Genomic DNA, 57,671 nt, shown 5'->3' with positions numbered 1-57,671 from the left:
AATTGATGCAGGTAGCTTTTAGGCTGCTGCAGAAACATCTTCCGGGCCTTGTAGGATTCCACAAAATTCCTCCGGTAACCGAATTGGCGGTCAAACACTTTTTCTGCCTGTTTAAAAAAATGATCCCGGTCAAATCCTCTTTGCACCATTTTTCCGTTCATCATTACCTCGGAAGCTTTGTACTTACTGCCCGGGGAGAGGCTATAGCGGTTGGAGGCATCTTTACGACTGATGATAATATGAATATGCGCCTGGTTGCCTTCCTTGGACATGCCCTGGATAATCCGCTGCCCGTTTAGCTGGTGCGGTGCTTCCCATTCCAGCTTATCGATTTGCTGTTGCAGGGATTTAAGATCCCCGGTACTTTCGCCCTGCTGGATACGCCGCATCTCGTTTTTAAGCTTCAGGATGCGGGTGGCATACGGCTGGTTTTCTTTGATCTTCCAGTCTGTTCCCTTGTAGGTTCGCTGTGTTTCAAGCTTGGCAAAATATTTCAGGTCATTTACATTCACCGGTCTTCCGTCGATTTCCCGGTTAAAAGATGCTGCGTAGGCTTTCATGACTTCCCGGGTATATTCCTTAAGCTGATTTTTGGATTGTAATTGTTTCAGCTCGTAGGCACTGGGATTTAAGGTAATGGAATAGAACTTCGGCTCCGAATTTTTAAGTTTCGCAGTATTGGCGTCGATTTCCTGAATGACGGTTTCTGGTGTTACCTGGTCTTCTTCCTGGTTAAAAAAGAATTCCTGCGCTTCCGGGGATTTGCCTTCATTTTCCTTTTCCAGATAGCTGACAAACCCGCTGCTGCTTTTGGGAAAGGAACCCCCGGTTTTCTGTGGAGAGATAGTGATGTACATGAGCTAAATATTTAATTATTTGATTTCTTTTCACGAAACTGCACCGGTTCCTCTTTTGCCTGGAACTTCTTTTCTTTGAACTTGGGCTGAGAAGGCGTGTGTTCCTCTTCAAATAAAGATTGCAACATCAGGGCGGTAGGTTTAGTCTGGTTTTTTTCGATACTACGCACGATGGCGATCAGGGCGTCGATACGTTTTTTAACCAGGCGTTCCAGGGTCTGCATATGCGGTCCCATATGCTCTTTAGGAGAAAGCTTATTGGTCTCAAAAAATTCCAGCATCAGCAGAAGGGTCATCGATTGGGAGCACCCCAAATGCCTGGCATATTTTCTGAATTTCCGACCTACCGAAGCTTTAAGCTTAAAGGTTTCAAAAGGCTCTTTTTTGTGTGAGGTATCCATTTTTTAGTAAAAATTCGAACGGAAACTGTGGGCTGCCGGCCTTTTTTAGTAAAAAACCAGTTTCTTATCTCTGTACCGGGCACTTATAGTTAAACTCAAATAGCTGATAATCATTTGCTTATGATTTAAAAAAGGACCCGTAACATCGCGCAGCGTGTTACCCTCTTGCTTGTCCTTTTTTCCCGGCGGGCCGGATCAAAAATGCCACGATTTCCCTTATCGGCAAACCGCTACCTGGTTTAGGAATTTCATTCCCGTTCTATGTTGAACTTATGCTACCGGCACCTTTTGAAAGTCAGAAAAAACGGCGCCTTCTTTGTGAAGATCGGATTGTAAAAAAGTCAATTCAAGATAATTAAATTTTCAACTAATCTTAAAAATAAAATATAAAAAACCGCTACTTTGGAAGCAGCGGTTTAGGTGTTACAAAATTCCTTCATCGGCAAAGCTAAAATAACTGCCATCGGGAGTAATAATAAGATGGTCCAGCAGTTTGATATCCAAAAACTCCCCGGCACTTTTAATTTTCCGGGTCAGGCGTTTATCATTTTCACTGGGCTTTAAAGTTCCCGAGGGATGGTTATGGGCAATAATTATAGCCGTAGTTAATGACTTTAAGGCCACCGCAAAAACAATCCGCACATCCACCAGGGTTCCGGTAATCCCTCCCGTGGAGACTTCAAAAATCCCTTTTACCCTATTGGCATTGTTTAAGAGCATAACCTTAAAACATTCGTGCAGGGCGATATGATCTTTATTCCACTGGCTAAAAAGCAGTTCTTTAGCGCAAAGGGAGGAGCTGATCTTGGGAGCTTCTTTTACTTTCAAATTGCCCCTGTACTTTATCGAAATTTCGTTAACTTTAGATTTCATTTTTAATTCAATTTAAAAGGTTAATAATGAAAAAGAGGGCGGCACTTTGGATAGGTTCCCGCCCTCTTAATTTTGGTGCCTATTCATTGGCAGCATTACTACCAAGCAGGAGGATTTCCCCGGCAATAATTTCAGTCACATACCTTTTGGTGCCGTCCCCTGACTCATAAGAGCGGGAAGTCAGTTTTCCTTCAATGGCGATTTCTTTGCCTTTGGACACGTACTTCTCCACAATTTCGGCGGTTTTACCCCATGCCACGATATTATGCCACTGGGTATCCTGTACTTTCTCACCACCTGAGGTGCGGTAAAAATCATTGGTAGCGATAGAAAAACCGGCTACTTTTTTGCCGCTTTCAAGGTTTTTGATTTCAGGAGTGTTTCCAACATTCCCGATCAGCTGTACTTTGTTACGTAGATTACTCATAATTGAAAAATTTAAATTAAACATTGATTTACTTTTTGTATCCTGAGCGTTTTCCTTTTTTGTTTTTTTGGCTGCGCTTCCTTTTGGATGTTTTTGTACGATTTCATAAGAGTCATTTTAGATTTACTTCCCGTAGAGCCGTCGCTGTTACCTTTTTTGTTGCTGATACATTTTACAGGATTTAGAATTAGGGAGCACTTATAAAAAGGAGGCACGACTGGCTTATGCAGTGCGTCTAACTTCTAAATCCTGGTATCTTTGCCAACAAAAAAAGGGAAGTACAGCGAAAGGCCCGGAAGTAAGGCTAAAGGCTCCTGGAGAAGTACAAACCCACAGGAAGCGCAGCCAAATCCAACTATGGAATTTCAACCTGGATTCATCTCCTTCCGGTTTTGAATTGAAGTGAAGTGCTCCAATTCTAAAAATGGCAACCTGGAGCACGAAACGCAAAGACAAAACGGGAAGCGTCCATATCTTTTTAAGCGAAACGCTTTCCCCGCAGCGTAGCTTTTTCTGCGCAGTGGAGGGAATGTGCTGAGCGGGTTTTTTTACCAATCTCATCTTTACCGCATTCATAGTACCCGGATCAATAATCACTTCCCTGCACTACCGCCATTGATATGCCTTTTAAGAAGTTTCAGCTCGATATTCCTTGCCCCATGCTTTTCAAAAAGCCTGGTCGTTATTTCCTTGTTATCCGGCAAAGTGAATTTTGGCAGTACTACCACAAACCTATCGGTTGTTCCCGCTAAAACTTTTTCCGGAAAACTATGGGCATATAGTATTTCCAAAGGAAGCGTTTGCATGGATTTTCTTTTTCCCTGCTTTTTGGTGCTGATATAAAAATCAAGCTGATCAGGCTCGTAGCTGATCCCGGAGGAATTTTCCAGCTCCATGACCAGGAAAAAATTTTCATTAAAAAATACAATATCTTTTACCCGCAGTACAACCCCGGAGGTTTTCTGCCGCCGAAGGCTTCCCTTTGCCCTGCGCAGAAAATGCTCCGAGAGCCGTTCCAGGTATGGAGAAGACTTAGCCTTAGCAGTTGCTACAGCATCCTTCTTTAGAGGAGCTTCACGACCCACCGCATCTTTACCGGTAAAGAAATAATAGAAATGCGGCAGCTCTTCCCGGAACTTTAGTACAAAGGAAAAAATATTTCCCTGCTGATCAATTACAAACAGGTTGCTCACCACTCCCGCTTTGGCCTGCAGCAGCCCAAAATACTGCGGCCGGTCTTTGTTATAAGTAAAAACCATGTGAGGAGCCCCGGTAACCGCCTGGCGAATTGGAGCCGGGAAGAAGAGGGCAACCTGCTGGTGATCATTAGCATAGATGGTATCAGGAGCCCGGTGCGCCTGCGCATAAATTGAATCACTGCAAAGCAGTATAAAGATGACTAAAAGAAGGTGTACTAATGTTTTCATAGGAATAAATTTTAAAGTTCCGGTTTGAGCAGTAACTGGTAGCGATTGCTAACGCTTACCTTTATATTGCGGTTATGTTTTTGAAAGAGCCGGCTAATACCACTGACCTGTGGCAGGCTGGGAATATTGATTTCCCCCAACGCGTCATCCAGGATTTCCCGTGAAGCCTCTGCCCGAAAGTTATTTTCCACGTAGATCCCTTCGCTGCCATCCTGGACATCGTATGCCTTCAGGGAAACAGGCCGGTGCATGACCTGCTCGATATTTACCTTCACCCGGTTGGCTGCAAAACTGACAAACCCATAGACAGGGCTGAGCCGTGGCAGTTCTTTTCCTCCAATCCTGGCAGGTTCCATTAAGCGCAGGCGGAGGCGGGAATTTGCCCTGACCACCTGTTGCCCGTCTACAAAAACCCGAATCACCGAATCCGTCTTACCACCCGCTGAATTGTCATTCGCATTAGTACTGCTAAAAAACAGCTCCTGGGCCAGGGCCAGTTCTGCCGGGGAAATTTCTTCTGTGTTAGGAATATCTGCTTCCGCTATACCAACCTCATGTGTTCCCGGAAAAGCAGCTGTTGTACTATCTTCAGCATTTTCACGGTTAAAGCTCCAGGACTCCATGGTCCAGGCTTGTTGTGGAGGTAAGGAATCCATAGAACTCCCGTCTTGATCCTCCGACCACTCCTGCTGTTCTTCTTCCATCTCATCATAAAGGCTGGGCGCCAGGGAGGGCTTTTTCTCCCGGAGATCGTTGATGGCATTAAGCCTGGAATCGTAGGTTTTGGTTTCCTCCTTCAACTGCGGCACTTCGGGGTCCGAAATTGTTTCCTGCTCCTGTTCTTGGTCTCCTCCAAAAACCACCAGGCAATAGGAGATAATAAACCCAAGGACACAGACCAGTACGGAGCCGAATACCACTTTCTTCTTATCGATTTTCATGTTTTTTGTTTTATGGTTTTATTTAAGCTCCTATTGCACAGGAAGCTTCCGCAGGTGTTTCTCAAAGAAGTCCGTGATCAGAAGCCCATGGGTATTCTGGGGAAACTGTCGTTCTACCGGCAGCAGTTTTCCGGTGGTAATCAGTTCATAGGCATCTTCAATACTGCCCCGGTTAATGCGAAAAACCGTACGGGTGCTAAAAGGATATGGTGCCTGGTCCAGCTCCACTTCCGACTCCACGGTATCGATCTGCTGGACAAGGGCATATTGCAGGATGCGGTTATATACCCCATCAGCTCTTTTCTGGCGATACACGTTATCCACGGAACTATTCCCAAGCCACAGCGCCTTCTCAAGCCGCTGCTCGTAGGTAGCCGGGGATAAGCCGTAGAAATAACGATGAAACAATTCCAGGTGCGCCATGGCTTCCACTTTAAGGTTATCCCGGCGCAGCTGCCAGCTCAGGGGGATAACTTCCCCCCTGGTGTTAATGGCAAAAGCATGCTCCACGGCATCCCGGTGCATTTTGTACACCAGGTAGCCTGAAAACATACAGGCACAAAAAGCGCCGATACTGACGCTGATACTCACCAGTCGGTTGAGCTTTAGCACCTGGAAGATATTACGGTAAGGAGAAAATTTCTTTGACATAAGACAAGGATTTATGGTTAGGAAGTAAACAGTCGCAGGGTAAACGAGGTAGCCCGTTTATAGAGTTTAAACTTTAGAAGCACTATAAAAGCTATAGATCCCGCTTCTATAAGGTTGATGATGACCTGGTTTTGGGAAGGACTGCCAAGGAGGCTTTCCCAGAACCCGCTATTGATCTCCCGGTAGAGTTCGTTAATAAACACATTGACCAGGAAAAAGGCCGGCACCAGCATGTAAACCGCTATATATAAGCGAAAAAAAGAATAAGCCATGGAACGGAATCTTTCAAAAACCGAGAGGCTGATGATCAGCGGGAAAAACACCTGCATGATGCCCAGGATAAAGAAACGTTCCGCAAGAAAAAGCGGGTAGATAAACAAATCCAGGATCCACAGGAATACCCCTACGATAAACGACAGCACTTTTACCGAATACAGTGGCGTAAAAAGCGCTTCATAAAGTGCGGTCATGGCTTTGGTCATCACATCAAAAGCACCGGGATCCTCGGCAATCTCAAGCTCCTGCAGCCGCAGGGGCACCAGTGCCGGGGCTGTTTCCATAAACCCGGATTCAATACTGACCAGTAATCCATCCAGCATGCCAAGGATTTCAGGGGCGCAGAGTACCAGCAGTACCACGCTTAAATTGCGTACCAGGTCCACCGGGCGCAATCCCCATGTAATCCCGTCCTGGTCGACCATACCTTCCTGGTATTTTTTAAGGATGTTGACCAGGAACAGCACCACGGCAAGACTTTTCATTCCAATCATGGTATATTCCATAAAGACATTGGTCTTTACCGTCTCAAATACCGTATTTACATATTCCAGCCCGAGTTCCATTGCAAATTTTTTAAAAGTTAGATACCGCCCCGGCGGGAGTTTAATTGCTCCTGCAGCTGGCGAAAATCGATGATATCACGGTAGCGTCTAAGTTGGCTATCCACCTGCAGCAGCAGCTCCCGGGATTTCTTTTCTTTTTCATTAAGGATTTGTGTGCGGTCCGCATCGGTCATTTTCAAAAAATCACTGGAGAGCACCTGGTCGATAAACTCCAGGTCGCGAAGGGATAATTCGATTATGGCATCAAAGGATTCGGAGATCCGGCTGATTTCCTCCGGGTGGACATAAGGAGAATTCAGGATATCCCTTGCATCATTTTGCACCCTTTCATAAAGCCGCTGGTGGGCACGGGTAAGCTCCCGCACTGCTTTTAGCTGGCGTACCACCGCGTTTACTTTTTCTATATTTTCCTTTTGCTTCTTCAGGAATTCCACGGTCTTTAGCAGCTGCGCGGTCTGTTTTGCCGATTCGATCAGTTGCTTGGCCAGGCTGATAAAATTGGTATTATCATATACCGGCATTCCCTGGCAGGCGGCGCCTGCAGGAAGTAGTAAAACCATTGCCAAAGCAAGGCAAAGCATTTTAGTTTTGTTTTTCATCATATTAAGTTTTAGCGGATAAATACTCATTTATGGCACGTTCCATATTTCCGGTCTTGGCGTACAAAGCCATTATAGCCCCGTTTTCAGCGCCGTCAGTCAGGTATGCGGCATAGGCCTCCGGCGGCACTTCCAACCGGAAAATATTGCTCTCCTTGCCTATCTTTATAAAGACTTCCGTATACTTCCGGGAACCGGTAAGGTTATTTGTAATCGACTTTAACTGGTTCAGGTCATGGGAAGAAAGTTTCAGCCGGGCTACCAGGTCTTCATAGCCTTTCTCATTGCGCAGGCTGTAGATCACCTGGGTATTCTCAAGAATACTGGAAGCGGTACTTCCCACCGGCAACTGGTTGATCGACTGCAGGATGATCCCTATAGCCCCGTTTTGTTTCCGGATAGCCTGGTAATAAAATTCCACACTCTCCAGCACATTAGCGAACTTTAACTGCTTGGCAAACTCATCAAAGAGGATGATGCCTCTTTCGCTGCGGTTGCTCCAGATAGATCTTTGAATTGCTGTTTTGATGAGTTTCAGCATAATTGAAAGAATCTCTTTATTATCCCGTATTTCATCAAGTTCAAAAATGATCAGGCGCTTTTCCTCCAGGCGGTATGACTGTCCCTGCTGCTCCCGGAACAAATAGCTGTACAGGCCGTTGCCCACGTATTCCGAGATGATATGCAGAAAACGGGAAAGCTCAAAATAGCCGGTATGGATTCCAAGGCGTTGCAGAAGATCTTCCTGTTCGCGCTCTATAAAGCGGTAAAAACCTTCCAGGTGATGCGGGGCAGCTATCGAATCGTAATAAGCCTGCAGGAGCTTTTTCAGGGCCACGGTCTCTTCCCTGGCAGCCCCACCGGAGGATAACAACTCCAGTATAAATACCGCCAGCTCTTCCAGGTGTTCCGGGGTAGGACAACATGGCTCCGGCAGGTAAAAAAAGTTAATTCCCAGGGATTTCCCCGGCTGGTAGCGCAATACCAGGTGTTCTTCCGGGTAGAGTTTGGCGAATTTCGCGTAAGAGCCTCCCAGGTCAATAATCACCAGGCGAACCCCCTGTTCAAAATACTGGCGCAGGATGTTATTGGCCAGGAATGATTTGCCCTCCCCGGTAGGCGCGAAGATGGCAAAATTCCGTGCCTTGATCCTTCTCTTTTTCTCGTCCCACACATCCTTTATTACCGGGATATTGTACTGACGGTCATTAAAGATCACCCCCTCCTTATCCGATCTGTAATTCCCGCTATTTAGCCAAAGACATAAAGCGTGTTTCAGATCGGTTACATACAGGTCATCATTGGAAAAATTAGAGGTAAAGGCGAAGAAGCTATTTAAAAAATATTGCTTTCGTGATTCCGCTACCGGCGCATATGGCCGGATGTCGAGTTGTTTAAAAACTGCTTTTATGGTTGCGGCAATATCCTTTAACCGACCGCTGTCCCGGTGCCAGTAAAGAATACTGAATTGCCCGCGGATGATCCGGGCCTGCTCATCATGACTGATGCTATGCAAGACAGAATTAATCTTCTCCAGCACCACCAGGTTCTGAGTCCCGAAGCTGGCGCTTTTCTTCAGGGCTTCCATTCTTTTCTCCAACTGCCTGCGCCAAAGATTCGTATCGTCCAGGATAAGCAGCTGGTTGACGATATGGTTTTCATAAAGTTCCAGCCCGAACCCATCGATAAACCCCTGGTGAAAATTAAACTCATCTGAAGTAAACCTGCCTGCCGGGCGGCTGGTTTGCAACTGGTCTCCAAAGGCTGTCTCATGCTGCACGGCCATGAGATCCAGGTAGTAATCTCCTATTTGGATATGCTGATCCCCCAGCAGGATATCGGTATCCACACCCTCATTAAACCCGTTAAAATAATCATGGGCGAAGGATATCACCTCCTCCTCTTTAAAAGGAATAAGCCTGAGCTTCTGACCCTGATTAAGAAAATGCACCACATCTTCTACGGCCGTCCGGAAACGCTCCAGCGCTTCATCCCCGCTCGTAACCAGGTTTTTACTTACTGCCTTAAAAGGGTTTACGAATTTTGCATGGTTAAAACTTTTGTTCCCGGGCCAGCAAAAGAAAAGGTAGCACCGGTGCTCCAGGAATTCCCGGTCTTCAAAATGCTTGCGGGTGGCTTTTTCCAGGAAAGAATTTCCCGGCAATTGGCCTGCCTTGTAACCCTGCTTCCGGTAAACATCCTGTTTATGTACTATACAACGGGAAGGAAGGCTTTTAAGGGCCTGGAACCAGGTGCCGTGTAGCGATTCAAAATCTTTTTCCGAGAGTGAATACACTTCAGGCAATTCCACGGCGTAGGCCAGGATTATATTTCCATTGGAGGCAAAAACCAGGTTATCTGAAACAGCGGCCAGCGGCGGCTTCTTATACAGGTTCATCATTATCATCGGAATATGGATTAACAGGTTTATTACTGATCAGCCGGGGATAAACCCTTATAAAAATCACTTTGCAGGTTAAACGGGTATAATGAAGCAGGCTAAAGTAAAGCCCGGCGTTCATTGAAATCAGGCCAAGGATCACCAGGAAATCGAAAGCAAAAATGGCGATCAAAAGGGAAAGCACCACAACGGCAATCTGCACGGCAAAGAGCAATAAGGGCAGTCCCATGATGAGCGCTTCTTTCCTGATATCCCTGTAGGCGGTATAACGTTTCATCAGACTGCCATGGTTACGAGATAGGAAAAAATACCCACCACGGCACCGGTAATCAGGACAAACACCAGGACCCGGCTAATTCCTTTTTTGAGGTCGGTATTCTCCCCAAAAAAATGCCCGGCATTAAACAGGAAGCCTACCAGGAAAATTACTCCCAGGAGAACAGGGAAGATGGCACGGATGGTATCGGAGATCTCCTCGACGGAAGTTTCAATACCACCGATTTGGGCAAATGCAGGTGCAGTCATTAGGAAGGCACCTGCCAAACTAAAATAGTTGATTCTTTTCATCACTTTAGATTTAAGTTAAACTGCTGATTATCTGATCCAAAATTAGAAAAGAAGACAGTTACTTATCTGTAAATCAAAAAGTTGTGAATAATATTTTACCTGGTATCATTTGCATTTAAGACACTACAAAGTCATATAAATACTATGCAACCAAATTCAATGGCTGTTGATAACTTAAAAAACCAATCCCGTTTAAGAAGAGCTAAACGACCAAGTTTAATAAGAAGGAGAATAGACACACATCAAGAAGGCTGTAAAACCTTACGAAAAGTACGGTTTTACAGCCTTTACTATTGCTCTCCAATTTTTACATTTAAAATCCCTACTCATCAGAATAATGATGACCCATGTTCATCATTATTTTATTCAAACCTAAATCAAATCTACTATGGACAAGTCCGGTAAAAAACCTACTGCCAACAATGTAAAATGTTGGGAAAGCAATGAAGAAATTTCCGCCATAACACAAAGACTTAAAGAAATGTTTGTGGATATGGGACAAAAATCCCGAATTGAAAGGGGCCAGAAACCCGCTCAACGCTCCGTGTTTCGCAAACAACACGGGATAGCATATGGACATTTTATTATCGACAAGGATTTGAATCCTGAATTTGCCGAAGGCATATTTGCCGGAGAAGAATATGAATGCGTAGCAAGATTCTCCAGTGACACGGATCCTCAGGCACCTGATTTACATTCTACACTAGGCCTTGGTCTTAAACTTTTCGGAGTTCACGGCCCGAAGCTGATTGGAGAAGGTGAAACTGCTGATTTTATTTTCCAGAATATCGACAGGTTTTTCGCCAAAGATGCAAGGCAAATGTGCAGTTTTACTACGGCAGGTGTAATTGACAGGGATTACGACACCTACATTAATGAACACCCGGAACTCGCAGGTATTTTAAAAGCAATGATGAAAGAAGAAGCCAGTTGTCTCACTGCAGGCTACTGGGCTATTTTACCATTTAAACTGGGAGATAAGAACATTGTTAAGTACAGGCTGGTTCCCGAAGTCACAGATATGGGAGCTCCGGCAAATGACAAAAACTACCTTGCCCGGGATTTACAGAGGCGGTTAAGAACACAACCTGCATCCTTTCGTTTTGAAATACAGCTGCGCAGTGTCCCTTCAGAAATGCCGTTAGATGATGCGCAGAAAGTATGGGATACGGATCAAAGCCCGTATATACCGATAGCCCGGCTGGTATTTCCCAAACAGGACATACTTGCCATCGGGCAGGAAGAATTCGGATCTAACCTGGCTTTCAATATCTGGAGAACTTTACCTGCGCATGAACCCTTGGGAAGTATTGCAAAAACGCGAAAAACAGTTTATGCAGCCAGCGCTAAAGCCCGGCACCAGGCTAACGGACAACAGCAGCAGGAGCCTAGAGAAATAGAACCCGTGTTTTCCGATGATGAAGATGATAGTAGCGAATGTATAGTTAAAGCCGCTATCTATCCTCCGATAGGGGTCATGCGGGTTGGGAACAGTAGAGAGGAATATTTCATCGGGCCTTTGACAGACCAGCCTGTGGTTAAAGAAGATCCTTACGCCTATCGTGACGCTTCCGGGGCATTAAAAAGACAGGCGGCCCAGTTCCGGGTTTACGGCTTAAACGCTGCAGGAAAAGCGGTTAAAGAGCTCAGCCCGGAAAATGCCAATATCACCTGGCACGCCCACCTGGCCAACCAGAAATCTTCCTGGTACCAGTTCCAACTGGCCCTTGATATTCCTGAAGCCAAAAATGCTCCCGCATCCCTGCTAAGAAACATCGACGAAAAAGACAGGAAACCCCTATTAATAGATGGAAAACACCAAAGTATTTCGGGCACAGGGATAGAAAACGGACCAAAGTTCACAGGGCACTTCAAAAATAAAGAAGTTTACCTGGGGGAAATGAGAACCGATCAGAAAGGAAGACTGCTGATGCTTGGCGGTCATGGGAAATCGGAAAATATATCCGGGGATATGGCAGTTACTTTTGCAAATAATGAAGGCTGGTATGATGATATATCGGACGGCCCTGTAACTGCCGAAGTAGAATACGAAGGGGTGACTTTAAAAACAGATCCGGCCTGGGTAATTTGTGCTCCACCCGATTATGCCCCGATGCAAAAATCCGTCCGTACGATGTGGGATTTAATGCGGGATGTCGCCGTTAAAAGCAATATGCTGGTAAGGCCGGCAAGGCCATCCTTTACCGAAGATATTCTCCCAATATTCGAACGAATGACGGACCTGCAGTGGGTGAACGCAGGCTTTGCGGCTGCTTTCGGCTTTGGTGGTCAATTCAATTACACCTCCAGGGAATGGATTAATAAGCTCAATGATCCTTCGCCCGCTTTTCTCGAATTAAGAAGAAGTATTTCCAATAATTTCAGGCGCTATGATGTTCCCGGCGCGCAGGCCCCACAATTATGGCCATGGCTGTACGGAGATGCAATCAGCATTCCTCCTACTGGCTCGGTTCGCCAGCATTGCACCCTTTCGGACTTGCAATTGTCCTTCCTGGAACAATGGGCGGAGGGTGATTTTGATGCTGATTTCGGAAAAAAAGGCAAATGTCCCTTTTCCAGTAACTCAAAAACCATAGATGAGCTTCCCTTAAAAGATCAACCGGATATGCTTACCAAGGCGGCGATGGATTTTTGCCTGGCCGATGCCTTTCATCCCGGTTGTGAAATGACCTGGCCGATGCGTACTGCCGGTATGTACATGGCACCTTTCCGGCTGAAACATGCTACAAAAACAGAACCGATGAATTCATGGTATTACGGGGCTGAAATGAATACCGACGTGATCACACTGGCTAAAGGGCCCCTTCTCGGAGGACAGGTAGCCAGAGGCATTACCAGATGGATGGCCATTCCCTGGCAAACCGATACTGCCAGTTGCAGGGACGGCTATACGGCCTCCTATGATCCGTATGTTCCTACCTTCTGGCCGGCCAGGGTTCCTAATAATATCCTCTCAGAAGATCGTTACAATGAAGTTTTGAACGATGAGCTTTCCGAAGAAACCCGTAAACAGGCTTTCGCTTACCGGAGGGATTGGCTTGATGATCTACCACTGAACGGCAACCCTCCAACTTACACCAATCAGATTAACAGCATGATAAAACATTTCGATAATCTGGCTGTTATCCAGGCCCGAAAAGGGGTAGATCATAGTGAAGATTTTCCTTATAGAATGCAGGTAGGAATAAGCTTAGCTAAGGAACAGGAAGAAACTATTATTCGCAACGCAGGGAAACAAATTGAACTACTACACCAAAAAACCTTAAACCCGGAGCATAAGAAATCCCTTGAACATGTTCAAAATAAATTGAGTAGCGAAAGTATGTTTACCGCAGCCCATGACCAGGAAATCACCCATCAGCACCTGGCAACATTAATAGGTGATGAAAACATCGAAAGCCACCATAAGGAAGATCTGATAAGGTTGCTGGGATTACTCTCAAAAAAGGTGAAATCCGGGGATCAGAAACCTTTACATCCCGATCATGAAAAGAATGAGAACATAAATACAGGCATACCTTCAAAACTAGGCCGATTCCACCGGTTTTTACCAGAATAAACCGATTTAAATGAAGACGCAGATTGCTATTATCGGAGCAGGTGTGGCCGGTTGCACTGCAGCCATTGCACTTGCTCCTTATTACGAGGTTATTCTTATTGACAAACTGGAAAAACCCGGTGAAAAAATCGGAGAATGCTTACCCGCCGCCACTAAAAGGATTCTATCGGAACTGGAAATTTTACACCTGGTACAGAACGAGAAGGGGCATAGCATCTCTTCTCATATCAATCATACAGGTACGCAGTCCACCTGGGGATCGGAAAAAATATATTTCAGCGATTCTTTAATTAATCCGGACGGCTCAGGATGGTTTCTAGACAGGGTAAAATTTGAATCCTCGTTGAGATCCGAAGTTAATAGCAGAGGTGTAAAATGTTTATGGCCTAAAAAATTATTGCATGTAGAGAAAGTAAAAGAAGGCTGGAAGCTAACAATTGGCGACAACCTAAAAGATAGCAAGGAAAAAACAGAAACTCTGGAAGCCGGATTTGTAATCGATGCCACAGGCAGGGCCTCTGTTTTCGCGGGAAAGTTAGGTATCCCGAGAATATCTGTCGATAAACTGATATCGTGTTGGTCTATATTTCCGGGAAACAGGTTAAATAATATAAATACCGTTAGTCCCTGTGAATACGGGTGGTGGTACAGCTCTCCCCTCTCCAACAACAGAAGGCTGGCAGCTTTTCATACGGATCGCGACCTTTTAAAAAAAAGAGCTACTAGAGACCCGCAGTTGTTTTTAGATTTAATGAAGAATTGCCCCGAGATTTCATCTTCCGTAGATTATTCTGAATATAAAGGCTTTGTTTATAAAGGAACAGTTGCAGCAAATTCAGGTTATCTTCAGCAATTTACAGGTGAGCGTTGGGTAGCCATCGGGGATTCCGCGATAAGTTTTGACCCGCTTTCCTCACAGGGTATGTTTAATGCTATGGCCAATGCAATGCAATTGAGGAACCTTTTCCTGGGAACAAAGCTTATAGAATTTTCTTCTGACCAGAATTTAGATAATAAATTCCGGGAAATGTACATCAACAGTATAAACCAGGTATGGAATCGCTATTTATATCATAAAGAACACTACTACAGGCAGGAAAAAAGATGGATTCATGCGCCTTTTTGGAAAAGAAGAATTTCCCGGTCACTACAAGAATAGAAGCTATTTAAAGTAAACCATAAAAGAATTACGGTTCAGCCTTACTCTTAAAATTTTCTTAAAAGTGATATTTGAAACTTCTAAGCAGTCCCGCTGCTTTAAAAAAATGATCAGGATTCAAAGTTCTCATGAAAGTAATTGATAAAAGTTCGGACCGTAGTACTGAGATAGCAACCACTATTATCATTATCAGCTTTCTTGAAGAAATAGGATTGCAAACAGTTAAAACCAGCATAAGCAATAAAACGTTTCTACCAGGAATACATGTGGAAAAAGGAGTTTTATATTATGACCCTGAGAAATTGGAACACCCGGGAGATCTATTACATGAAGCGGGACATATGGCCTGTTTGGCACCATGCGTCAGAAATAAGATATACGGGAAAATTGATCATAAAACTGCTGCAGACTTTGAAATTGGTGCCATTCTATGGAGTTTTCTCGCCTGTTCACATCTAAAATTACCTCCAGAGGTGGTTTTTCATGAAAAAGGGTACAAGGGAGATGCAAACTGGCTCATTGAAAACTTTCAAAACGGGAATTATATTGGATCGCCTGTTTTAAAATGGCTGGGGCTCATAGAATACGATGAAAATAAAAAAAATAAAACGTCTCCGACGGTAATAAGTTGGTTACGCAAAAATTAAAAACCCAAATTTTAAACCTTAAACTATCAAATTATGGAAGGCACTATCGGTGAAATCAGGCTATTCGGTCCGGAATGGGCTCCCAGGAACTGGGCATTATGTTATGGACAATTACTACCAATAAACGATTACACGGCTCTTTTTTCCTTACTCGGGACAAAATATGGGGGAGATGGACGAACAACTTTCGGGCTTCCGGATTTAAGAGGAAGAGTGGCGATAGGAAGCGGGTACGGACCAGGACTTACTGACAGGCGCAACGGTCAAAGATCCGGCGAAGAATACCACACATTAATTGCCTCAGAAATGCCACAGCATAACCACCAGCTTAGCATTTCAAATCCCACGGTTAATTCCGTTCAGGCATCCGTAAAAGTAGGAAGCGGCAATGATGCTCAAGCTCCGCAAGGAAAATATCCCGGCGGTAGTATATCCGGACCAATTTATTCAGCTAGTACTGACGGAACTTTTGCAGACGATGCGGTAGAATTCAGTGATCTGCAATTCAATCCTATAACAAGCCAGATGGGAATGGCCGGAGGCAGTACATCCCACAACAACATGCAACCCTGGACCTGTGTTTCATATATTATATGTTTGCAAGGCATATTTCCACAAAGAAGCTAAAGATAGCTCTGCAAAATAAATACATGTCTTCGGTCCTTACATATCCTAACCCTGGTAGAAATCATATACCAGTAAAAAGGATAAGAAGGCAGCAAAATTCTTAACCCGGCCCGGATTGAAAGGAGCCTAATAATAGGTGCTTTTATTCGGGCCGGTTTATTTATGCCAGGTTATCAATTTTTGAAGAATGAAAACAACTTTGTTTTGTAATAGCTTAATTGTCATTCCATTATTGAAAAAATTAGTTGATAAAGGAGATGAAATCCAACTTATCACACCACAAGATTACCATCAGGAATTGGATGGTCTAATGCAAACTGCTGAAGAACACAATATACCTTTACTTGAGATAAGAAAAGATGAGTTGAATCAAGAAAAAAATCTACTATATCAATGGGTAGAGAAAAGTGATTTGATGCTCGGCTACACTTTCCCCTGGATACTTCCGGAAAAACTATTTTCATTGTGTGAGAATGCTGTCAATGTACATTTCAGCAGCCTACCCTACTTCAGAGGGAGCGACCCAGTATACTGGCATTTAAAATCCGGCGAGAAGAAAATAGGAATCACTTTTCACCGGCTCACCGACATACCGGATGAGGGAAGTATTATTTATAATGAAGAAATTGATATTTTACCGGGTGAAAATTACGGGCTTCTTCAATCAAGGCTGTCATATAAAACGGCAGAGATATTTACCACTTTTTTATCCCGCTTAGAAAGTAACAGGGAGATTACGGCAAAGAACATTTCCGGAAGCTATTTTTCCCGTCCTAGCAGGAAGCAGAGAACGATAAACTGGGAAATACAGTGTGCGGATGAAATAGAAAATTTAGTCAACGCCTGCAATCCGAAATACTGCGGAGCCATGGCTATGTTCAGAAATATGCCGGTTCAGATAATTGAAGTAAGTCCTGCCGATTTAGGAACTCCTCCAGTTTCCCGCCCCGGAACTATAATTTTTTCAGATCCCACCCATGGAATTTTTGTTTTATGCAGAGATTTCAAGGTTATAAAAATAAACGTCTTAAAAACGAAGGAGGGCATATTCAGCAGTGCCAAACTTGCTATTATGGGTTGTAAGAAAGGAGAAATATTTAGTTAAGTGATAAAACCTTCTTTTTTATTTTAACTTTTTATTTACAATTTTTCTTACAATATTTGCCCTGATTTTCACCTCCCTACAGTTGAAACACATTTAAAGACGACAAATTACCTGAAATTGTTCGGAGCCAAATCCGGTTAAATCGTGTTGATATAAAAATCTATTAGAACCCTTCTATTTAAATCCTAAAATATGGAGCACAAATTACTTTCATTTCATTTTAAAAAGTTAATACTTCAACTTTTCTTACCCCTAACAATTCTGCTGCTATACAGCCAGCATGGGAAAGCCCAAACCACCTTAGACTTTAACGGTGATTTTCAATCCATTGCTTCATTCGGCACATCCCCCCGAACCGGAAGTATAATTCTTTCTGACAATCAGTCCTATACATTAAGTACAGTTGGTGCCGGAAGCGGACTTATAAACAGGTTTAATGGGAATATAGTGATGACAATGAGTGCATCCCATTCCTATCATAGTTTTGCAAGGACAGACGGCAGTGAATTTTCCCTGGATAAAATAACCATGTTTTTCCAGTTTGATTCTCCAAACGAGGCTACTTTCACTGGCTATAAAGACAATGCCATTGTACCAGGTGCTACTAAAATTGTATCATCTTTTACAATGAATTCCTCCTTTACGATAGATTTTACGACCAATCCGGACTTTAAAAATATTGATGAATTCAGGATCACTTTTCCTTCCCACCCTGAGAATAGTGCATCAACGGCTCTGGAATCCTTAACATATACCAGTGTTAGCGCCACAGTAAACAACCCGCCCTCTTTTAATAAAGGCGCCTCAACAGATTTAACTGTAGATGAAAATTCCGGAAGCACGACAATTAACGACCTTTTAGCCGTTACAGATAGTGATACTGGCGATAATTTATCCTGGAGCGTTAGCAGTGGTCCTTCCTACGGAAGCCTTGACGGTTTCCCGACTAGCACTACCAGTAACGGTACTTCGGTTACTCCTTCCGGTTTAACTTATAAACCCACTGCTGGTTTTTATGGGGGCGATAGTTTCAAAGTAAAAATTGAAGACGGAACAGCTTCAGATGAAATCACAGTAAATGTTAAGGTACAGCAGGTATGCGAACTCAAAGCTACCATCAGTTCGCAAACTAATGTTTCCTGTAATGGAAGTGCAACAGGTTCGCTTACCGTGACGGCCACTGGAGGAGGAGCTAACTACAGTTATATTTGGATAAATGAAAAAGATTCTTCCTTAGAATCAAGTACGCTAGGCACCAGTTCATCAAGTAATACCGTGACCGGCCTTAAAGCAGGTACTTATAAAGTTACCATTACTGATGGCTTTGGCTGTACGGCAACCGCCAGTGCTACAATTACAGAGCCTTCCAGCCTGTTAACAGCCTCTGCGGCGGTTGACCGCAATGTTAGCTGTAACGGGGGTATTGACGGTGGTGCAACGGCCACTGCAACAGGTGGAAATCCGCCTTATACTTATTCCTGGTCCAATGAGCAAAATACTGCTACCATTGGGCATTACACTACTTACGATCCTGTAGAAGAAAAATATTCTCCTGAGAAAGCTCCTCTGCCAGCAGGCACCTATACCGTAACAGTAACCGATGCCAGCGGTTGTACCGATACGGCAAATATTACCATTACCCAACCTGCTGCTCTTAGTGCTACGGCAGCGGCACAAACAAACATTTCCTGTAACGGAGGTGCTGACGGAAGTGCTACGGTTTCCGTCACAGGCGGAACCAAAGGTTATAGTTATTCATGGGCACCATCAGGTGGAAATGAAGCCACGGCCACCGGATTATCGGCCGGTAATTATACCGTTACCATTACAGATGCTAATGGCTGCGAAGCAAAGCAAACTTTTACCATCACCGAGCCTGCTGTTTATGTAGTTGACGCCCCTGATAATGTGGTGGCCTGCGGTAGCTACAGCCTTCCGGAACTAACTGAAGGAAATTATTATACCCAGCCAGATGGGGAAGGAACAGCGCTTTCCGCCGAAGCTATAATTACAAGTTCTCAAACTATATATGTTTACGGTGAAAATGAAAATGGCTGTTCAGATGAGAACAGTTTTGAGATAACCATCAATAAGAACGATATTGAAGAGGTAACTTTTTCTAATGATGAAGTGGTATATGATGGCAATGCGCACACGCTTTCGGTAGTCGGATTGCCTGAAGGAGCCACGGTTGATTATGATGTTGAAAATACCCATACCAATGCTGGCAGCTATAAAATTACCGCAACGGTATCTTCAGCCCATACCAGCTGTGGGGACAGAACTTTAACAGCCACGCTTACCATCAAAAAAGCCGAAGCGGTAATCACTGCCGATGCTGTACAGACATTCACTTATGATGGAACAGTGAAAAATGTGTCTGCTAAACTGAATCATTCTGAGGCTGAATTGACTTATAGCCCCCAACAGGGATATACCGCAGCCGGGAATTACCCAGTAACAATTTCTGCGGAAGAAACCGATAACTATCTATCAGCTTCCAAAAATGTCTCTTTGGAAATCGAAAATGCCGAGATTGAAGGAGTGACTTTTACCGATGACAGTTTTGTTTATGATGGGACAACGCATAGCATTTTTGTCAAAAATCTTCCTGAAGGTGCTTCTGTAAAATATGACAATAACGGCCAGATCAATGCAGGAGATTATAAAGTGACTGCAACGGTAAGCCGTGAAAATCAGTATGATAAAGTATTGATTGCGAACATTGTGATCAAAAAGGCCGAAGCCATAATCACTGCCGAAGCCGTTCAAAACTTTACTTATGATGGTTCTGTTAAAAATGTTTCAGCCGAGCTGAACCATTCAGAGACTGAATTGACTTATAGCCCGCAGCAAGGTTATACTGCAGCCGGAACTTATTCTGTAATAATTTCCGCGGAAGAAACCGATAACTATTTATCGGCTTCCAAAAATGTTTCCCTGGAAATCGAAAATGCCAAGATTGAAGGAGTTGTTTTTGAAGATGACACTTTCATCTATGACGGGACAGCGCACAGTATTTTTGTGGAAAACCTTCCTGAAGGCGCTTCTGTAAAATATGACAATAACGGCCAGATCAACGCGGGAGCTTATAAAGTAACTGCCACCGTTAGCCGTAAAAATTACTATGATAAAGTATTGATTTCAAATCTTGTGATCAAAAAGGCCGAAGCCGTAATCACTGCCGATGCTGTTCAGACCTTTACTTATGACGGAATGGTTAAAAATGTTTCAGCCGAGCTGAATCATTCAGAAACCGACTTAAGCTTTAGTCCTCAGCAAGGTTACACCGCAGCAGGAACTTATCCAGTAACAATTTCCGCGGAAGAAACTGATAACTATTTATCGGCTTCCAAAAATGTTTCGCTGGTGATCGAAAATGCCGAGATTGAAGGAGTTGTCTTTGAAGACGATAGTTTTGTTTATGACGGGAAAACGCATAGCATTTTCTTGGAAAACCTTCCTGAAGGTGCTTCTGTAAAGTATGACAATAACGGGCAAATCAATGCGGGAACTTATAAAGTAACAGCAACCGTAAGCCAGGAGAATTATAATGACCTGGAGCTTTCTGCCAATTTGGTCATCAAAAAAGCCGAAGCGATAATCACTACCGAAGCTGTTCAGACTTTTACTTATGACGGCTCCACAAAGAATGTGACGGCCAGTCTCAATCATGAGGAAACTGCATTGACTTATGCTCCGGCACAAGGATATACCGCAGCAGGAGCGTATCCTGTAACCATTTCCGCGGAAGAAACCGATAACTATTTGTCGGCTTCCAAAGATGTTTCGCTGGTGATCGAAAAAGCCGAAATTGAAGGAGTAACTTTTGCAGATGAGAGTTTTGTCTATGACGGCACCACCCACAGTATTTTTGTGAAAAACCTTCCTGAAGGTGCTAAAGTGAAGTATGACAATAATGGCCAGATCAATGCCGGTACTTATAAAGTGACTGCGACAGTAAGCAGGAAAAACTATAATGACTTGGAACTTCACGCAGATCTTATTATCAAAAAAGCCGAAGCGATAATTACTGCAGAAGCCGTGCAGACATTTACTTATGATGGAACGGTTAAAAATATTTCAGCTAAGCTGAACCATGAGGAAACTGCCCTCACCTATACTCCGGCACAAGGATTTACAAATGCAGGAACTTATCCTGTAACAATTTCCGCGGAAGAAACCAATAATTATTTGTCAGCTTCCAAAAATGTCTCCTTGGAAATCAAAAATGCCGCAATTGAAGGAGTTGTTTTTGAAGATGACAGTTTTGTTTATGACGGATCAGCGCACAGCATTTTCTTGGAAAATCTTCCTGAAGGGGCTTCTGTAACGTATGACACTAACGGGCAAATCAATGCAGGAACTTATAAAGTAACTGCAACAGTCAGCCGGGAAAATTATAACGATCTGGAACTTTCTGCCAATTTGGTCATCAAAAAAGCCGAAGCGATAATCACTGCCGAAGCTGTTCAGGCTTTTACTTATGACGGCTCTACAAAGAATGTGACGGCCAGTCTCAATCATGAGGAAACTGCATTGACTTATGCTCCGGCACAAGGATTTACCAGCGCAGGAACGTATCCTGTAACAATTTCCGCTAAAGAGACCAATAACTATTTGTCGGCTTCCAAAAATGTCTCCTTGGAAATCAAAAATGCCGAAATTGAAGGAGTAACTTTTGCAGATTACAGTTTTGTTTATGATGGAACAGCGCACAGCATTTTTGTGAAAAACCTTCCTGAAGGTGCAACCGTAAAGTATGAAAACAACGGCCAGATCAATGCGGGGACTTATAAAGTAACTGCAACGATCAGCCAGGAAAACTATAATGATCAAGTATTGACTGCAAATCTTGTCATCAAAAAAGCCGAAGCGGTAATTACTGCAGATGCTACCCAGACTTTCACCTATGATGGAACGGTTAAAAATGTTTCGGCTATACTAAATCATGAGGAGGCGCAGCTGACTTTCAGTCCGCAGCAGGGATATACTGCAGCCGGTACATATCCTGTAACAATTTCCGCGGAAGAAACCGATAACTACTTATCGACTTCCAAAAATGTTTCGCTGGAAATCGAAAATGCCGAAATTGAAGGAGTAACTTTTGCAGACGACAGTTTCATCTATGACGGGACAGTGCATAGCATTTTTGTGAAAAACCTTCCTGAAGGTGCTGCTGTAAAGTATGACAACAATGGTCAAGTTAACGCAGGAACTTATACAGTGACTGCAACGGTAAGCCAGGAAAACTATAATGATGAAGTGCTGACTGCAGAGCTTGTCATCAAAAAAGCCGAAGCGGTAATCACTGCCGATGCTGTTCAGACCTTTACTTATGACGGAACGGTTAAAAATGTTTCGGCTAAACTGAATCATACAGAAACTGACTTAAGTTACAGCCCGCAGCAAGGTTACACCGCAGCCGGTACATATCCTGTAAAAATTTCCGCGGAAGAAACTGATAACTATTTGTCGGCTTCCAAAAATGTCTCTTTGGAAATCAAAAATGCCGAAATTGAAGGAGTTGTTTTTGAAAGTGAAACTTTTATTTATAATGGAGAAGTTCACAGTCTGATGGTAACCGAACTTCCTGAAGGTGCTAAAGTAAAATATGACAATAACGGGCAGATCAATGCGGGGACTTATAAAGTGACCGCAACGGTTAGCCAGGAGAATTACAATGATGAGATACTGACTGCTGACCTTGTTATTAAAAAAGCAGAAGCCGTAATCACTGCGGAAGCTATGCAGAACTTTACTTATGATGGTACTGTGAAAAATATTTCAGCAGAGCTGAATCATGAGGAAACAAGCTTAACGTATGCTCCTGCACAAAGCTATATCAACGCAGGTACTTATGAAATAACTGTTTCAGCTGAAGAAACTGACAATTATCTGTCAGCTTCCAAAGACGTTTCGCTGAAAATCGAAAATGCGGAAATTGAAGGAGTGACTTTTGCCGATGCCAGTTTTGTCTATGATAATACAACGCATAGCATTTTTGTGGAAAATCTTCCGGAAGGAGCAACCGTAAAATATGCCGATAATGAGCAAGTTAATGCAGGTACTTATAAAGTGACTGCCACGGTAAGCCAGGAAAATTACAATGATAAAATCCTGACTGCTGACCTTGTTATTAAAAAAGCAGAAGCCGTAATCACTGCGGAAGCTATGCAGAACTTTACTTATGATGGTACTGTGAAAAATATTTCAGCAGAGCTGAATCATGAGGAAACAAGCTTAACGTATGCTCCTGCACAAGGCTATATCAACGCAGGTACTTATGAAGTAACTGTTTCAGCTGAAGAAACCGATAATTATTTGTCGGCTTCCAAAGAACTAAGCCTGGTAATTGAGTCAACAGAAATTGAAGGAGTAAGTCTTGAGGGTGCTACTTTTACTTACGATGGCCAAACAAACAGTTTAGCCGTTAATGGTCTTCCTGAAGGCGCCAGCGTAACCTATGATAACAACGGTCAGATTAATGCAGGAACTTATAAAGTGACTGCAACGGTAAGCCAGGAGAATTATAATGATAAAGTTCTTACAGCAGACCTTGTGATCAACAAAGCTGTGCAAAGCATCTCTTTTGATGACCTTGATAATAGGAACCTTCAGACGGATGATAATTTCCTTCTGAATGCTACTTCATCTTCAGGATTGCCTGTGACGTATTCTTACACTTCTGAAAACACCGATCCTGCAGCTAGGGTAAGCGAGCGTGGATTTGTAAGGCTGCTTGCCGCAGGCACCATCAGCATTACCGCTACCCAGCAGGGCAACCAGAATTATGAAGCTGCAACTCCTGTTACCAGGACACTGAACATCCTAAACAGTACTGCAAGGTTAAATAACGTGGTAATAAACGGTACCTCCTACTCCAACCCTTCCACAGATATCTATTACCTGATTGGCTGTGGCAGTGATGAAGACCAGGTGCAGATCCAGCTGGAACCAAACAGGGGTTCTTCCGCAGATCATGCAGCAATGTTTACGATCGAAACACCTGTTCCCGGGATTTACAACGAAACCATAATGGTGACTTCAGGAGATGGAAATGCCAGCAGGACCTACCATATCAAAGTTGAAAAAACCTTTGATTTTGAGGATATCGTGGTGCAGAAGTTCAATAATGTATTGCTGGTAAACAACAATCCCGCAACCAACGGGGGATATAAGTTTGAAAGCTTTAGATGGTACAAAAACGGAGCCCTTATCGGGACCGGGCAATACTTTTCTGAAGGTGACAACGCCGGTGATGCGCTGGATGCCCAAAGCAATTACTATGTGGAAATGACCACTGAAGACGGAGAGGTGTTAAAAACGTGTTCTACCGTGATCCAGCTTAGAAGCTCCTACAACGTGGTGCTGTCTCCAAACCCGGTAAATGCCGGAGAATCTTTAGAATTGTTTGCAGATTTCCCTAAAGAAGAACTGGCTACCATGCAGCTTTCCATCCATAACCTGAATGGGGCGCTTATTAAAAGGATGAGTTCCAATAAGAAAATTACCACTATCGAGTTGCCGTACAACGTTCAGGTGGGTGTTTACATCCTTAGCATTCAAACCAGCAAACGCAGCAAATCCCTGAAGTTTATTGTTCGCTAACGGGAACGGAATTCATTCTAAATCATCAAATAAAATCTTATGAAATTCAATTATAGAAATACTTACCGGAGCAAAATAAATATAAAGCTGTTACTACTTGTCCTGGTTTGCAGCGCCATGGGAAATTCCTATGGCCAGTCTAAAAGCGAAGTCTCTTTTTACCTGAAGGGCTCCTTCTCTAAACTTGATTATGAAGTCCTGCAGGATAAAAGCGACCTGGAAAACGGTTTTGGGTTCGGGGCGCAATATGCGTATTACCTTTCCGAAAACTGGAGTATAGGCACGGGTGCCGGGCTTCAGTATATGGAAGGCGCTGCTTCCCTTTCTTCCGTAGAAGGTGCCTACGCCACTGCAGATCCGGAAGGAGAAGCATTTGAGTTCAGGTACAGGGTAGAAGATTTCAGGGAAAACCAGTACGCGTATTTCCTGAATGTGCCTTTAAAAGTTCAGTTTGAAACCGGGGACATTGCTCGGTTTTATGCCGCGGCAGGTGCAAAGATGGGTTTTGTGCTTCAATCGGAATATGAAACAGAGGCTTCTTCGCTGACCACCAGCGGGTATTATGAGCAGTATGATGCGGAGCTCCGCGAGCCGATGTTTGCCGGGTTTGGGGATTTTGGAGCCCTGAAAACTTCAAGATCTGACCTTGGGCTTCAAACCAATTTGATCCTTAACCTGGAAACAGGGGTGAAATTCATGCTGGAAAATGACCAGGCGCTCTACATGGGCGTGTTTGTAGACTATGGGTTAAAGAACATAAAGCCTGAAAAAGACGGGCTAAACCTTATTGCTTATAATGCCGAAGATCCCATGAGCTTTACAAATAACAGCCTGCTTACTTCAGCAAGTAATACAGCATCCACGGCATATGTAGATGAAGTAAAAACCCTGGCTTTCGGAATGAAAATAAGATATGGCTTCCGGTTCTAAACTGGGAAATAATTTGAATCCAAATCAGCCTCTTCAGTTATGAAGGGGCTTTTTTATGGAATAGGCTAACAGAAATTAAAAAAGGGTGGCATTCCCCAACTGCCACCCTTTAAGGTCATTTTAGATAGACTAATTAAATTCTGCGGCAAAACTAAACTTTAAAGGGATAGCAAAACAGGGGGAAAATCCCCTTTTTCATCAATAAGATTTAATTCTCTTAAAAACAGCTGCCGGTAAAAATTCTACTATTAACAAGTCATTCTTCTCTATTATCTGGTGCACCTGGAAAATCCTTATATCCTGAAGGCCGCATGACAGTAAATTCTGTAGGCAAAAAATACATATTGAAATTCATATTCTTTTATCTACAGCCTGTTTTGGAAAGCCAACCAGGTTAAATAATACCCTCATCCTGCTGCGCACCCTGTCGCCATAACGCTCTTCCAGTTCTTTTGCATTAAGGTTGGTAGTCGCATGTGTCTTAATTCTTCCTTTACTAGCCAGGTACAATTCATAGCGTGAAAGAAGTACCTCCCCCAGTACGTTACAATCTTTGCCGTAATAACTGCCGATGGGTTCCGCGCCCAGATCGTCAAAACAGAAATATCCACTATTGCCATAATCTTCAATGGTTTTGTAACCGATATGGTTAAAACTGAACACCACGTTTCGGCTGGGAATCATTTCATAGTGGCGCCTGCCGGGAAACAGGTGAGGCAGGAGTTTCATCAGGCTGGTTTTTCCGCAGCCTACCGGGCCGTTTATCAACAGTCCTTTTTCCGGATCGATTCCAAATCTTTTGCAGGTAAGGGCATCACGGATCGTGTATGCACAAAGCTTGCGCAAAACAGGCCGATCCGCTTTATATATTTTAAAATGATTCCCAAATAATAATTTGCCCTTGGCATCAAGGTAGATCAGGATTCTGTTAAAATCGTAGTGGACGGTAGTACCGTCAAAGTCACCCAGGGAATATTCCACTCCGCCTTCAATTATTTTAGAGGGGTTCGTCATAATCTTTGTTTTTTGTAGTTCTAAGGTGATCCCAATGTGATCTACTACTTGTCCCCCAACGGGACACTTGTTCATTCTTTCTCCTGTTTTGAAGATTGAGAATCCATTTTTCAGCGGCACTGTACCAGTCCAGAATTTCACTTCCATTACCCATCTTCCATCCAACGGCCTGGTAGTGATTAAAAAAAGTTAGTGCTTCCTGTTTTTCGCAGGAACGATTTTTAAAAAATTCAATAACTTCTTTTTGATGTGCGGGCCGTTTACCCTTTATAAAGTTTTCCTGTTTAGTATTGTTTATAGAAGGTACCACCAGCTGTCTTTCCCTGGGACGGTAGCTGTCCGCAGGTTGTCCCTCTATGGGATTCCTGCATACCTCAAGCTGTCCTGCTCCGGGACGGTAGTGCCCCCCAACCGGTTCATCAGCTGTCTCAAATATGGTCATCCTGATCTTACTTCCCTTAAAGGGATTATTGGAAGGAAAATAGGCAAGGTATTTCCACTGGTCAAGATCCCTCACACACCGGTGATAACTGGTTTTAGAACCAATCTTTGCCGCATTCATCATTTCCCTGCGGTTAATAAAAAACGTATCGGCAAAACGGCTGCTGTTCCATTCCTGGAACAGCGCCATATAAAGGCTGATATGATTAGGATTCAAGCGATCATCTGAATAAAATAGCTCGAAGGCGGCATTAAGCTGACGGATATAATTCATTTGCGAAAACCTGAATTGTGGTGGGTGCGGTGTTGGTCCATGGCTTTTTGAACATCAGCAGCCTCGTAATAGATAATACCGCCAATTTTAGTATAAGGCAGGGTGCCGTTGGTACGTAAGTTTTGAAGAGTACCGGGACTGATCTGCAGAAACTCCATCACATCCGAAGATTTAAAATATTGTTTTAAGGTTCCGGAGGATTGTTGGTCCAATAAACTTTTAATTTCTTCGAGCAGTTCCGTTTTAAACTCCCGAAGATCATCCGTGGTGATAATAGTTGCTGGCATAAGACTTTGTTATAAATAATCCCACCACTTCCTGAATCCGATCTTCATTTGAAAGCGGCGGGATTGGGTTGATTTGACTTTCATTACAAAGCTGTAAAGGATACAGGAGAATCTTTCGTAGCAGGTCTCGTACTACGACAAATTTTAACAGCATTAATTTTTGCAGTAGTTGAGGCTATTTATTTCGTGAAGACAACCTTAAAACATGTGAACTGAGAACAGATTTACTTATTAAGAGCTCCTGCATTTTTTCATGGAAAAAATCGTAGTACGAAAACATTTAACAATTTTTCTTATTGGAAAAATCTTCAAAAGGCTGGGTGATGGTTTTCACATCCTACTCATAGTATTTAATGCCTCATCGCAATATAGGCATATATATGTTCCACCAGGATTTCACCTAAATAAAAGCACTAAGCCATGACCAAATAACCCGGCTCCTCTCAGGTAATCTGTGTTCCAGTATCCTTTGGCAGGAAGTCAATCCAATGTTACATGATATCCGCACTCCTGAGGGCCTTCTGATCATAGACGAATCCATCGAGCCCAAGAAATACCCTAAGCCCGATGATCACCTGGCATTATGACCATTGTACGGACAAAGTGAAAAAAGGGGCAACTTCATCAATTCTTTTTATTACCATCCATAACATGATATGGAACTTCCCATAGGTGTTGAATTCGTAACAAAGGATGTTGAGTTCACAGATCACAAGGGCAAGATCAAAAGAGAGAGTAGTGAAACTAAAAATGAGATGATGCGCAGAATGATAAAGCAGGCCAATTATAATGTTTGGTTCAACTACGTATTGGCTGATAGCTGGTTTCCTCCTGTGAAATATAAAATGTATCACCGATGATTAAAAATCGGATTTTATAATGGCCATTAAATCCAACAGGGTTGTGGCATTGAGCCAAGAAGATGAATTAAAAGGTATTTTCATAAGTATCGAATCTTAGGGCTGGAAGGGCTTACCATGTCAGTTAACCTTAAACAATACGACAATCCCGTATTAATAGGAAAACAAGTTTTCAAAGGGAATGGTAGCACAGGTACACTTTATCTGGCCTCAACCTGGATTACCAAAGCCTTACCGCAATCTATCAAAAACGGTGGAAAGTGGAAGAATTTTTTCGCTCTATTAAGAACAATACGGCTTTTGCAAAGGCCCCGGTCAAAACAGTAAAAACGCAGCAGGCCCATTTTACGGCATCGATAATTGCCTTTTGTAAACTCGAAAGGTCAAAAATCAGAAACAATAAAAACCATTATGCGATGAAAAGCCAAATTTGGCTCGCGGCAACCAAAGTGGCCTGGAAAGAAATTGATAGGTGATCAACAAACAGAACAGCATTTAATAAAAATTGCTCAGTAACATCAGTAAATAATATAAAAGGCTGCTTCACAACAGCCTTTCATAATTCTGTTTATTGTTTAATCACAATCACCAGCACAAGGTATTGCATTTTCATAATCTTGTTCTGTAAAAACAAATGTTTCTTCCGTATCGCCATATAAGCATATATTTAATGGGTTTCTTACATCTCCTTCGCAACTCTCTTCTTGAACAAAAATTTGTTGTTTTTCACTATTGTAAGTAACAACTATAGAGTCCCCTTGAAAAAAACTAATGTAAGAGTAATATTCCTCCATAGGGGGAGCTGGACTTTTAAATTGTTTAGTGATTTCCTCCCCATTTCGCAAAGCAATAATTTCCGCGTCTTCTTCCAAGGACGAATATGAATCTATTCTAATATCGTGTCCACTAGAATTAACTAAGGTAAATACATAGTTTTTACCCTCTCCCTGATCTGTGCCACAGCTATTTAACAGTAATAAAAAGCAAGTAAAGGTCAATAGATTTTTCATTTTATGTTTTTAGTTTGGCCAATTATTAAAAAGCTCATCTAAATAAATCTCTGTTGAGTTACTATATTTAGATTTAATATTATCGCGCCATTGTAGCCAAGATTTTGCATCAATTAATGCACTTTCTAATTGTTTTATAGTATAATTTTCCACCCTGTCAATAGGATAAGCTGATCCGTAATTTACTCTTTGATTAAAATCATCAATCATATCATACCCGCCAGAAGTATAATGGTTTTCCTCAGATATTCTTACTCTTTGATAATTACTCAAATTGAATCCATTACTTTGTGTAAAATAAGAATAAGCCGGATTACCTGCATCGTCTCTATACCGTTTAAGAGCAAATACAATTTCAACTGTCTTCGCCCATGTTTCAAGAAGCCTTCTGTTATTATTTTCTACTGCCCCACCTTGCCAAGGAATAATATAAGCATCCCTTACTAAATTGTCATACGAGCCTCTATCAACCATGGAATGCGCAGCATGAGCTAATTCATGGATGGTTGTTCCATATATGCGATCGGACGATCTAGTCCAAGCCTTAATATGTATTTGAGCCGCAATTCCAAGAGAAAGATCGTTTTTAATATGCGAATAAGAGGACCCTGTGCTACCTCCATCAATTTCACGAGCAGCGATCTTAATCTGTCTTCCTGTAAAAAAATTTGTAGGAGGCGAGGTAAGTCCAAATCGATTACCATAATAATAATCATGGGCAGCTAAATGGATCATTCCATGATATTCGTCATCCCCTCCATTAATATCATGGTCCCAGCGGCTGTGTTTCTTTGGACCCCTAGTTTCAGCTTGGAATAATGATCCGTTTCTAATACTATATTCATAACGTTCCCATTGGATAATATAGCGTTTTTCACCTCTCTTATGATCGAAACGAAAGTAGCCATTACTATCTGTAATTTCATTACCTATGGTATATGTATCCCTTAACAATACCTGCGCACCCTTCAATGGCACATAGCTACCGGACTCATCTTTAGGTTCATATCGATAAATAGCCCTGCGGCATTGTTGTATAGGTGCCATTATATTGGGACTAACTATATTCGTTTCAGGCGTAGAAGATATATTGGAATTCAAATCACAATCATAATATTCATACCGCACAAAAATCTTTCGGTATGTTCTGGTAGAACCTATATTCTCATCCCAGATACGCAGAGTACCTTCTGGCAGCCATTTTTCACCAATCTCAATGCCTAATAGCTTGTTTTGAGATTTTCCTTCCTTTTCTCCTTTAAGGATTCCGAGACCGTCCATCCCCTCGTTATTTGTTTGTTTAAAAGCCTGGTTCAACAGGATATCCACAAAGTCCCCAACTCCATTCTTAGAAGTACGGTAAAGATTCAAGCGGGATTTTTCTAAATCTCCATCTTCTTGTGGTACATACATCTCCGCCAATATTTTATGCGAGACATTAGGTAATTTCCGATCTACAGAAACGGTTGTATAATAAGCAGGAATTTCATCCTTTTCTAACTTTGGTCTACTTTTAAACCATGCTTCCTCATATTCGTAACCCAATGGGTAATCAATCAGTGCCAAAGTACTGTCTCTCTTAAGTAGTCCCTCCTCCTCCCAGGTTTTCGGAGTAAATTGGACATATAACATATTGGAGGTTATTTTTTCCTTTTTTGGGATGGAAATTTTTTCTCCTGAAGCGCTTTTCAATTTTCCGGTTTCCATTCGATCAATAATACTATCCAAGGCCATTTGCATGTTAGATATTGTATAAGGATTTTCTACTTTACGCCGAAAATTATTTGAAATATCATTTCTATTATCTTCCTGAGTCACTGATTCATTCAAATCCAGCTCATCTTTCTCGCAAGAGAATAATGAAATTATCATAGCTAATGACAGAAGCCTCGAAAAAATTGATAAACCGTAATTTTGCTTCATATTTTAAAATAAGTTAGGTTAATATATTTAGATTGGAATTTTCTAAGGATACAATATCCTCTATGGCTAACATACATCAACAAACACTATTATAGGTAAGGAAAACCTTACTTATAGTATGGTTTTGAATTTCAGATAAGATTAATAAGAATTTTTATTTCTGGTGGAGTATTACATGTAGCCCTTAAAAAAGCACATACTTAATTGATATTCCTTCCACTAAAAAATTAATCCACCCCGTCTTCCCGTTCCATCTTTAATTGGAACTTTATCCCAAGCTCATCAAGATACTTCGTCTTACTTCCCTTCCGGGCCTTGATTTCCATATAGGTTTTGGAAGTATTCTTAAGACGGATATTGAAAAAATCTTCAAAGGACTGGGTGATGGTTTTCAGATCCACGCTCCCATGGTTTAGTGCCTCGTCGCAATAAAGGGCATAGATCAGTTCCACCAGAGCGGTTTTAGAAGCCGTCCATACCAGTACACGATGCCTTTTCTCTGTTGGCCAGGCGAAAGACTCCGGCCTAATCTTTTGCATTGCCTCCCTTATGTAATGCAGGAAGCGATACATGGCTTTGATCTTTGACCAAAGCATATCATGCGAAGTAGAAAATTCCGGGTACTGGTAATAGTTGATCGTGGGAGTAAAAGGAAAATTTTTATTGTAGTTCCGGGTAAAAATCTGGTGGTCCAGGTAAGCATATCCTTGTTCCATATAATGGGCAAAATCTACATTCCGGTAAAAGAACTTATTGATTTTACGAATTTCCTTTTCAAAAAACCTGGCCTGGTATGCCGCACCGGCTTTTGGTTTACGCATTTCACAGGACCTGACTTCGCTAAAGTAAATAAGATAGCTCATAGGCACCGGTTTAATTTCTTTAAAGAAACTGATTTCGGCCGGCACGTTTTCAAAATCTTCCCGGTCTGTTATTTCCTTCAGTGCAAAAAGCGTTTTGTTGCAAAGCTCTATTCCCAGGTTGGCTTTAGTCAGGTAGCTTTGATCTTTTTCCCTCATGATCTTTTCCACTTCAGCCCTGAAGTTTTCAATGATACTTTCAAACATGACACTACAATTAAAATTTGACATAAATTCCATCAAACACGTAGGGTCTTAAATGTATTCCGGGAACAGGGAAAATGCAGGCAGCAACTATTTTTTAATGCCGGCTTCCATGATTCCCAACAACTCTAGTTTGAAGTTGTCCCTGGCTTGTACATAGGAAACTTTAGGCTGAACGATAGCGCCTAATTTCCGTTTTTCAAAAGAAGCCGTAATTCCAAAATCTATTTTTTCAAAATGGAGATAGCGGGCCCGTTTAATGGTCTGGAAGAGTAGTTGCCGGTAGACCTGGAATTCCCGGGAATACTTATAATCCATTCCCACCAGGCTCGGCACGTAAGTCCCGGAACTATTTTTATAACAAAACATTACCCCTACCGCCTTTGGCTCATCTCTGTTTTCGTATTCAGGCTTCAGGTATAGTACGATAAACTCCCAACCCGGATCCTTAGACATTTCGGCAAAAAGTTTGAAAGGATAAGCGAAAGTATTCAATCCGAAGTTATTGTTTCTTACATTTTGGTATAGCTGGTAAAAATGGCTGACTTCATCCGGTGGCACCTGTTCCATGTAACAGATATCGAACTTCTTTTCAAACGGCTCGACCTCCTTGGTAAAATGGCGCCGGGAACGAGAGGAAAGTGAAGCCTTGTATTCTTCAATAGTATCCCAGGAAAGATTATCCATAACACAGGACTCCGGCATTTTCACCTTCATAAATCCCTGCTCATGGAATAAAGAATTCAGATTCGTTTGTTCTTCAAAATCCCGCAGGACCACCATAGAGGGTTTAAGCTCCTGCTCCAGTTCTTCTATCTTTTGCAAAAGAAGCAGCAGCGCCTCCTTCCAGCGATGATTTGTTTTATTAATATAAAGATGCTCCCCTTCCGTAAATAATGATCCCATGCTAAGCACCATAGAAGTCATGTGATAGGGCTCCCGCTTTCTTTGCTCCTCCAGTTTTTCAGAGACTGAAACCGGGGAGAGCATATCATCCTTCCAAAGGCTGTAACTCAAAAAAGTGGCCAGCACCGGGACACCGGAGTTTTTATCCTTGATAAGAATATAATAAAAGAACCAGTTATTCTCCGGAATATCATTGGCAGTAAGTGTTTTTTCTAAAAACAGCTGCCCGTTCCATTCAAAACAATTCTTTCCCATCAGGCTATCCCATTCCTCTTTAGGAATTGCACTTATTTTAGTTTCGCATTGAATTTCAAAAATTTCCGCAGAAGACTGCACTTTCTCTTCCCGGGATACCGGCATTCTAAAAGCCCTGCGCACTCTTTCAGGGCTGCTATCGGTTTCTTCAAGCGCCCGGGGATAATGGTAAACCATAGCTTCCACAAGTTTTTCAATCTCTTCCTTTTGATTGTGCCTGCAGATGGTAATGCGCACCCCTGTATTTTTAATGGGTACCGCAGGGAACAATCCCAGGTTCACAAAAAAACCTTCTTTCATCATGCGCTTTACAAAATTGTACCCGGTAACCGGGGTACCTGTTCCTATATAAAATACGGGTGAGGGATTTTCGGCAACCAAGGGAAGATCAGTATTGGAGAGTAGCCGGTTAAAATAATCTATCCTCTCGGAAAGCTCGTTTTGGAGCATATAGATTTCCTGGGACAGGTGAATATCTGCCGAAGCACAGGCCGCGGCAACAGAGGCCGGTTCCAATTGTGCCGAAAATGTAAGCGGGCCGCCATACGTTTTGATTTTACGTTGAAGCTCGGCATTAGAACAGGCCAATACCGCCCCACTGGCACCGAAAGTTTTACTTAATGTTCCGAATAACAATACATTCTCAGGCAAATTCCCTCCCATAGCTTCGAGGACATATCCCGTACCGTTTTTCCCTTTCCAGCTCATGCCGTGAACATCATCAAAATAGAAATGCAACTGCGGATATTTGTCACTTAGGTCCATAAGTTCCCGAACCGGAGCAAAATCTCCATACATGGAATATACCCCGTCTGCCATATACCATATCCTGGAGACTTTTCCCTGAAGTTCCTTTATTTTATCCTCCAGCATGTCTAGGTTATTGTGACGGATCATTTCCACGGGTATGCCCCTCAACTTAAGCGGTTGCACGGCATTCTGAACACTCCAGTGTACCTGGTGGTCAAGGATTACCGCATCTTCATCCCGCACCGCCGTAGGAATAACGGCTATATGCCCTAAAGTACTGTTCTTGGTGATAACAACGGGATTTGCGTACATGGTGCGCAGCTTTTCCTCAAGCTCCTGGTAAAGCGGATGGGAAATATAAGTTTTGGATAAGGGAAACTGTGTTCCATAGCTGTCAACAGCTTCCATTGCAGCTTTCTTAAGTCGCTCATCCTGCTCCAGCCCCAGGTACCCGGTGGTACCAAAGTGATACATTTTATTACCGTCTACTTTAATGGTATTGCCGGTAAATTTCGTGTCCTGCGAATTAAGATGCAATATACCTTTGCGGGTAGCATCGGAGAATACTTCATCTACAGTGTCTAAAAAATTGTTGTGCTTGATTTTTGCCATAAGAATAAATTTTTGAGATTTTTGGCCTGTAGGGTAAGGGTAATTCAAACTACGAAATAATTTAATCTTCCTGTTACAATCTCCACCGGCTAACTTTACTAAATCCCTTATCACCAAATATTAATCCCTTAAATGCAACTTTCTAACTAAAAATGTCATTAAATTGATTCAAATTTATTGCCCCTACACAGATCAAAATTACCAGTACCATGAATTATATAAGGAATGAATACGCCGAACTTTATATTGAGGAAGGGATTCTCTATTTCACCTACTTACCCTTTGAAAAATTCGATATAGATGTAGCCGAAAAAATAGTCTCTGACCGGCTGCTATTGCAGAAAGAAGTATCTTTTCCCATACTTTGTGATATCAGGCAACTAACACTTCCAACGTTAAGAGCCAGACGCTTTCTTGCACTAAAAGGATCAGTTTTAGCCAAGGCCGTTGCTTACTGGACAGATTCTATGAATAAGGAATATATGACCCAGTTCTTTATTGCCGTGGATCGACCATTGATACCCACAGCGATTTTTGTTTCAAGGGCAGATGCTCTTAAATATCTTAAAGCTTTTGTAGAATGAATGATGACGATCATAGAAAATTAGGCAAACTTCGGGAAATCATTTTCCAACTGGCCCTCGGCAATTTTGCTTACCGGTTTAAAGTTGAAGACCAAATGCATGAAATTGAAAACGTGGGATTATTAATGAACTTATTAGCAGAGGAACTAAGCGAGTTTTTTGTCCATCCCGGAGCCTTTGGTGAAAAGAACCTTGCAGATCCTTATGTATTCGTAGTAGATTCCAGCTTCATAATCACCGGGATCAACTGTCGTTTTTCCGATCTTATACAAATTGGGGAGTCAGAGCTAATAGGAAAACCTTTATCTGAAGTTGTTACCAAAGAGTCGAGGATTTATGTAGAACAACGGCTAAAAATCCATTTTCAAGACGAACACACCTTTTCTCCCGTCAGGCTTATAATTTCCTTTGTTCCTAAAACAGGAAATATTATGGAATGCTGGGGATACTGTCATTTCTTAAAAGGCCCCAAGGGAGTGTACTTCTTTTTCAGGGGATTACCAATTGCTGAAAGGAAAGAAGAAATTTCTACTACCCGAAAAGATCAAAAAAGAATTCCTTTTAACCCGGGATTACAGTACCAGGCGGACATCTTAAACATTAGAAAAGTGCATCAATACATTTTGGATAACCTTCACCAGACTCTACCTCCCTTGACATTAATAGCCCGAAAGTTCAGCTTAAATACCTTTAAACTCAAAAAGGGATTCAAGGAACTTTATCAAACCACGATTTTTAAGTTTCATCTTAACCAGAGACTTGAAATGAGTTTGCATATGATTCGTGAGACCCCGATGCCATTAAAGATAGTGGCGAAAAATTACGGCTTTAAGGATTATACACACTTCTCAAAAGCATTTAAGGATAGGTATGGAAAAGCACCTTCCTACTACAAAAAACAGAGAAGATTGGATTGAGCCAAAAATTATAGCTCTTAATAAATACCTTACAACCAAACCTTTATCCTTTAAAACCAGATAAGTTTTTCCAACTTTACCCCATTAAAGGATAACAGATGAAACCTAAAATCTACATAAGAGAGTTTATCAGGTATGCATTTATCGTCTTATTTTTTTATGCAGCGGTAACCAAACTATTAGAGCACCCAAAATTTTACAACGATCTACTGAACAGCCCTGTGTTTGGAAACAAAAGAATAGCAGGATTTATGTCATGGTTTATCCCTATACTTGAATTATCGATAGCCGGATTTCTAATTAGTATGGCTTACCGGTGGCTGGGAATGTATATGGCATTTGGTTCCATATTATTGTTTACAGTTTACATATCTGGAATATTATTATTTAGTGAAAATATTCCCTGTTCCTGTGGCGGGATCATCAGCAATTTCACCTGGCAGGAACATCTCATCTTTAACATATGTTTTCTCCTATTAGGATTATTGGGAATATTTCTCCAGCAAAAAAGAGATACATCAAAATATACATGAAATAGTATTGCGCAATACTACAGAAGGACGCCTGAACCTAAACCGGGAACAGGCATATTGTTTAATTTTAAATATTTTAATTATGAAAAAATCTAAAATTTTAATGCCCGTGATGGCATTCGTAATGGCAATCGGATTGGCATTTGCCAATAAAGCAAATGTGGAGTCTGGCGAATGGGTAGAAAGGAATGGCATGCCTTATCAGTTACAGAATGAAACCTGTACTGCACCCACCACTCAGAATTGTCAGGTAATTTTTACCGATGACCCCAATACTGTTCACCAAGTATTTGTCGATTCTGATTTAAAGGAACCAAAATCTGGAGGTTCCAACACGCCATATATACTTAATGAATAATATGAGTGCTATTATGAGCCCCGGAGGCTAACGAGTCCGGGGCTTTTATTACATTTTATTTCATGATCTTTTTTTCTTGCGAAGGACTTCCCAAAAATATCATTTTATAATTATTATTGAGGTATTCTATGGCTGTGTTTACCAAATCTTTGTCATTAAAATCCTGGATAAATTGTCTTGCGTGATCCTCCTCTATTACAGGAACATCAAAACGATAGTAACCATATAGGCGTTGCATCACAGATTTATTGCTATTGCTAAATTCCTCCTGCCATTTTGGAAGGTAAGCGGATTCTTTAAGTGTTTTAAAAAACTCAGCTGAAAAACGATTTTCTTTTAAATCTTCAAAAAAAGTATTACAGGCATCAAAAACTTTATCAAAGTCCTGCCTGTTACTCTGAAGGTAAATCTGGATTGTTTTATTTTTAGTATCATAATTGAGACTTCCCGATGCAACAGAAAAATAAACTCCCAAATTTTGTTTATAACGTAAATCCCTTAATTTTAAATTTAAAGCCTGTTTAAGAAATTCCATTTTTATTTCCTTTTTAAAAACAGGATCATTATTAAAGGGAGTAGTAAACCTGATCTCCATAAAATCATTGTCTACATTCTCCGGAAGTTGAAACCTTAAAACCGTCTCTTCCGTTTTCAAACCTGAAGTATCTATTCCTTTTATTTTATCACAAAAATAAGTTTCTTTTGAATTTGGGAGATTCCCTAAATATTTCTGAAGTAATGGCAGCACTTTATTCTTTTTGAAGTTTCCCGTTATTATAAAAGTAAAATCTTCAGCGTTAGAATGTAAGCGCTTATACTCCTTAAAAGCTTCTTCATAATCTACTTTTAAACTTTGCCGGTATCTTTCCTCTCCCTTTGGAATCTCTACAAGACCTACTTTGTGATTGATAAAATCCAAAAAATTATTATTAGCACTGCTATTGCGTATTGATTTTTTTAGCTCCTGTATTTTCCAATCCTCAAATGCATCTATATCATAACGAGGTTGTGTAAAAGACAGATAGATAAGCTGCAGGAGTATTTCTATATCTTCAGGAGAAACCTCAGCTTTTAGTCCGGTTTCCGACTGCCTGATGTAATCAAAAACTCCAAAAGGTATACTTGTTTCTTCCAGCAGCTTATTGATAACAAATTTATCATATCCTCCTACTCCTGAATTTTTTATAATGTAAGGCGCTAATAATGCCTGATAGTCCGGCGATTCCAAACACTCCGCTCCCTTTGGACTAAACCCATGCACCATTATTTTCTCTTTATACCTGCCGCTCATGGGCTCAAAAGCTTTTAGAATAACTTTTAATCCATTTTCGAATACAATAACATCTTCATTAAAATCCCCAAAACTCCTCTCAGTGACTTCAGCTTCAGAAAGTTCATCTTTTTCCTTAATTGTGAGCAATTGTTTCGGAACCTTTATAGGCTGATATTCCAGGGGATGGCCGACGCCATCATTTATCCATCCCCTAATATTTTTTTGGGTAAATTGACTTTGATCTTTATGCTCGGGAATCACTATGGCAATATCATCCGTTTGCCAGTCTATCTTCTTTAAAAGTTTATTAAGTTGCGCTACATCGAGATTCTTAATAAATTCCAGGTTATGATTACTTTTAAAATTGGATAAGGGCTTTTCAGATATTATGGCCTTAAATAGTAAATCCGACCATAAATTGGCAGATAAATAATCCCGGCTCCGCATATCTGCTACTCTTTTATCAACTACAAGATTCCACTCTTCTTTTGAAAAACCGTATGTTGAAATTCCTTCAAGTTGGCTAAAAATTTTTTCAATAACTTTCTCTTCATTTCGGGGAGCAGATAGCGTTAATTTAACGGCTGGTAATTCATAGTTCCCGTTGAAACGGGTTATATAATCTATATTATATTCTTGTTGCTGATGTTTCAGTCTATTACTGATCATATCAGGAATAAGGTCCCATAGCACCTCATTTTGTTGCGCAGAGAACTCTTCAAAGTAAATACTGTTATTTCGGAAGTAAAAATTAAATTCGGTTTGCGGTAGCAAGTCTTTTCCTGAAACTTCCGTTTCTTGAGTAACAAAATGTTTTGGGCTGTTGAGATAGTTCTGCCAACAATCCTCTTTATGCCGGAGCCGGTCCGGCATTTTGATATCTTTAAACTTTGCTTTGATCTTATTTTCGATGAGATCTGCATCCTCTAAATTCCCTACTACCATAATAGTCATAAAATCCGGCCGATACCAATCCCTATAGAAACTTTTTAATGATTCCTCACTGGAATTCATTACTGTTTCCCGCAATTCGCCAGCTAATGGAACCTCCCCCCCACAATCGGTTAGTGCCTGCCAGTTTCTAAAAGTTGGCAGGGATTTTTCAGAATTTGAAAAAAGATATTCCTGGTAAAGAGCCTTACGTTCAGTTTGAACGTCTTCCGGATCAAATAGCACGTTTCCGGCAGCAATATCGTGGTATAGGGATAAAGCGGTATCTAAAGCCCGGGGGACATCCCGGGGATAGTTGAACTGATACTGGGTACTATTATCTCCAACAAAAGCCGGAATATCCCGGGGCTCCATATCCAATTGGGAAAAAAAACCGGGATTACTCCTGAAGGACGGGAATTTTTTTGTGGAATTATATACCATATGCTCCAACAGGTGAGCTATTTGATACTGATCTTTATCTTCCTGATTGCTTCCTGCCATTACAATGAGTCTCATTAGAACTTTTCTCTGGTCTCCTTGTACCGGTTTTATTACATATCGTAAGCCGTTCTCCAGTTGTCCTACTTTCATTGTAAATATGGAATCTTCCCTACTTCGTGATGAAATAACGTCTTGTCCTGATACAACAGATGATATCAAAAGAAGTCCTAATAGGTAAATAAACTTATTCATTATATATTATTTAATATCCCTGGTTTTGGGTTAGGTTGGGATCTTTCATACGCTCAGTTGATGGAATAGGAAATAAGCCGGAGGTCTGGGCCCAGTTTGAATTATCCTTATTAGCTAAAATTTCCGATTTATCGAAGCGTTGTAAATCAAACCACCGGTGTCCCCACTCTGCAAATAATTCCCTTCGCCGTTCCTGTAGTAAAATTTCTAGCAACTCACTTTCTTCAGTTGATTGCGATCCCTCTATAAGAGGTATTCCCGCCCTGGACCTGATAACATTAATATCTTCTACCGCTTCCGCGAATTTTCCTAACCTGGTTCTTGCTTCTGCCCTTATCAGGTATTGTTCCGCAAGACGTAGTACCATGGAATACTCGCTGATTAGTCCTCCCGAAGCATCATATTGTATTTTGTATTTATAGGGATAATAGAGGGTATCCTCTTCGTCGACAAAGTTATTCACCCAGTTCAGTCTCCGTTTGTCCTCGGCATTATCAAATGAATTCAAAAAGCCTGAAGATAAGACTACCGGGGTGTTAGAAGTTGGGTTTTTGATAAACAAATTTCCTTCCCTGGTATGGGTGAAACTATTTCCCCATCCTACAGGTGAAATTTGCCAGATAGCCTCACCACTATTTGCCAGAAACACCTCATCCGGATTTAAGAGCGCGTAATATTCTGTTGCCGCGATAACCTGTGAACTATAGAACGCTGCTTCTTCCCAATTACCAAGAAAAAGGTGGACCCTGGCCAGAAGGGATAAAACAGCAAATTTGTTAGGTCGTGTACGGTCATTATCGGGATAATCTTCTTCCAATAGGGTCTCCGCATCTTCTAAATCCTCTAGAATTTGATTATATACAATTTCTGCAGAAGTTCTGGATGCCGCAGCATTATTTTGATAATTGGTACCTAAAAGTAACGGTACATCACCGTATAAATTAACCAGGTAGAAATAGGTGAACGCCCTGATAAATTTTCCGTTTCCCTCCATCCTGTTTATCAGATCCCGGGAGAGCAAACTATTATTCGCTATACCTTCCAACATTGCATTGACCATATAAATGGTATTGTAGGCTCCGGCCCACAGGGTAAGGTTATAGCTATTTGTAGGTGTAATTTGATTTTGGTAGTACTCCACAATTTGCTGAGTGGTGGTTGTGACCTTAAAATTATCAGCAGAAAGCCCACCTAAAAAGGTTACGGACTGGCTCCCTCCATTGGCAAAACTGGTATTGAACAACTGGTTATATATACCATTAAGCACGCTTTGTGCAGTTTGATCATTAGCGTAAACCGCCTCCTTTGTGAGTTTATAGTCCGGCACCTCTACCTCTACAAAATCTTCGCAGGAAAGCATAAGCACACAAACAGCAAGTATAGAAATACCCGAAATTATAGAATGTTTCTTCATGATTAGTTTTATTTAAAAATTGACTTGTATACCGCCCGTAATGGTCTGCAGGGATGGCAGACTGATTACCCCCGGGTTCTGGGGATCCAGACCCTGATAATTCGTGACGGTGAAGAGGTTTTGGGCATGCATAAACAACTGGGCACCCGCCAGGTTCACTTTTTCAAGTAGTTTCCCGGGAAAATTATAACTCAAGGAGAGTGTTTTCAACCTTACATAGGAAGCATCTGTTAACCCGTAGTTGCTGGAATAAGCATTGATGTAGGAAATCAAAGCACTTATCGATTGGGAAGCTCTTTGCATATTTGCCCCTGGATTTTCCTGGGTCCAGCCATTTTTTTCCTGTTCGAAAACATTTCCCATAAAGCCGGGAACGCTATTATATATCTTATTCCCCTGCTGCTTTACAAATTCAAAAAGGAAACCCAGTGAAAAATTTTGATAATTAAACTGGTTATTAAATCCTCCGTAAAACTTTCTTCCCAGGTTACTTGAAATTACGCGGTCACTGTAATCATAAATGCCATCCTGATTCACATCTACAACCTGGAACAGTCCGGTTTCAGGATTTACCCCATCAAACTGATATAAAATCGCAAGGTCAAGAGGCTTTCCTACCTGGTAGGTGTTGGCGTAAGGACTTTGCTCAATTCCTTCAAACCTGATCAATTTATTAGAAGGCACTGTTAGATTTAGCGAACTCCTCCATTGAAATCTTTGATTTTTAACATTAAGTGCAGAAACTTCTATTTCCAGACCTGAATTTTGAACGGTAGCCGGAAGATTGGCTTCAACCGTATTGAAACCGGTAATTGCCGGTAAGTTATACCCTACCAATTGGTTGGAAGAACGGTTTTTATACCAGCTAACATTCAAATTTATACGATCCTGAAAAAAGCCCAGTTCTAAGGCAGCTTCAACCTTTTTGTTGGTTTCCCAGGAAAAGGAAGGATTAGTGAGTTGTGTAGGATACAGCCCGCCCGGACCTGGTGTAGATTCGTAAGCATCCAGGTAACGATAATCGCCTATTTGATCATTGCCTGTTATCCCGTAACTTCCGCGGATTTTTCCAAAACTCATAAATGGAAAATTATTATTTGTGAATTGATAATTTGAAAAGATCCAGGCGGCACCTACCGCACCAAAATTGGCAAATCTGTTATCTGGGCCAAAGCGGGAAGAGCCATCCCTTCTTCCTGTCAAATTCAGGAAATAAGTCTGGTTCCAGTTGTATCCTATTCTTGCAAATATGGCACTATACTTATACATCAGGTCCCGATCCTGAGTTGTGGCTACGGCATCTGCGGCTTCAAGATTACCAATAAGATGCCTGTTTGTATAACCAGTACCATTAATACTAAGGCTGGAATTATCACTTTGCTGAAAAGTTGCTCCTACTAAAGCATCAATATGATGTTCTTTTATAGAAGTATTATAAACCAATTGGGGCTCTGCTATCCAGGATTTTCGCGAGATAAAGGAATGCTGAGACCGATTGGATACCCTCTCCCATAAGGCAGGGTCGTAAATTTCTTTTGGCAATAAGATGTTCTCCTCACTATCCAGGTAAGTATAACCGAGATTTGTTTTAAGTGTAAAATTTTTCAATACCTGGTACTCCAGGCCTATATTGGCAACAATATTATCAGCCCTGGAATTACCTTCACTTTGCAATGATGCCAAAGGATTACTCCAGGTAGAATTCTCCCAGTTTAAACTGCCGTCCTCCCGGTAAATTTCAGGCGCATTGGGTGGCAGGTTTAAAGCAGTACTAACGAAATTAGTACTGCTAAAAAGATTATTATCATTAACCCCATAATTTAAGGAAAGATTTGTGCGAAATTTTTGATTGTTGGACTGATGGTTCAAACTTAAGTGAAGCGTCTTTTTTTCAAACGAATAGTCGCCGGGAAATACACTTCCCTGTTTGAAGTAAGATGCGCCTATGTTGAAAGAGGTATTTTCTCCACCCCCGGAGTAATTTAAACCAGCATTAAGAGTAGGTGCCGAATTGCCGAAAAGGATCTCCTGCCAGTTGGTATAACGATCCTGGTCCCACAGGAGTAAATCTTTGGCGTTTGCGTTAGTAGGTTCCACCCCATCGTTCTCGAAAGCCTGTCTCCTGAGAGTAAGGTATTCCCGGGTATCAAGGAGGTCTATAAAATGAGAAACCCTGCTAATGCCGCTGTAAAAGTTAAACTGTATATGGTCTTTACCTCCATAGAAACCTCCATTTTTTGTAGTTATCAATACCACCCCGTTAGCTCCCCTGGAACCGTATATGGCCGTGGCATCGGCATCTTTAAGGATTTCGATTGTTTTAATATTCGATAGGTCAAGCCCGTTTAAAGGATCTGTTCCTGTTAGGGCTATAGATTGATTTATGGAACTTACGGCCGCAGAGTTTACCGGCACTCCATCTATAATATATAAAGGCAGGTTTCCATTATCATTACGTGTACTTCGTAAACTGTTTTGCCCCCTGATGCGAATAGTAGGGGCTGCTCCCGGCACTCCGTTCTGTTCTGTTACCTCAACCCCTGCCATTCTCCCCTGCAGGGCCTGGATGGGGCTTATCACCGGCTGGTTTTCTATTTCCTCTGCGGTTACGCGGGAGATATTTCCCGTGCTTTCCCTTCTGGTAGTGTTGTAGTAGCCGGCATTTATTTTTACCGCGTCCAGGGCATCTACATCTTCCTCCAGTTGTACATTGATCCTGGTTTGGTTCCCTACCGGGATCTCCTGCTTTTTATATCCTAAGAAGGAAAAAACCAGGGTCTCCCCCTGCCCCGCGGTAATCGAATATTCTCCTTCAAAACTGGTCACCGTACCGCGGGCTTCTCCTTTTACAGATACGGTTACCCCGGGCAGCGGCAGGTTGTCTTCTCCCGTTACCGTACCGGTAATTTGCTGTTGTTGTGGTGTGTGGTTTGTGATTATAGTTGCCGCATGTGCCGGCACTGCCAGTATGTAGATAATAATGGCAACAATTATCCACGCCAGGAACTTCCAGCGCTTGTAATTATTTTTCATAATTTTGCTGTGCTTTAAAGTGAAACGATCTTTTACTTAAGCTTAGGCCTTCCCTACTCAGACGCCAATCTTGAGGGAAGGCTTTTTAGCTTAACACCTATCTAAAGGCCAATTCAAACTTTCTTCTCATAAACAATCTTTTTGTGTTAACACCTACGGCCCCTAAAGCCATAGTCTTTTAATTTAATTAGCCCACCCGCCTTACCCCCTATTGGGGGCAGGGGGCTTCCCACCCAACTACTGCCGCCATTATAGGGATAGCCGCAATAACCCACGGGATTGTTGATTTGGGTTGCCCTGTTCCCGCAAACAGGATTAATGAAACCATTAATAGCTACCGCCGGCCGCTTTGGCCATTTAAATGTGTTGCTGTGGTTTGTTTAAGTGCGAAACTTTATGTGAAGAAACAAAGCTTTAAGCAGTTAAGCAGGAAGCGCCTAAATACAAAATGGGCGTGAAAGCTCAACTTATCGATTCGAGGTACTGGTATACCCTGCAACAACAAGCAAACTCACGCCCGGGTCGTGAGCATTTTGCTTATCATCTCGTTGCATAAAATTACCAGTTTTCGAATCGAGACTCAAAGCGAATGCTTCTAATATTTTACTTTAAGAAGTTTCGCAAATATATTATTATCAGTCAAATATAATAAAAATATTTTCATGGTGATATATTACCATGAAAAGTTTTATAAAAAAAATCACCTTGAGTTCATAATGTAAATATAGTATGGACAGCAAAGAGGTTTTACGCATCTACATGAAAGAGTTTTCTGCAAATTTAAATAGGATCAGAGAGGAGAAATTTGAGACAATGGACAACGTGGCAACACATTCTTCATTCGATGCTAGTAATTATAATAAATTAGAAAAAGCAAAAGGAAACCCAACCATAGAAACAATATTGAAAATTTCTAGCATGTTAGAAGTTGAACCTAAGGAATTATTTAATTTTGATTTTGATATCAAGAAGTTCAAAATTGATATGTAAATGAAGACGTAAAATAAGAACAAATAACTTTATCCATGTAATTCTCCCTATTACTTTAGATGCTAGTTCGTCCTGAATTAAAACTTACTTTTCCCACCGTATTTTGCGTGCCACTTTATACCCTATTTCTACAAAAAAATTTTAGAGCTCGTAAACCGTTTACCTCCTTCCATATGGTTGGATCTAAATTTTCCTTTTGCAAATACCAAGTCGTATTGTTCGTGGCCTTGGAGGAGTTGAATCATAAAGACATAAGGTTTTCATTTTGGAATGAAGTATGGTAAAACCTTACTTTTTGTACAGGAAAGCCGTTAAAGATTTTAAGAGATAATCTCTAAATTGCTGGGATATTTAAAAACTGAAATATGAAATTGCATTTTTATTCTCCTGATCCAAACATCTTAAAGGACGAAATAATTGAAAGTATTGAAGAAAAAACTTTAAAAACCTGGTCTCTTCTTCCTGATGAAGATACCACATATTTAAAGCACACCAAGCAATGAGGAGAAAAAGGAGTAATTCAATTAACAGTTGATGATGATAACAAGTATTTAATTGTACAAGTTCTTAAGTTCAAAAGAGTTTCCGAGGATGTAAAAGATTTTGAAGGTTATTATTTAGGGCGGTTTTGTGAGTTAGTGTTCGTTAACTTCTCAAATCAATTTTCAAGAATAATTAAAAAATAGTTTATTAAAAACATAGGATAATTTCGATTTACCGGCTTTTCTAAAAAAGTGGAAATCTAGAAACAAGGAAAGATGGGTAATTCTAAATTAGAAATACTTTAATGACTTACAAAACCTTATATTCATATAATTTAAACCTCTTACTGCTTCCTTTAATATATACTATATCACGATATATTTTGGAATATCTCCCTGGTTTAGGACCATTGGAAGCTTAAATGTTTTCTAGAAAAGAATTTAATTACATCCGATATAAATTTTTTAAATTCACCGAACTTCCCTACAAGATTTTTTTATAGCAAAAACCAAAAAAATCATATATGGCCAATCTTTTTGGAGATTCTGCAGAATCTTTTTCTTATAGAGATTTATTTTTTAAAATTTATCATGCTAAAGATGAGGAAGACCTCAACGAAGTAATCAAAGAATTTATAGCAATTTTCAATGATAAAAACTGGAAACCGCTAGGTAGTAATATGAGCAATTATGGTATTGTTAAAAATCAACAATCTAACCCAATTGCCGCTTTAATCGAAAAAGTGACAAACTCCATTGATGCTCTACTTACCAAAAAGTGCTACGAATCAGGTTGTAATCCGAAAGATAAAAGTGCCCCACAATCTATGACTGAAGCACTTGAAAGATTTTATCCCGATAACAATTGGGATTTAAATTCTCAAAGACGTGCTCAAGCGCAGGAAATCCAAATTATTGCAGACGGTAAAGGTCCGCGAAAAAATAAAGGTTATGACACTTCTGTTATAGTTTATGATAACGGAGAAGGCCAGCATCCGGAAGATTTTGAAAATACATTTTTATCTCTTGTAAGAGGAAACAAAAATGATGTTCACTTTGTTCAAGGTAAATATAATATGGGCGGAAGCGGATCTATTGTTTTCTGCGGAAAAAACAGATATCAACTAATCGCTTCAAAAAAATATAACAGCACTGGTGATTTTGGATTTACATTAATAAGGGAACATCCCAAACGAGAAAGCGATCACACAAAGGAAACATGGTATGAATATCTTATGGTTGATGGTAAAATTCCATCGTTCCCTATAGACCAATTAGATCTTGGTCTTGACGAGAGGAAATTCAAAACCGGATCTATTATTAAAATGTTCTCATATCAATTTCCTAAAGGCTACTCAGGGTTTGCTCAGGATCTAAACCAAAGTGTGAATGAGTATTTATTCAATCCTGCATTACCAATTTTAACAAAGGATACTGCTGAAAGATATCCAAATAACAATGTTCTGGTTAATGACCTATTTGGTCTAAAGAGAAGACTCCAAAATGAGGAAGGGGAGTATTTAGAAGATAAATTTTCCGAGGTTTTTGAAGATGAAAAATTCGGAAGAATGAAAGTTTCCTGTTTTGTTTTCAAAACTAAGGTCAAGGATTATGACCTTAAAAAAACTAAGGAGGTAATTCAGAAAAGATACTTCAAAAACTCTATGGCAGTCCTGTTTTCCTTGAATGGACAGGTCCATGGCCATTATACCTCTGAATTTATTACTAGATCCCTGAAGTTAAATCTTCTAAAAAGCCACTTACTTATACACGTTGACTGTACTGAATTTGATTATAACTTCCAGAAAGAGCTGTTTATGGCTTCTAGAGACAGGCTCAAAGATGGAGATGAAACTCAATTCCTTAGACATTATTTAGCGAAGCAGCTTAGTAAAAAGGATGGTCGATTAGCAGAAATTGAGAAAAGAAGGAAGCAAGCAGTTGATATTGATACATCGTCAAATACGAGTGATCTTCTTAAGAATTTTACCAAGAACATGCCATTAGATTCTGATCTAATGAAACTGCTAGGTAAAACCTTTAAATTAGACTTGAAGGATCAAAAAAATAAACCGAAAGGTGGTAAAAAACCTAAAAAATCTGAAACTCAGGAAGCTCCCTTTAAACCTGAAAGGTTCCCATCCTTGTTTAAAGTAAGTGGAAAAAATGGTTCCGATGTAGTGGCTAAAATCCCTTTGAATGGAGAAAAATCAATCAAATTTTCTACCGATGTGGAGAATGAATATTTTGATAGAACTGATGAACCAGGGGAATTAAAAATTTCTGTATTAGATATTAAAAGTAATGATTCTGAAGGTGGCAATAAACCTGGAAAACCAAAGGATCCGACTGAGATATTTAACATAGTAAAAAGCAGCCCGAATAAAGGAACTATAAAAATTGCTCTTAACCCTAAGGAAAATCTAAAAGTAGGAGATGCAGTTCAAATGAAAGTGGATCTTACTGCGCCTGGCAAGGAGTTCAACGAAATGTTTTGGGTGATAATAGCAGATAAAGAAGCTCCTAAAGCTAAGGTTCCTAAAGAGGGCGATGATACTGAAAACCTTGGACTTCCTCAATTATTATTTGCTTATGAAAAAAAATCTGATGAGCAAAAAGATGCCGTCTCTTGGGAGGATGTAGAAACGGCTACTACCATGACGATGGATTATTTTACAGTTATGGTTCCAGATTCTAAGGGAGATGACTCCTTAGAAAGGATTTTTGTTAATATGGACAGTAGTGTTCTTATGAACTTTAAAGCAAAATATAAAAACCCTAATCTGGAACAATTAGATATTGCTAATCGTAAATATTACACTTCTGTTTACTTCCATACCTTATTCCTGTATATGATAACTAAGAATAGAGGATATCAAATTTCTCAAAAAATAGAAGGTCGAGAAGATTATGACGAAGTCGATTTAGGCACTTATTTGAAAGATCTTTTTGACCATTACTATTCCGTCTTTATACTTAATTTTGGGGGTATGGAAGAAATGATGCAGGGGATTGGAGAATAATTGAAAAGTTTATGAAATACGAAGCATTTGAATTAGGTGAAAAGATAAATAATAGAAGGATTTGTTATAAACTATATCAACCCTTATGGTCAAAATATGATTTATCGGCTTTAGATTTATCTATTGATAAATGGACAACAATTAAATTTTTAAATGATTCAGGAGATGATTTTAATGAGCATATAACTCAGGTACCTAATAATACAGGTGGTCTATATATGTTCTCGATCAAATGTAAAATTTTGACCGGAATTACCGATTATCCAGTTTATATAGGAAGAGCTCAATTTTCTGAGGGACAAAATTTGAGGAAAAGAGTTCGGGAATATCGCAATAAGTTTGCTCGAGATAATGAAAGACCTTTGATTACCAAAATGTTTAAATATTGGGCGCCGGATTTATACTTAAGCTTTATTCCATTAGAGGAAAATGAAAATATTATAGATTACGAAAAAAAATTAATTAATTCACTACTCCTTCCTTTCAATACTGAAATACCAGATCAAGAAATTAAACAGGCAATAGCAGCATTTTAATATGAAAATTCCAGCAATTAGATCAAAAATAGGAGAATGGACTTACTACGTAACCTCCTTAACTTTCCAGCAAGTAAGTGACCATGTATCTAAAGTCGATGAAGAACTTCATGAATCTGAGGTACTTCAAGATTTAATACAGAGAAGTATAACGGATAATTATCTAAGCATTAAAGAATACATACTAAATCAACCAGAAATGTTCTTTAACTCTTTAGTTTTGGCTGTATATAATGACTATCCAAAATGGCAGGAAATAGAAGTTAAATATGATAATAAAGAAACATTTAAAATAGGATTATTAGATTTTCCAGGAAAACACAAAATTTTCCCAGTGGATGGACAGCATCGGGTAGAAGGAATTAAAGAAGCCATAAAGGCAAAGCCTAAAATGGCTAATAATGAAATTGGAGTAATTTTTATAGGACACAGTGAGGAACCTCAACTAAAAAAAAGAACACGGAGATTGTTTACAACACTCAACCGATATGCAAAGCCGGTTTCTTTACGTGATATAATTGCACTAGATGAAGATGATATTGTCGCAATTTTGACTAGAAGGTTAATTGAAAAATTTAAATTATTTAATGAGGAAAAAATAGTAGACATAAAATCAAAATCAATTCCAAGTAGCAATAAGAAGGCGTTCACATCTATTATTACACTTTACCAAGTTAATCTTGAGATCTGTAAATTTCATTACTTTCAAAAGACAGGATTGAAGCCCTCTAAAAATAGGATAGAAGAATTTTTAAAATTTCGGCCAGATCAAGATACAATTAAAGATTATTATACATTTTATTTACATTTTTGGACAAACTTCAGTGCCCATTTATCTGCCGTCAAAGAATTTTTAAACAATGAAAGAATTCCTCGGGATTCCCAAACTGGAGGTAATCTTTTATTTCGACCGATTGGTATTTTACCATTTTGTAAGGCGGTCTTGCGCATTAAAGAAGCTGGAGAAGAAACCTTTGATGAAATATTCACAAATTTCAACAAAGCAAATTTAGATATTGCTGAAGAGCCTTGGACAAGGGTCCTGTGGGATGATGTCCGAAAAAAAATGCTTATGAATGCCGGGACGGTTACATATCTTTTACTATTATACATATATGACTCAACTATTCTAACTCAAAAAGAAATTGAAAAGTTGAAAGACAATTATGCCTCGAAATTAGGTATTGAGGACCCTAAAGAAATTAAATTGATATTAGATTCTATTCCTACTCTAGAATTAAGTTGAAAGAATAATAATAATCATAAAAAACAAGTATTACATCCATCTCTTTCTGTTCCTTCTAAAATATCAAGGAGGTACGGGGAGGATTTCGATTTTTTTCTATTAGAGCGGTCGATATGACCTTTTTTAATTTGTTTTACTCTTTCCGGTTTTATAAGTTCGGCTAAAGACTCGTTAGGAACCCAGGTAAATAATTCATCTTCATTCTCATATTGCATGGCTTTTTTAAACAATTCGGGATGTTGCTCATAAAGCCAGATCCATTCTATTTTCTGCTGGAAAAAACAAAAGAAACAACCAGAGCGGCTACGAGCGTACTCTCCTTTTTCACCGTCAACTTCAAATTCAATTTTATTATAATATTCCGGCACACCAACACCAGATTCCCTAAGAATTCTAAAGATGTCATCTCTTATTAAAACATCCTCATTATCCAATAATTCAAAATCCAATTCGGTTGCTAAGGGATATTCGGTTGTCTTTAAAAATTCAAAAACAGTTCTATTAAATTCTGGTATTCCAATATCTAAGGAACGGTTGATTTTTTGCTTTAAGGCTTTCTCAGTGGCAGTCTTATTATTTCTATTGAAGTCTATTGGTTCAGCTAAAATATCCAATTGCCTATCATAACGTTTACCGTTATAATAGTTTTTGAAATAATCGGCTACAGCTTTTTCGTTTTCGGGATTAAAGAATCTGGTAAGCACATCATTACTCCAAATATTCCTTCTGAAAGGAAAAATGGATTGGATATTAGCTTCCCTGGAAATATAGCCTTCTCTTTCTTCATCTCCACGAATTCCGACATAGGATATAGCAGGATCTTTCTTGACAAAATTTTCAAAAGGCTTTAATTTCATCATCGCAGTACACCATCTGGCCTGAGGTGAAGGTAAATATCCTCTAAAAGATTTGTAATAATAATCGAAAGGATCTTCATTAGAACTTTTCAACTCTTCATTTTCCAGCTTCAAAACTTTCTTTCCCAAATAGGACTCAAGCCTTTCAATAAGCTGATAGGTTTCATCTAATTCCTTACCTGTATCACAGAAATAATATTCGAAATTTATATTTGGGTATCTATCATTCAAATAGATAGCCAAAGCAGCGCTATCTTTACCTCCAGATATTCCTAAAACATGTCTTGGTTTACTCATTCTTTCTTAGTTCTCTTTGAAGAAGTGAAACTAATACTGGCAATTTAAGGTTTTTATAGGAATTAAGCTCATTAGAAAACTTCGAGATTAATTTTTCCATTTCAACGGCTTGATTCTTAGGCAACCTTACAATTTCTTCCTTGCCACCTTCTTCTTTCGTAGTCAACTCCAGCTTAATTAAAAATTCATCCTCATTAGTCTCTACCTTATTTAGATCAACTAGATTATCTAATTCTCTAGTTATAGCTACCATCTTATCCTTAAGTAACCTTTCGTCACTATCCTTAATTTGATTAAGAGATTTACCTATCAACGCTTGTCCTAAAGAAATTAGAAAACTATCTCGATCGTCCAGTTTTGAGTTTAACCTAAGCAGGAATATTTTATGTTTGGTCAGAGCCTCATGTTCCTTGACGCTCTCAAAACGTCTTTGAAGAATATCTTTATATTCTGGAAACTGAACTCTTTTTCCAATTACTTCATCAGTGATAAAAATTTCAAACCTGTTTAACAGTTCAGAAAATGAACTTTTGATTTCCTGTACTTTATTCTGAAAATCAATAATATAATCTTCAAATAAGTTATCATCTGAAGCCAATTCTTTCAAACTATATCCTAAAGCTTCGGGAAAGTCTTCGAAGAAAGTCTTTTCTGGATCCTTAGCCATGCTTATAGCCTCCCGTAACTTAGTAGCCTCAGAAGATATTGTGGTTGTTTTCTGAGAGTAATCAGTAAGGTCTCTATAGAAAATAAGCAAAGGCCGGATACTTTCAATAAAGGAATTAGTATCTATTTTTTCTTTATTCTCTTGTTGTAAGAAATCCCTATATTTATTGAATAAGTTAAGTCTTAGATTATTCAGTTCAAAACTTTTAATATAGAACTCTTTAGGATTTCGAGTCATCATATAAAGGATATTCTCATCAATATATGGCACGAACCCCTGATCGCCATATAATGCAAAATCACCTCTTTTAATATAAAGAAAAGTAGGTATCCAGAATTCTGTAACCCCTCTCTTTAATTTAAAAGGCGCTTTTTCTAATCGCTCAATAAACGAAAGCAAACTTTTACGAGTTTCCCGGGCCTCATTTAAAAAATTCATACTTTCCTGCCATAACCCTTCAAACTCTGGAATTGCAGGAGCAAAAAGGTTATATCGTCCATTTTCCTGACGATGAATTCGTGTATTTTTAAATAGAGTATAATAGATAGTTTTTTCAGCAGGCCATTTTGAATCATCAAAACCTAAATCCTCCTGATCATAATTGTTCACTAAAGCTCGCCATAGGTTTTTACGTGCACTAGATATTGAACCAGAAACTTTATGCCTGTTTATCAATTCATTCTGAATTACCGGAGATTGATAATAAATAGTATTACTAATCCTTGATAATACCTGATTAAATTCTCTTTTATTCTGAATCTTCACCGGAGATCCATTAGAAAACCATTTAACTTTATCAGAATACAAGCTATCCATCACATAATGGCTTAAAAGACTCTCCCGGTGTTTTATGATAGACTTTAATTCCTTTATTGCAACACGGTCATTTTCGTCTTGCATATCCTTCAGAACTCTATTTGTTTTCTCAATTTCTAGTATATTTTCAAAAATGCCTGAAATATTTAAAAAGTAACCATACAGAATAGGTTTACCATTAGAAAATTCTACCAATTCATCGTCATCAATTTTGTCCTCACTAAATATTAAATTGACAAACCCATCAATTTCATCTTCGGGAATTTCATGTATTGCCCTATCGGTAAGTTTGAATTGAAAAAGCCTCGGTGTGCCTGTTAGATAGGTCGCTGATTTTGCTGTAATAATTGGAAAATCAAAATGGGCTTTTAACTTCCCAAGGATATCTACTGAATAATCGATTTTATTTTCGGCAGATCTTATTGCCCCTTCAATATCTAAATCTGTCCCTTCAGTAAATTTATAGGAGCTATCGAACCTGCTAAATCGCAAAATCTTATGATTTACAAGGTGTTGAACAACTTCTTCAACCTTGGCACTTTGACCATCCGAAAAATAAGATTGAAAAAATTCTAAGTTTAGCATTGAACCCTTTCGAGAGAAAATGGCGAGTAACCCTAGGGTTTTTAATATTTCTTCTGCTAAATTTATTTCAATATTTGAAGCTACCTCTGCTCTTTCTATAGCATTTTTCGTAGCTGACCATTTCGCATAATCAGGATTGGATTTATCATTCAACAAGTTATAAAACTCCTCATAGAGATAGTCATAGACCAGAGGTAATTTGAAACTTCCAGCTGAACCTTGAATTTCAGAGAATTTAATAGATTGCAGAAAGGTAAATAATGATCTTTCATTTTGACCATACTTCTGAAGTGCAATTGCTATGGTGTAGGCACTAATAGGAACTAAGTTACCTAAATCGGAAGAAATTTTCTTTAGAAATTCCCCATTAACTTTAAATAGAGAAAATTCAGAGATAAGCTTTATTTCTAACTCATTTGTTTTCGAAGAAGCTTGTTTCCCTTCTAAAAATTTTGAAGCAAGAAAAAGTAATTGTTCTACGGGTTCATTAAAGGTTAAATCTTTAAAACGCCCTCTAACCTTTTTCCATTCATCTCTGTTTTCTTTGTTAAGTTGGAAGCCATACGATTCGAACGTTTGATGAATAGATGTAATAAGCAGAATTTTATGTTCCGGCTGATTTACAAATTCAGCTAGTTTTTGGAAAAAATAGACCTCCTTTTCTGGATTGTTCCGGGAAGCATATTCAAGGAATTTTCCAAATTCATCTATAAGTAATATCAGAATTCCATTGTTTTTCTCTACTAGCTTATATCGTTGAAAAATTGAAACAAATAATTTCTGATTACTAGAAAAATCCTCAGTCACTTCAAACTCCTCATTGAGTATAGTCTTCAAAGAATTATATTCTCCGACAAACTTTAATACTTGAGAATTCCCATTAAATTCTGTTTTAAAATAATCTTCATCTCCTTTCAATGATTTTTCCAACGCCCATAAAAAAGCCGATTTCCCAGTCCCGAAGGAGCCAATAATATTAAAAGAGTGTATACCCCTATGGAAATTTGAAAAAATAGTTTCAACTGTTTTTGTTCCATTGGGAGTTACATGATAATCTAGTTTAGCATGATCATCCCTAATAATATTAACTGATGGTGAAAAACTAGTTTTCATAGTATGCTCTCAAAATTTCTAAACCTTCTGGTTTGTTTTTAAATTGAATCTCTTTTACTCCTGCTTCACTATTGTAAGTAACAAAATCGTATGCTTGTGAAATTTCAATTAACTTCTCTTCCAAAACATCCTGATCTAAACAGAATATATTTCCTAAACCTTTTTCGTCAGAATAAAGGCTATTGAAACTGATGGAATCACCATAATTCAGATTTATTAAGATGCAATAAAGAATTACTTGATAAGGTACGTCTTCTTGATTCTTGTTCTCAATTCTATATAAAGGATCACCTTTTTTATTCTTACCTATTTCATGAAGAAGCGATAATTCACTCAAGATACCGCTATAACCTTCTTCTTTAATTTTATCAGATTTTGAAACAGAATAATTTCTGAGAAATACAGAAAAATCCTTTTCTAAGATTTTCTGATTTTGGGATGGATCCTTTTCTTGAACTAGGTTTACAAAATGCGACCTGCTAAATTCGGGTTTAATTTTTCTTAACTCTCTGAATATTATATTATAACTACTTGAGTAATTTTCTGCGCATAAGAAATAATGAAGTAAATAAAGGGTCGCTTCATTTTCCAGAAATGGATCCCAACCTTTAGACTTAAAAAGCTCATCAAATAAAGGATTAATTTTTTTCTCCTGATCAATTATTCCAAAAGCTTTTAGATAAAATCTTATGGAATTCACCATGTTTCTACCTACACCTAATTCAACTCCTGAATTATCTCTAAAGCTATCGCCGCTGGACACATAATCATAGCCCTTCTTTAACCAAAATAAACGGCAATGAAAGGTGTCGTGGCCTGAAAAAGTCATCTTGTCTGTCATAGTTTCACAAAACTATATGTTTATAAGTTAGGTATTAAGATGAAGCACTCTTAGTTATTAATTTTTATGAACTATAAACAAAAATAGAAAAGCCTTTATATAAAATTCCTACAGCAGTATTTTTACAGCTCACAAAGCAATTACAGGCACACCCGGGATTCGGTGGATATTCAGGTGATGCTGACCCCCCATTCAGGCCATACTGACCCCTCTAGAGATTTTGGTCAAAAAGATAAGTTAATGACAATATTACAGTTTTTTTCTTAGACTTTCCCCTTTGAGTTCTATTCGATGTGAGGTGTGTACCAATCGGTCTAAAATAGCGTCGGCAATGGTGGCTTCTCCGATAATATCATACCAGCTTCCCACCGGTAATTGGCTGGCAATAATGGTTGAAGATTTTCCGTGCCTGTCTTCAATAATTTCCATCAGATCCATTTGTTGTTTTTTGTCCAGATGGGCCAACCCAAAATCATCCAGGATGAGTAAATGGGCTTTTGCCAGTTTATCAAAGAATTTCAGGAAGCTTCCATCAATACGGGTCATTTTGGTCTTCATCAGTAATTTTTGGGTATTGAAGTAAAGCACCTTATTGCCCTGGCTACAGGCCTGATGTCCTAAAGCCGAAGCAAGGAAGCTTTTTCCGCAACCCGTGGCCCCGGTAATCAATACCGATTCTCCTTTTTCCAGGTAGGTTCCGGTAGCCAGTTCAGTGATCTGATCCTTATTGATTCCCCGGGAAGCTTCCAGGTTTAATTCTTCTACCGTGGCCTGATACCTGAACCGGGCACTTTTCTTTAGGCGTTCAAAACGCCGATGAGTGCGCTCTTCAGCTTCGGCCTGCAACAATACTTCTAAGCCTTCTCCAAAGGATAGCTCGTGATGTTGCCGGGTTTCTACCATAGCTTTCCAGCTGCGGTACATTCCGGCCAGACGAAGTTGTGATAATTGATTTTCAATAATGTTCATATGATTTAATTTTAATAGTTACTTATTTGTAAGAAGAGGCTCCCCGGATATTCCCATGAGTGGGCAGGGATTTTACCATTGGTTCCTCTTGATAGTCGGTCATACGGTTCTCCAGTACCTGCTTTAAGAACCGGTAAGAGTACTGCCGGTGGCCCAGGGCGATTCCACAGGCTTTTATAAAGCTTTCCCTATGGGTTTTACGGGACAGGTTCAATATGCCGTCACAGGTTTTATAAAGCTGCTCGGGATATTTATCCTGCTTGAACAAAGCCTCCATGTACCGGTAAAGTTCCTCAGAGTGATTATATCCGCGTTGCAGGTAATAAGTGGGACTACGCTCTTTATAATACTGATGATGGGAACAAAGATGTTCTTTTCGGGTGGTATAACCTCCTTTTTTATGGTTCCGCGGATGATTGGCGATAAGTCTTGCTTTATGATAGATTCTCACCAGTGACCGGGTGTAGATG

General features: G+C 40.1%; 44 protein-coding genes and 1 pseudogene (1 of these 45 running past the window's edge). 17 read left to right on the top strand and 28 right to left on the bottom strand.

The features are described from left to right. From mobB to RM553_RS05070, 13 genes are all read right to left on the bottom strand, one after another. Positions 1 to 857: the 5' portion of a MobB family relaxase gene (gene mobB, locus RM553_RS05130; RefSeq protein ID WP_311533885.1), read on the bottom strand. 172 nt of this gene lie to the left of the window's left edge; only the first 857 of its 1,029 coding nucleotides appear in the window; the start codon lies at positions 855 to 857; the stop codon falls past the left edge of the window. A gap of 11 nt (positions 858 to 868) precedes the next feature. Continuing rightward, the gene (locus RM553_RS05125) at positions 869 to 1,258 is read right to left on the bottom strand and encodes a BfmA/BtgA family mobilization protein (protein WP_311533884.1); all 390 of its coding nucleotides are present in this window, start codon (positions 1,256 to 1,258) and stop codon (positions 869 to 871) included. Between the two features lie 423 nt (positions 1,259 to 1,681). Further along, on the bottom strand, positions 1,682 to 2,131 hold the full coding sequence (locus tag RM553_RS05120; RefSeq protein ID WP_311533883.1) for a JAB domain-containing protein: 450 nt from the start codon (positions 2,129 to 2,131) through the stop codon (positions 1,682 to 1,684). A 79-nt stretch (positions 2,132 to 2,210) separates the two neighbouring features. Further along, positions 2,211 to 2,558 (bottom strand): single-stranded DNA-binding protein, encoded by a 348-nt coding sequence (locus RM553_RS05115; RefSeq protein ID WP_311533882.1) that lies wholly within the window; start codon positions 2,556 to 2,558, stop codon positions 2,211 to 2,213. A 222-nt stretch (positions 2,559 to 2,780) separates the two neighbouring features. Continuing rightward, positions 2,781 to 3,119: a hypothetical protein gene (locus RM553_RS05110; protein WP_311533881.1), complete on the bottom strand. Its 339-nt coding sequence runs from the start codon at positions 3,117 to 3,119 to the stop codon at positions 2,781 to 2,783. Positions 3,120 to 3,151: 32 nt separating this feature from the next. Continuing rightward, positions 3,152 to 3,985 carry a DUF4138 domain-containing protein gene (locus RM553_RS05105; RefSeq protein ID WP_311533880.1) on the bottom strand — a complete coding sequence of 278 codons (834 nt, stop codon included), beginning with the start codon at positions 3,983 to 3,985 and terminating at the stop codon, positions 3,152 to 3,154. An 11-nt stretch (positions 3,986 to 3,996) separates the two neighbouring features. Further along, positions 3,997 to 4,926, bottom strand: coding sequence for a conjugative transposon protein TraM (traM, locus tag RM553_RS05100; RefSeq protein ID WP_311533879.1), 930 nt, complete (start codon positions 4,924 to 4,926; stop codon positions 3,997 to 3,999). 30 nt (positions 4,927 to 4,956) lie between these two features. After that, positions 4,957 to 5,577: a conjugal transfer protein TraK gene (locus RM553_RS05095; protein WP_311533878.1), complete on the bottom strand. Its 621-nt coding sequence runs from the start codon at positions 5,575 to 5,577 to the stop codon at positions 4,957 to 4,959. 17 nt (positions 5,578 to 5,594) lie between these two features. Next, the gene (locus tag RM553_RS05090) at positions 5,595 to 6,419 is read right to left on the bottom strand and encodes a hypothetical protein (RefSeq protein WP_311533877.1); all 825 of its coding nucleotides are present in this window, start codon (positions 6,417 to 6,419) and stop codon (positions 5,595 to 5,597) included. A 17-nt stretch (positions 6,420 to 6,436) separates the two neighbouring features. After that, the gene (locus tag RM553_RS05085; RefSeq protein ID WP_311533993.1) at positions 6,437 to 7,018 is read right to left on the bottom strand and encodes a conjugal transfer protein; all 582 of its coding nucleotides are present in this window, start codon (positions 7,016 to 7,018) and stop codon (positions 6,437 to 6,439) included. Positions 7,019 to 7,022: 4 nt separating this feature from the next. Beyond that, on the bottom strand, positions 7,023 to 9,425 hold the full coding sequence (locus RM553_RS05080) for a TraG family conjugative transposon ATPase (protein WP_311533876.1): 2,403 nt from the start codon (positions 9,423 to 9,425) through the stop codon (positions 7,023 to 7,025). After that, positions 9,403 to 9,696, bottom strand: coding sequence for a hypothetical protein (locus RM553_RS05075; RefSeq protein ID WP_311533875.1), 294 nt, complete (start codon positions 9,694 to 9,696; stop codon positions 9,403 to 9,405). The genes RM553_RS05080 and RM553_RS05075 overlap by 23 nt, the downstream gene beginning before the upstream one ends. Beyond that, the gene (locus tag RM553_RS05070) at positions 9,696 to 9,986 is read right to left on the bottom strand and encodes a hypothetical protein (RefSeq protein WP_311533874.1); all 291 of its coding nucleotides are present in this window, start codon (positions 9,984 to 9,986) and stop codon (positions 9,696 to 9,698) included. The genes RM553_RS05075 and RM553_RS05070 overlap by 1 nt, the downstream gene beginning before the upstream one ends. 388 nt (positions 9,987 to 10,374) lie before the next feature. On the opposite strand from RM553_RS05070, the gene RM553_RS05065 reads away from it, so the two are divergent. The 7 genes from RM553_RS05065 to RM553_RS05035 all read left to right on the top strand — a co-directional run bounded on the left by RM553_RS05065 (position 10,375) and on the right by RM553_RS05035 (position 25,645). Beyond that, positions 10,375 to 13,566, top strand: coding sequence for a LodA/GoxA family CTQ-dependent oxidase (locus RM553_RS05065; protein WP_311533873.1), 3,192 nt, complete (start codon positions 10,375 to 10,377; stop codon positions 13,564 to 13,566). Between the two features lie 10 nt (positions 13,567 to 13,576). Then, positions 13,577 to 14,725, top strand: coding sequence for an FAD-dependent monooxygenase (locus RM553_RS05060; RefSeq protein ID WP_311533872.1), 1,149 nt, complete (start codon positions 13,577 to 13,579; stop codon positions 14,723 to 14,725). A gap of 128 nt (positions 14,726 to 14,853) precedes the next feature. Next, entirely contained in the window at positions 14,854 to 15,372 is a 519-nt protein-coding gene (locus RM553_RS05055; protein ID WP_311533871.1) for a hypothetical protein, read from the top strand. A 33-nt stretch (positions 15,373 to 15,405) separates the two neighbouring features. Further along, positions 15,406 to 15,999, top strand: a complete 594-nt coding sequence (locus RM553_RS05050; protein ID WP_311533870.1) for a phage tail protein — start codon at positions 15,406 to 15,408, stop codon at positions 15,997 to 15,999. A 187-nt stretch (positions 16,000 to 16,186) separates the two neighbouring features. Further along, positions 16,187 to 17,104, top strand: coding sequence for a methionyl-tRNA formyltransferase (locus RM553_RS05045; RefSeq protein WP_311533869.1), 918 nt, complete (start codon positions 16,187 to 16,189; stop codon positions 17,102 to 17,104). A 192-nt stretch (positions 17,105 to 17,296) separates the two neighbouring features. After that, positions 17,297 to 24,715, top strand: coding sequence for an MBG domain-containing protein (locus RM553_RS05040; protein ID WP_311533867.1), 7,419 nt, complete (start codon positions 17,297 to 17,299; stop codon positions 24,713 to 24,715). 39 nt (positions 24,716 to 24,754) lie between these two features. Further along, a complete protein-coding gene (locus tag RM553_RS05035; protein ID WP_311533866.1) occupies positions 24,755 to 25,645 on the top strand; it encodes an outer membrane beta-barrel protein in 891 nt (296 codons plus the stop codon). Positions 25,646 to 25,996: 351 nt separating this feature from the next. Here RM553_RS05035 and RM553_RS05030 read toward each other — a convergent pair whose 3' ends face one another. The 3 genes from RM553_RS05030 to RM553_RS05020 are packed head-to-tail and all read right to left on the bottom strand — an operon-like array spanning position 25,997 to position 27,661. Then, on the bottom strand, positions 25,997 to 26,659 hold the full coding sequence (locus RM553_RS05030; RefSeq protein WP_311533865.1) for a P-loop NTPase family protein: 663 nt from the start codon (positions 26,657 to 26,659) through the stop codon (positions 25,997 to 25,999). Continuing rightward, on the bottom strand, positions 26,643 to 27,374 hold the full coding sequence (locus RM553_RS05025) for a hypothetical protein (RefSeq protein WP_311533864.1): 732 nt from the start codon (positions 27,372 to 27,374) through the stop codon (positions 26,643 to 26,645). The genes RM553_RS05030 and RM553_RS05025 overlap by 17 nt, the downstream gene beginning before the upstream one ends. Then, positions 27,371 to 27,661 carry a helix-turn-helix domain-containing protein gene (locus tag RM553_RS05020; RefSeq protein ID WP_311533863.1) on the bottom strand — a complete coding sequence of 97 codons (291 nt, stop codon included), beginning with the start codon at positions 27,659 to 27,661 and terminating at the stop codon, positions 27,371 to 27,373. Before RM553_RS05020 ends, RM553_RS05025 begins: the two co-directional genes overlap by 4 nt. Before the next feature lie 1,120 nt (positions 27,662 to 28,781). Here RM553_RS05020 and RM553_RS19700 point away from each other — a divergent pair. After that, complete coding sequence (locus RM553_RS19700; protein ID WP_432271448.1) at positions 28,782 to 28,997, top strand: hypothetical protein; 216 nt, start codon at positions 28,782 to 28,784, stop codon at positions 28,995 to 28,997. A gap of 99 nt (positions 28,998 to 29,096) precedes the next feature. On the opposite strand, the gene RM553_RS05015 is transcribed toward RM553_RS19700, so the two are convergent. The 4 genes from RM553_RS05015 to RM553_RS05000 form a co-directional block, all read right to left on the bottom strand. Then, positions 29,097 to 29,531: a hypothetical protein gene (locus RM553_RS05015; protein ID WP_311533862.1), complete on the bottom strand. Its 435-nt coding sequence runs from the start codon at positions 29,529 to 29,531 to the stop codon at positions 29,097 to 29,099. A gap of 9 nt (positions 29,532 to 29,540) precedes the next feature. Then, complete coding sequence (locus RM553_RS05010; protein WP_311533861.1) at positions 29,541 to 31,454, bottom strand: hypothetical protein; 1,914 nt, start codon at positions 31,452 to 31,454, stop codon at positions 29,541 to 29,543. Positions 31,455 to 31,681: 227 nt separating this feature from the next. Beyond that, entirely contained in the window at positions 31,682 to 32,521 is an 840-nt protein-coding gene (locus RM553_RS05005; RefSeq protein WP_311533860.1) for an RteC domain-containing protein, read from the bottom strand. An 87-nt stretch (positions 32,522 to 32,608) separates the two neighbouring features. Then, entirely contained in the window at positions 32,609 to 35,041 is a 2,433-nt protein-coding gene (locus tag RM553_RS05000; protein ID WP_311533859.1) for an aminotransferase class I/II-fold pyridoxal phosphate-dependent enzyme, read from the bottom strand. Positions 35,042 to 35,250: 209 nt separating this feature from the next. Between RM553_RS05000 and RM553_RS04995 the strand changes: the two genes are divergently transcribed. The 4 genes from RM553_RS04995 (at position 35,251) to RM553_RS04980 (ending at position 37,433) form a co-directional block, all read left to right on the top strand. Further along, positions 35,251 to 35,625 carry a DUF7793 family protein gene (locus RM553_RS04995; RefSeq protein WP_311533858.1) on the top strand — a complete coding sequence of 125 codons (375 nt, stop codon included), beginning with the start codon at positions 35,251 to 35,253 and terminating at the stop codon, positions 35,623 to 35,625. Further along, complete coding sequence (locus RM553_RS04990) at positions 35,622 to 36,542, top strand: helix-turn-helix domain-containing protein (protein WP_311533857.1); 921 nt, start codon at positions 35,622 to 35,624, stop codon at positions 36,540 to 36,542. Before RM553_RS04995 ends, RM553_RS04990 begins: the two co-directional genes overlap by 4 nt. 98 nt (positions 36,543 to 36,640) lie before the next feature. Next, positions 36,641 to 37,075: a MauE/DoxX family redox-associated membrane protein gene (locus RM553_RS04985; RefSeq protein WP_311533856.1), complete on the top strand. Its 435-nt coding sequence runs from the start codon at positions 36,641 to 36,643 to the stop codon at positions 37,073 to 37,075. Positions 37,076 to 37,157: 82 nt separating this feature from the next. Next, positions 37,158 to 37,433, top strand: a complete 276-nt coding sequence (locus RM553_RS04980) for a DUF6520 family protein (RefSeq protein WP_311533855.1) — start codon at positions 37,158 to 37,160, stop codon at positions 37,431 to 37,433. 55 nt (positions 37,434 to 37,488) lie between these two features. Here RM553_RS04980 and RM553_RS04975 read toward each other — a convergent pair whose 3' ends face one another. From RM553_RS04975 to RM553_RS04965, 3 genes are read right to left on the bottom strand one after another with little or no spacing between them, the layout of a single operon-like run. Beyond that, on the bottom strand, positions 37,489 to 40,332 hold the full coding sequence (locus RM553_RS04975) for a M16 family metallopeptidase (RefSeq protein WP_311533854.1): 2,844 nt from the start codon (positions 40,330 to 40,332) through the stop codon (positions 37,489 to 37,491). Between the two features lie 10 nt (positions 40,333 to 40,342). Next, entirely contained in the window at positions 40,343 to 41,746 is a 1,404-nt protein-coding gene (locus RM553_RS04970) for a RagB/SusD family nutrient uptake outer membrane protein (RefSeq protein ID WP_311533853.1), read from the bottom strand. Between the two features lie 12 nt (positions 41,747 to 41,758). Beyond that, positions 41,759 to 44,779 (bottom strand): SusC/RagA family TonB-linked outer membrane protein, encoded by a 3,021-nt coding sequence (locus tag RM553_RS04965; protein WP_311533852.1) that lies wholly within the window; start codon positions 44,777 to 44,779, stop codon positions 41,759 to 41,761. A 729-nt stretch (positions 44,780 to 45,508) separates the two neighbouring features. Between RM553_RS04965 and RM553_RS04960 the strand changes: the two genes are divergently transcribed. The 5 genes from RM553_RS04960 to RM553_RS04940 all read left to right on the top strand — a co-directional run bounded on the left by RM553_RS04960 (position 45,509) and on the right by RM553_RS04940 (position 51,056). Continuing rightward, positions 45,509 to 45,769, top strand: a complete 261-nt coding sequence (locus tag RM553_RS04960; protein WP_311533851.1) for a helix-turn-helix domain-containing protein — start codon at positions 45,509 to 45,511, stop codon at positions 45,767 to 45,769. Between the two features lie 365 nt (positions 45,770 to 46,134). Then, positions 46,135 to 46,272: a hypothetical protein gene (locus tag RM553_RS04955; protein ID WP_311533850.1), complete on the top strand. Its 138-nt coding sequence runs from the start codon at positions 46,135 to 46,137 to the stop codon at positions 46,270 to 46,272. A 503-nt stretch (positions 46,273 to 46,775) separates the two neighbouring features. Beyond that, on the top strand, positions 46,776 to 49,274 hold the full coding sequence (locus tag RM553_RS04950; protein WP_311533849.1) for a hypothetical protein: 2,499 nt from the start codon (positions 46,776 to 46,778) through the stop codon (positions 49,272 to 49,274). Between the two features lie 11 nt (positions 49,275 to 49,285). Continuing rightward, positions 49,286 to 49,810, top strand: a complete 525-nt coding sequence (locus RM553_RS04945; RefSeq protein ID WP_311533848.1) for a hypothetical protein — start codon at positions 49,286 to 49,288, stop codon at positions 49,808 to 49,810. 1 nt (position 49,811) lies between these two features. Then, positions 49,812 to 51,056 carry a DNA sulfur modification protein DndB gene (locus tag RM553_RS04940; RefSeq protein WP_311533847.1) on the top strand — a complete coding sequence of 415 codons (1,245 nt, stop codon included), beginning with the start codon at positions 49,812 to 49,814 and terminating at the stop codon, positions 51,054 to 51,056. A gap of 14 nt (positions 51,057 to 51,070) precedes the next feature. On the opposite strand, the gene RM553_RS04935 is transcribed toward RM553_RS04940, so the two are convergent. From RM553_RS04935 to RM553_RS04915, 5 genes and pseudogenes are all read right to left on the bottom strand, one after another. Beyond that, positions 51,071 to 52,210 (bottom strand): phosphoadenosine phosphosulfate reductase family protein, encoded by a 1,140-nt coding sequence (locus RM553_RS04935; RefSeq protein ID WP_311533846.1) that lies wholly within the window; start codon positions 52,208 to 52,210, stop codon positions 51,071 to 51,073. Next, positions 52,203 to 55,391, bottom strand: coding sequence for a hypothetical protein (locus RM553_RS04930; RefSeq protein ID WP_311533845.1), 3,189 nt, complete (start codon positions 55,389 to 55,391; stop codon positions 52,203 to 52,205). Before RM553_RS04930 ends, RM553_RS04935 begins: the two co-directional genes overlap by 8 nt. After that, entirely contained in the window at positions 55,381 to 56,232 is an 852-nt protein-coding gene (locus RM553_RS04925; RefSeq protein ID WP_311533844.1) for a DUF4007 family protein, read from the bottom strand. The genes RM553_RS04930 and RM553_RS04925 overlap by 11 nt, the downstream gene beginning before the upstream one ends. Positions 56,233 to 56,481: 249 nt before the next feature. Further along, positions 56,482 to 57,201 (bottom strand): IS21-like element helper ATPase IstB, encoded by a 720-nt coding sequence (istB, locus tag RM553_RS04920; RefSeq protein WP_311533843.1) that lies wholly within the window; start codon positions 57,199 to 57,201, stop codon positions 56,482 to 56,484. Positions 57,202 to 57,223: 22 nt separating this feature from the next. Next, a pseudogene (locus tag RM553_RS04915) lies at positions 57,224 to 57,671 on the bottom strand (IS21 family transposase); the annotation flags it as partial.

The organism is Autumnicola tepida (assembly GCF_031846485.1).
GTDB classification, from domain to species: domain Bacteria; phylum Bacteroidota; class Bacteroidia; order Flavobacteriales; family Flavobacteriaceae; genus Autumnicola; species Autumnicola tepida.
This window is presented reverse-complemented; position numbering and strand designations above follow the sequence as displayed.

Coding starts and splice junctions, on each gene's coding strand:
- RM553_RS05125 (WP_311533884.1), bottom strand. CDS start 1,258: ATGGATACCTCACACAAAAAAGAGCCTTTTGAAACCTTTAAGCTTAAA.
- RM553_RS04965 (WP_311533852.1), bottom strand. CDS start 44,779: ATGAAAAATAATTACAAGCGCTGGAAGTTCCTGGCGTGGATAATTGTT.
- RM553_RS05005 (WP_311533860.1), bottom strand. CDS start 32,521: ATGTTTGAAAGTATCATTGAAAACTTCAGGGCTGAAGTGGAAAAGATC.
- RM553_RS04955 (WP_311533850.1), top strand. CDS start 46,135: ATGAAATTGCATTTTTATTCTCCTGATCCAAACATCTTAAAGGACGAA.
- RM553_RS05045 (WP_311533869.1), top strand. CDS start 16,187: ATGAAAACAACTTTGTTTTGTAATAGCTTAATTGTCATTCCATTATTG.
- RM553_RS05015 (WP_311533862.1), bottom strand. CDS start 29,531: ATGAAAAATCTATTGACCTTTACTTGCTTTTTATTACTGTTAAATAGC.
- RM553_RS05080 (WP_311533876.1), bottom strand. CDS start 9,425: ATGATAATGATGAACCTGTATAAGAAGCCGCCGCTGGCCGCTGTTTCA.
- RM553_RS04960 (WP_311533851.1), top strand. CDS start 45,509: ATGGACAGCAAAGAGGTTTTACGCATCTACATGAAAGAGTTTTCTGCA.
- RM553_RS05010 (WP_311533861.1), bottom strand. CDS start 31,454: ATGAAGCAAAATTACGGTTTATCAATTTTTTCGAGGCTTCTGTCATTA.
- RM553_RS04995 (WP_311533858.1), top strand. CDS start 35,251: ATGAATTATATAAGGAATGAATACGCCGAACTTTATATTGAGGAAGGG.
- RM553_RS04985 (WP_311533856.1), top strand. CDS start 36,641: ATGAAACCTAAAATCTACATAAGAGAGTTTATCAGGTATGCATTTATC.
- RM553_RS05095 (WP_311533878.1), bottom strand. CDS start 5,577: ATGTCAAAGAAATTTTCTCCTTACCGTAATATCTTCCAGGTGCTAAAG.
- RM553_RS05070 (WP_311533874.1), bottom strand. CDS start 9,986: ATGAAAAGAATCAACTATTTTAGTTTGGCAGGTGCCTTCCTAATGACT.
- RM553_RS04980 (WP_311533855.1), top strand. CDS start 37,158: ATGAAAAAATCTAAAATTTTAATGCCCGTGATGGCATTCGTAATGGCA.
- RM553_RS05085 (WP_311533993.1), bottom strand. CDS start 7,018: ATGAAAAACAAAACTAAAATGCTTTGCCTTGCTTTGGCAATGGTTTTA.
- RM553_RS05035 (WP_311533866.1), top strand. CDS start 24,755: ATGAAATTCAATTATAGAAATACTTACCGGAGCAAAATAAATATAAAG.
- RM553_RS04940 (WP_311533847.1), top strand. CDS start 49,812: ATGAAAATTCCAGCAATTAGATCAAAAATAGGAGAATGGACTTACTAC.
- RM553_RS05065 (WP_311533873.1), top strand. CDS start 10,375: ATGGACAAGTCCGGTAAAAAACCTACTGCCAACAATGTAAAATGTTGG.
- RM553_RS05120 (WP_311533883.1), bottom strand. CDS start 2,131: ATGAAATCTAAAGTTAACGAAATTTCGATAAAGTACAGGGGCAATTTG.
- RM553_RS04990 (WP_311533857.1), top strand. CDS start 35,622: ATGAATGATGACGATCATAGAAAATTAGGCAAACTTCGGGAAATCATT.
- istB (WP_311533843.1), bottom strand. CDS start 57,201: ATGAACATTATTGAAAATCAATTATCACAACTTCGTCTGGCCGGAATG.
- RM553_RS05050 (WP_311533870.1), top strand. CDS start 15,406: ATGGAAGGCACTATCGGTGAAATCAGGCTATTCGGTCCGGAATGGGCT.
- RM553_RS04950 (WP_311533849.1), top strand. CDS start 46,776: ATGGCCAATCTTTTTGGAGATTCTGCAGAATCTTTTTCTTATAGAGAT.
- RM553_RS05090 (WP_311533877.1), bottom strand. CDS start 6,419: ATGGAACTCGGGCTGGAATATGTAAATACGGTATTTGAGACGGTAAAG.
- RM553_RS05110 (WP_311533881.1), bottom strand. CDS start 3,119: ATGAGATTGGTAAAAAAACCCGCTCAGCACATTCCCTCCACTGCGCAG.
- RM553_RS05030 (WP_311533865.1), bottom strand. CDS start 26,659: ATGACGAACCCCTCTAAAATAATTGAAGGCGGAGTGGAATATTCCCTG.
- RM553_RS05025 (WP_311533864.1), bottom strand. CDS start 27,374: ATGAATTATATCCGTCAGCTTAATGCCGCCTTCGAGCTATTTTATTCA.
- RM553_RS04945 (WP_311533848.1), top strand. CDS start 49,286: ATGAAATACGAAGCATTTGAATTAGGTGAAAAGATAAATAATAGAAGG.
- RM553_RS04930 (WP_311533845.1), bottom strand. CDS start 55,391: ATGAAAACTAGTTTTTCACCATCAGTTAATATTATTAGGGATGATCAT.
- RM553_RS05075 (WP_311533875.1), bottom strand. CDS start 9,696: ATGAAACGTTATACCGCCTACAGGGATATCAGGAAAGAAGCGCTCATC.
- RM553_RS05055 (WP_311533871.1), top strand. CDS start 14,854: ATGAAAGTAATTGATAAAAGTTCGGACCGTAGTACTGAGATAGCAACC.
- RM553_RS04970 (WP_311533853.1), bottom strand. CDS start 41,746: ATGAAGAAACATTCTATAATTTCGGGTATTTCTATACTTGCTGTTTGT.
- RM553_RS04975 (WP_311533854.1), bottom strand. CDS start 40,332: ATGAATAAGTTTATTTACCTATTAGGACTTCTTTTGATATCATCTGTT.
- RM553_RS05105 (WP_311533880.1), bottom strand. CDS start 3,985: ATGAAAACATTAGTACACCTTCTTTTAGTCATCTTTATACTGCTTTGC.
- RM553_RS05000 (WP_311533859.1), bottom strand. CDS start 35,041: ATGGCAAAAATCAAGCACAACAATTTTTTAGACACTGTAGATGAAGTA.
- RM553_RS04925 (WP_311533844.1), bottom strand. CDS start 56,232: ATGACAGACAAGATGACTTTTTCAGGCCACGACACCTTTCATTGCCGT.
- RM553_RS05115 (WP_311533882.1), bottom strand. CDS start 2,558: ATGAGTAATCTACGTAACAAAGTACAGCTGATCGGGAATGTTGGAAAC.
- RM553_RS05060 (WP_311533872.1), top strand. CDS start 13,577: ATGAAGACGCAGATTGCTATTATCGGAGCAGGTGTGGCCGGTTGCACT.
- RM553_RS05040 (WP_311533867.1), top strand. CDS start 17,297: ATGGAGCACAAATTACTTTCATTTCATTTTAAAAAGTTAATACTTCAA.
- RM553_RS04935 (WP_311533846.1), bottom strand. CDS start 52,210: ATGAGTAAACCAAGACATGTTTTAGGAATATCTGGAGGTAAAGATAGC.
- traM (WP_311533879.1), bottom strand. CDS start 4,926: ATGAAAATCGATAAGAAGAAAGTGGTATTCGGCTCCGTACTGGTCTGT.
- RM553_RS05020 (WP_311533863.1), bottom strand. CDS start 27,661: ATGCCAGCAACTATTATCACCACGGATGATCTTCGGGAGTTTAAAACG.